Below are 43,535 nucleotides of genomic sequence, written 5' to 3' on the forward strand. Positions count from 1 at the left end.
CTGGCCTCCAGCTCGGCGGCCGGGAACGGGCAGGCCTCGGCGACCGCCCGCAGATAGGCGTGGTCGCGGACGAGCACGTCGACGGAGAAGCCGAACCGCTCCTCGATCGCCCTGCCCAGCTCGGCGGCGAGCGACTCCGCGTCCCCGTGGCCGCAGGAGAAGACGGCCTGCCCGCTCTGCAGGTAGGTCTGCACGGAGTCGTGGCCCAGCCCGGTCATCAGCCCGCGCAGGTCGGCCATCGGGAGCTTCTTCCGGCCACCCACGTTGATCCCGCGCAGCAGCGCCGCATACGTCGTCATTCGAACACCTTAGAACGGCCGTCGTGCCCCGTGGGGGTGGGCACGACGGCCGTGCCGGGCAGGCCGGGCTGCCCGAAACTCTGGCCGATCGGACCGGTCCGGATCAACTCCTACACGCACCTGTGACTTGTTCAACAAGGTTTCGCAATCACAAAGAGGACCCCCGTCGTCGGAAGGGACAGCCCTGATGAACACCCCCGAGATGGGGCGATAGATGTAGGGGCCCGACATCCTCCTGGGTGACGACGGCCGGCCGCCGCACTTCACCGGAGAGCACGACGAGTCGCTCTTATCCGGCCCATACCTTCGATTCAGCGAAGGAAGTCGTGAAGAGACCGTGGCGGCCGGGGGCCGTCACCGCACACGAGGGGGCAATCCCGTCATGGGGAACGGAGACACGCGGGTGCGGGGCCTGGCCGCCCGGGCCGGCGGCTGGAGCGCCCGGCACCGCTGGGCCGCCGTCGGCATATGGGTGCTGTTCGTCGTCCTGGCGATGGGACTCGGCTCGGCGGCCGGCCGGGTCGACGTCGACGAGAGCGACCAGCTCAAGGGCGAGACGCACACCGCAGCGAAGATCATCGACGACGCGGGGATCAAGGAACCGGCCGGTGAGACGGTCCTGATCCAGGGCAGGGACGGATCGGTCAAGGCCACGGACGCCGCCTTCAGGGCCGCCGTCGCGGACGTCGTGAAGGCCGTCGACGGCACCGGCAAGGTCACGGACGTCACCTCGCCGTACGACGCCGGGACGATCTCGAAGGACGGCCGCAGCGCGCTGGTCCAGTTCGACATGCGCGGCGACGCGGAGACCGCCGCCGACCGGGTCCAGCCGGTCCTGGACGCGGTGGCGGGGGTGCAGAAGGCGCACGGCACGCTGCGGATCGAGGAGATCGGCGGCGCCAGCATGAACAAGCAGTACGACGACGCCTTCGGCAAGGACTTCCAGCGGGCCGAGTACTCGGCCGTACCGGTGGCCTTCGGCATCCTGCTGATCGCCTTCGGCGCGCTGGTGGCCGCGCTGCTGCCGGTCGGCCTCGCGATCACCGCGATCATGGCGACGATGGGCCTGATGGGCCTCGTCAGCCACCTCCAGCCGATGAGCGACACCGCCAACTCCGTGATGCTGCTGGTCGGCCTGGCGGTCGGTGTCGACTACTGCCTGTTCTACCTCCGCCGGGAACGGGAGGAGCGGGACGCCGGCCGGGACGCGGGCGCCGCGCTCAGGATCGCCGCCGCCACCAGTGGCCGGGCGATCATCGTCTCCGGTGTCACGGTGTGCGTGGCGATGGCGGGCATGCTCTTCACCGGCCTCGCCGAGTTCGAGGCGATGGGCCTGGCCTCCCTGATGGTCGTCGCGGTCGCCATGGTCGGCTCCGTGACGGTGCTCCCCGCGCTGCTCTCGCTCCTCGGCGAGCGGGTCGAGAAGGGCCGGATCCCCTTCCTGCGCCGCCGCAAGCGCACGCAGGGCCCCTCCGAGAGCCGCTTCTGGACGGCGGTCCTGCGGGGCGTCCTCGCCAGGCCGCTGGTCTCCGTGGTCGTCGCGGTCGGTGCCCTGCTCGCGATCGCCGCGCCCGCCCTGGGCATGAAGACCTCGCAGCTCACCCTGGACCAGGAGTTCGGCCACTCGCTGCCGATCGTGGGCACCTACGACCGGCTCAACCAGGCCTTCCCGGGCGGCTCCGAGCCGGCCGAGGTGGTCGTCAAGGCGAAGGACATCAACGCCCCCGAGGTCAGGCAGGCCCTCACCGACTTCCGGGAACGGGCGATCAGTTCGGGCGTCTCGCGCGGCCCGGTCGACATCAAGCTGCACGACGCCCAGAACGTCGCCCTGATCTCCGTGCCGCTGGTCGGCGGCTCCGACATGGACAAGGCCGGCCGGAGCCTGGCGAAGCTGCGCGACGAGGTCCGGCCCGCCACGCTCGGCAAGGTCGACGGAGTCCAGGCCCCGGTGACCGGCAACGTCGCGGGCAACGAGGACTTCAACGACCAGCTGATGGGTTCGGTCGTCCCGGTCTTCGCCTTCGTGGTGGTCTTCGCCTTCCTCCTGATGCTGCTGTCGTTCCGCTCGCTGACGGTCGCGATCACCTCGATCGTGCTCAACCTGCTCTCGGTGGGCGCGGCCTACGGCATCCTCGTCGCCGTCTTCCAGCACGGCTGGGGCGCCTCCCTGGTGGGCGCGGAGGGGGTCGGCGCCATCGTCACCTGGCTGCCGCTGTTCCTCTTCGTGATCCTCTTCGGCCTCTCCATGGACTACCACGTGTTCGTGGTCTCCCGGATCCGCGAGGCCCGGCTGCGCGGCCGGTCCACCCGGGACGCCGTCCAGCACGGGGTCGTCACCACGGCCGGGGTCGTCACCAGCGCCGCCGTCATCATGGTCGCCGTGTTCGCGATCTTCGGCACGCTCTCCATGCAGTCCATGAAGCAGATGGGCGTGGGCCTGGCGGCCGCGGTCCTCATCGACGCGACGGTCATCCGGGGCGTGCTGCTCCCGGCGGTGATGGCACTGCTCGGCGAGCGCAACTGGTACCTGCCCAGCTGGCTGCGGTGGCTGCCCGACCTGACGCACGACGAGTCGCCGGAGCCGGTGGCGCCGGACCGGCACGGCGAGCACGACCGGCTGCCCGTCTAGCGACGCTCTGGCAGCACCCTGCTGGTAACAGCCTCTGACACAGGGTCCGTTGGTCTCCGGGGGAGCCAACGGGCCCTGTCCGTGCGTCTACGACCGCTCAGCGCTGGTAGCGGGCCAGCACCAGGTTGCCGTCCTGCTCCAGCCGACGGCGGAGTTCGTCGATGCCGATGGCGCCGCTGTAGTACTCCTGGAGGGCCGGGGTGGCCACCTTGTCCTTCCACTCCGGGTAGCCCCGGACCGTCTGGGCGGGGGCCGGGCCGAGGTGGGCGGCGAGGGCGGTGCCGGTGGCCCAGCCGTACTTCGCGGTGTGCAGCGCGGGGTCCTTCAGGGCCTGGGTGCCGGTGGGCAGCATCCAGTCGCCGAGGGCGAGCTTGACCATGTTCCCCGGCCGGAGCAGGAAGTCGATGAACTCGGCCGCCTCCTTCTTGTGCGGGCTGTCCTCGGCGACGGACAGCGTCTGCGGGCTGACGCCCTGCGCGAGCCCGTCGGCACCGGCCGGGGCGGGCAGCACCTCCCAGTCGAAGCCCTTGGGCGCCTGCTGGACGATCTGCTGGCGGTAGGAGAAGCCGAGCGGCACCATCGCGTACCTGCCGCCGAAGAAGCCCGGCAGGGTGTCCGAGCCGCCGCTGCCCAGGGTGGAGCCGGGCGCGCTGTGGTCGACGTCCACCTGGTCGTGAACGGTCCGTGGCACGACCTGGTCGGCGGCCTCGAACCGCACGGTCACCCTGCCGTCCGTGTCCCGGTGGAAGAGCCGCCCGCCCGCCGACAGCGACAGGTTGAGCGTGGCCGAGACGGGCTCCTTGAGCGGCCATGCGACGCCGTACTTCCCGCCGCCGCTGAGCCGCTTGGTGATCTGCCGGAACTCCGCCCAGGTCCAGGGGTGTTCGGGGGTGGGTATGCGCACACCGGCCCGGTCGAGCCAGGTGGTGTTGGCGATCAGCACGCGCGGCTCCTGGAGGAAGGGCACGCCGTACACGCCGTCGCCGAACGTCGCGGTGTCCCAACTGCGCTGCGGTATGTCGGACTTCAGGCGGGCCGGCAGCAGATCGGTGAGGTCGGCGAGGTAGCCGCCGTAGGCGAAGTCCGCGAGGTCGTCGGAGGCGTCGTGGATGATGTCCGGGGCCTCGCCACCCTCGAAGGAGGTGAGCAGCTGGTCGTGGACGCTGTCCCAACTTCCCTGGACGTACTCGACCTTGACGTCGGAGTGGGTGGCGTTCCACTCCTTCACCAGCTCCTTGTTGGCGGCCACCGACTCCTCCTGCCAGGCCAGCGACTGGAAGCGGAGGGTGATCGGGCCTTTGCCGTGCCGGGTCCCGGACGTGCATCCCGCGAGCAGCAGGAGGAAGGCGACGACGAGTACCGTGCTGCCTCGGGTCCGCATCAGCTCTTCACCGCCCCGGCCAGCATCCCGCCCGTGATCCGCCGCTGGACCAGCGCGAAGACCAGCAGCGAGGGCAGGGTGGCGAGGAAGGCGGCCGCGGCCAGCGGTCCCAGGTCGGCCACGCCCTCGGCGCCGATGAAGTGGGTGAGGACGACCGGCAGGGTCTGTTTCTCCGGTGTCTTCAGCAGCACCAGCGCGAAGAAGAACTCGTTCCACGCGGTGACGAAGGCGAACAGCCCGGTCGCCACGATCCCCGGCGCCAGCAGCGGCGCCGTCACCGACACCAGCGTCCGCAGCCGCCCGGCCCCGTCCACGGCCGCCGCCTCCTCCAGTTCGACGGGCACCGCCCGGACGTAGCCGACGAGCATCCACAGCGCGAACGGCAGCGCCCACACCACGTACACCAGCACCAGGCCGGACAGGGAGTCGATCAGCCGCAGGTTCTTCAGCACCAGGAACAGCGGGATGATCACCAGCACGAACGGGAAGGCCTGGCTGACCACCACCCAGCCGGTGGCCGCCCGGGAGAGCGCGGTGCGGCGCCGGGCCATGACGTACGCCATCGGGGTCGCGAGGAGTACGGCGATCACGGCGGCACCGAGCGCGGCCAGCAGGGAGTTGAGGCCGGCGCGCAGCAGCGGCTGTTCGTCGAAGGCCTGGCGGAAGTTGTCCAGGGTGGGGTGCCGGGGGATCCAGGTGGGGTGCAGACTCCCCAGCTCCTGCGGGGACTTGAAGGCCGTGGAGAGCAGCCAGAGCAGCGGGAAGGCCAGGAAGACGAGATAGGCGAGCAGGGCCGCGTACTGGCCGACGCGGACTCCGGTGCGGGTCCTCACGCGTCCTCGCCTCCCCGTAGCCGGCCCGCCAGGAAGACGGCCAGGAGCACCGCGATCACGGCGACCATCACGCATCCCATCGCGGCCGCGTACCCGAACTGGCCGTAACGGAAGGCCTCTTCGTAGGCGAACAGCATCGGCAGCCGGGTCCTGCCGCCGGGGCCGCCGTTGGTGAGCACATAGACCAGGGCGAAGGAGTTGAAGTTCCAGATCAGGTTGAGTGCGGTGACGGCCAGGGCGACGGGTCTGAGGGCGGGCCAGGTGACCGTGCGGAAGCGACGCCAGGCGCCCGCGCCGTCCACCGCGGCGGCCTCGTGCAGTTCGCGCGGGGTGTTCTGGAGTCCGGCGAGCAGGGCGACCGTGGTCTGGGGCATCCCGGCCCAGACGCCGACGACGATCACGGCGGGCAGGGCGGTGGCGAGACCGCTCAGCCAGTCCCGGCCGTCGCCGAGCCCGAGGTCGCGCAGGGTCTCGTTCAGAACGCCCGCGTCCGGGTTGTAGACCAGCCGCCACATGATGCCCACCACGACCTCGGGCATCGCCCAGGGGACGATCGCGAGGGCCCGGGCCAGCCAGCGCAGCCGTAACTCCTGGTCGAGGAGGAGGGCCAGGCCGAGCGCGAGCAGGAACTGGGGCACGGTGACGCCGACGGCCCAGACCAGGCCGATCCGGAACGACTCCCAGAAGAGGGTGTCGTGCAGCAGGTCCCGGAAGTTGAGGCCGCCGATCCACCGCGTCGCCGCGGTGCGGCCCGACTGGGCGTCGGTGAACGCCAGCAGGATGCCGTAGAGCAGCGGGCCGACGCTCAGCACGAGGATCGGGATCAGGGCGGGCAGGACCAGGAACCAGGCGCCGCGGTCGGTGACACGTGCGGCGGCCGGCCGCCTCGTACTCGCCGCGTCGGTAACCAATGCCACGTCATCCCCCTTTGCGCGGCCCGGTCGGGCCTGGACATGGTCGTGAAGGCCGGTGGTCCCGTCAAGGCACCGCGCACACCGTCCGACCTCCGTGGATGCGAGACTGACCGCCGGATGGCGAGAAGACGACGCCGTGTGCACCCGCACAGCCACGGGTGCGCGGGCTTCGCTCACGGACACGGAGGCGGACCATGGACGAGGCAAGGGCACGGGACGTACTGGCGGCGGCGGATGTGCTGCCCGGTGCGGCGGCCGGCGCCTCGCTGCTCGCGCTGGGCGAGAACGCGGTGTTCGCCGCAGGAGACCTGGTGGTGAAGGTCGGCCGGGACGCCGAACTCCTCGACCGGGCCCGGCGCGAGCTGGAGATCGCCGGCTGGCTGGCGGAGGCGGACGTACCGGCCGTACGCGCCGCCGAGCCGAAGGCGCGGCTCGTCGAGGGCCACCCGGTGACGGTGTGGCACCGGCTGCCGGATCCGGTGCGGCCGGCCGAGCCGCGCGATCTGGCCGAACTGCTGCGCATCGTGCACGCACTGCCCTCTCCTCCCTTCACCCTGCCGCCCCGCGAGCTGCTGGGCGGTGTGGAGCGCTGGCTGCGGCTGGCCGGCGACACGATCGACTCCGCCGACGCGGCATACCTGCGGGAGCGCCGGGACGGCTTCGCGGCGGCCGCGGCCGCGCTGACGCCCCGTCTGACGCCCGGTCCGATCCATGGGGACGCGCTGCCCCGCAATGTGCACGTCGGGCCCGAGGGGCCGGTGCTGGTGGACCTGGAGACCTTCTCCTCGGACCTGCGCGAGCACGACCTGGTGGTGATGGCGCTGTCCCGGGACCGGTATGGGTTGGGGGCCGAGGCCTACGACTCGTTCACCGAGACCTACGGCTGGGATGTGCGCGAGTGGGAGGGATGCGGCGTGCTGCGCGGAGCCCGGGAGACGGCCAGCTGTGCCTGGGTCGCCCAGCACGCCCCGAGCAACCCGAAGGCACTGACCGAGTTCGAACGACGGGTGACGTCACTGCGGGAGGGCGACGAGTCGGTGCGCTGGTACCCCTTCTGAGGAGCGCCCCGCAGGGGCGCGGGGCTGTGTTGGATCTGCGGCTACCGCCGCGTGGGCGCGACCAGCCCCCACCGGCCTGCGGCCAACAAGCCACGTAACCCGGTACTCAGACCACGTCGGCCAGCTCCCGCAGGGGCCACGCCCCGTCCACCACCGCGTCCGCCTCCCCCTTGCGCCGCAGGAACTGCTGGAAGTCCGCCGCCCACTCCGCGTACCACTCCACCTGCCGCCGGTGCAGCTCCGCCGGACCCAGCGCCGCGATCTTCGGGTGGCGCTCGGCTATCGCGCCGGCCAGCCGCGCCGCGGCGAGCGCGTCGGCGGAGGCGTTGTGGGCGGCGGCGAGAGTGATGCCGTACTCGGCGCAGACCGCTTCGAGGTTGCGCTTGCCGCGCCGGTAGCGGTCGACCCAGCGGTCGATGGTGTACGGGTCGACGACCGGCGCGGGGTCGAGTCCGCCGAGGCGGTCGGAGAGGGACGGCAGTCCGTGGCGGCGCAGTTCCGCCGCGAGGAGGGTGAGGTCGAAGGTCGCGTTGTAGGCGACGACCGGGACGCCCGTCTTCCAGTAGCCGGTGAGGACGTCCGCGAGGGCGTCGGCGACCTGGTCGGCCGGCCGGCCCTCGGCCGCCGCCCGTTCGTTGCTGATGCCGTGCACCGCCACCGCGTCCGCCGGGATCTCCACGCCCGGATCGGCCAGCCACTCGCGGCGGCCCAGTTCCTGCCCGGCCCTGACCTCGATCACGGCCCCCGTGACGATCCGCGCCTCGCGCGGATCCGTACCCGTCGTCTCCAGGTCGAAGCCGATCAGGAGCTCCTGGTGCCAGCCCATGGGCGGCCCCCCTTCTTGGTGGTGCTTTCCCCCAGTGGTCTCCACCCTCGCATGCGCCACTGACAATCAGAGGACCGGCATTCCGCTTATCGCCGCGCGCACATCAGGACACCGGGCGCGAATCCGCCCAAGCCATTTCGAACTCCTCGCGATATGTCGGGAAGAGCCCGGTCTCCACGACGTCGTCCGTCTTGACCACCTTGCTGCCGTTGCGCAGCACCAGCACCGGCGACTCCATGCCCCGCGCGCCGCGCAGGTAGGACTGGATGATCCCGACGCCGTCCGCGCCGTCGCCGTCCACCAGGTAGGCGGAGAAGCGGGGGGTGTCGTCGTACACCTGGATCTCGAAGGCGCCCGGATCGCGCAACCGGGATCGCACCCGGCGCATGTGGAGGATGTTCATCTCGACCGAGCGGGCCAGTTCGCCCCGTTTCATCCCGAGTTCGCGTTCGCGGCGCTTGACCGCGCTGGAGGCGGGGTTGAGGAAGAGGAGGCGGACCCGGCAGCCGGTCTCGGCGAGGCGGACCAGGCGGCGGCCGGAGAAGTTCTGCACGAGCAGGTTGAGGCCGATGCCGGTGGCGTCCAGCCGGCGGGCGCCGCCGAAGAGGTCCTCGGCCGGGAACTGGCGCATCAGGCGGACCCGGTCGGGGTGCACGGCGACCACGTCCGCGTAGCGGTCGCCGACCAGGTCCTCCACCGCGTCCACCGGCAGCCGGCGCGCGGAGGGCACGTCACCGCCCGCGCCGAGCATCTCCAGGAGCCGGGCGGAGGCCCGCTCGGCCTGGTCGAGGACGGCACCGGACAGGGCGCGGTTGCGGGAGACGATGTTGCGGGTCACCTCGAGCTCGTCCAGGGCGAGTTCGACGTCCCGGCGCTCGTCGAAGTACGGCTCGAAGCAGGGCCAGTGCTGGACCATCAGCTCGCGCAGCTGCGGGAGGGTGAGGAAGCTGAGCACGTTGTCGTCGGCGGGGTCCAGCAGATAGCCCTTGCGGCGGCTGACCTCGCGGACGGCGGCGGCCCGCTGGACCCACTCCTGGCCGGCCGGACCGGCCGCGGCGATCACCCAGTCGTCGCCGTGGACGGGTTCGTAGATGGGCCGCAGCACGGCGGCCACGACGGCCCGCATCCGTTGCTCGACGAGGTTCAGCCAGATGTAGGCGCGGCCGGCCCGCTGGGCGCGCGTACGCACCTCGAGCCAGGCGTCGGCGCCCCACTCCAGCTCCGGCCCGATGGAGCCCGTGGCGTCCATCGGCCGGGCCAGGGACACCGCGCCGGGCGGGACGTCTGTGGAGTTCCCCTCGTGACCCTCGTCACCAGGGGGCAGCTCCAGGCCTCCCGAGCCCACCCGTGCACCGCCTTCCGCTCCCCCGAGCTCTCCCCGTGCCAACGATCAAGGAAGGGTACTCCGCGAGCGGTCGGCGGTGCAGCCGGATGGACAGTGTCGTTTCTCAACTACCGTTTCCGGGCTGACCGTTCTGATCGGCAAGGGCGGCCGGAGTGAGCGGATTCATAGCGGTGACGTCACGCGGGGCGATGGAGAAGCCCTGCCAGTGGACCGGCATCGGCTGCTGGTCCTCGTCGCGCGCGATGTGGTGGAAACCGACGTTCACCCAGACCACAGGGTTGGTGAGGGTCTGTCCGTTGACCCACTTGTCGACGGTCTTGGGGTGACCCGTCGCGCAGCCCGGGTTGTTGCTGGCGAACAGCTCGCACTTGTCGTACTGGGTGAAGTAGACGTCGTGCTTGGTGAAACCGTGACCCGGGTACTTGTTGGTCGCGCCCTGGACGATCTCGTACGAACGGGCGTGCCCGTCCTTGTTCTTGCCGGCGGTGCTGACCACCCGCCACCACCGCATGTTCTTCGAGTCACCGGCGAGTTCCTTGGTGACGTTGGTGCGGGTGGTCTTGTTGGTGGGCGCCTCCTGGCCGTGCGTCGGGGCGCTGACCACCGAGTCGTACTGCTCGATACGGCTCTTGGAGGAGCCGTCGAGGTCGAAGTTCAGCTTCCAGAACACGTTGTGGCTGTGGCTGGTGGCGTAGGCGTGCGCGCCCTTGCCGATCGGCCAGCCGCGGCCGTCGCCGGCGTCGTAGTCGCCCGGCGAGAGGCTGCCGGTGGCACCGACGTTCATGTTGATGGTGCCGTCGTCCTGGAACCGCCACTCGGTCATGTACTCGTACCAGCCGACCTTGTTGACGGTGTAGACCAGCAGGTCCTTGCCCTGCTGCTGGTACACCCGGTTGCCGGTGTCGGCCTGCATCCGGTAGGCGTGGCCGCGCGAACGGGTCGTGGTGCACAGGCCGTCGACGTTGGGGTGGGCCGGGTCCCAGGCGTCGGGGACCTTGACGGTCTTGATGGTGCCGCCGGGACACTCGGCCGAGGCCAGCGGCACCAGGCCCTGGGCGAAGCCGAAGCCGGTCAGGTCGTCGTACTCGACGCTGCCGTCGTCGTAGGGGACGTCGATCTGCGCGAGCCGGGCGCTGGCGAGGACCTTGATGGGGGCGGCCTCGCCCTTGGGCTGGTAGGAGATGTGCTCCAGGACCAGTCCGGCCTTGCTGTCGTAGCGCCAGCACATCCGCCAGGTGGTGCCGGTGGAGAGCTTCTGCTCGATGCGGTAGGCGGCGGAGCAGTCGGCGGCGGCCGCGGCGGCCCGCTTCGGCTGGGCGACGGCGGGCCCAGCCGCGGTGGTCGCGCCGGCCGCCAGCGCGGCCACGGACAGGCCGACGGCGGCCGTCCTGCGGGCACGGCTGATTCTGGGCACACGCGCGTGCGCGCGCTCGTTCACGTGCATGACGAAGTGACTCCTCGTACGGAAAACGCGGTGAAGTGCGATGGGCGGGGTGAACGGCGCGGCTCAGCGGCCGAGCTTCACGACCTTGCGCGCGCTGAGGTCGACGATCAGCGCACGGGCGTCGATCCACGGCCCGTTCTTGACCTTCGGGAAGAGCCGCACGCAGCGGTGTTCGCCGCACTTGTCGAGCGCGGCCGGCTGGGCGCCCGGAGTGGCGCGGTAGACCGCGCTGTTGAGCAGCAGCTGCTGCTCCGGGTCGGTCAGTTCGCTGCCGGTGGCGTCCTTGAAGTCCGCCTTCAGGCCGGCGCCGAGCGGGTCGCCGATCAGCAACTTGAGCGCCTGGACGTTCTCGTCGTGGCTGAGCGGCGGCTGGACGCCCTGCCGGCTCGTGGTCTGTTCGACCTTGCCGGTGTCGAGGTTCACGGTCCGGGTGACGAGGCTGTCGTTCCGGTAGTCGTAGAACGTCACGTCCGCGCGGCGCGGCGCGTTCGAGCTGTCCAGTTCGTTCGCGTCCGGCTCGGCGAGGTCGACGCTGATCCGCTCCGGGCCGCGGGCGCCCTCGACGTTCTCCCCGGCGTTGAACATCTGCTTGGTCAGAGCGAGCTGTTCGACGCGCTTGGTCTCGTCGTCGGTCAGCGGGTCGCTGCCCGTGCCCTTCTTGCCCTCGGCCGGCGCCTGTTCCACCACGCCGCCCTTGACGGCGTCCTGGCCCTGCCCCTGGCCCGCCGACTGCGCGGCGGCCGTGCCGCTTCCGTCGCTCCCTCCCGACTCGTTGGCCCCGGCCGTGCCCGGCAGGGTGATCCCGACCATCACGGCGGTCCCCGCCACCGCCAGTCCCGCACCGGCCACCACTTTGCCCAGATGGCGGTGCACTATCTTGCGCACATCTTCCCCCTACTCCCCCTTGGTCACAGGGAGTACGTGTATGCCCCACTGGTTCGGCACACCTCGCCCCACGGGCCGCTGTGTGCACTGGTCGCCGGGTAAGAGGGGCGTAAGTCACCTGGGGTTCCATTACTTTCGGGCAGACTCATGACCAAGGCGCCCCCGGGCGCGAGACACACCTGGAAGAGTCGACTTCATGCAGGTCTGGCCTGGAGAGGCGTATCCGCTCGGTGCCACGTACGACGGCGCCGGGACCAACTTCGCGGTGTTCACGGAGGCCGCGGACCGAGTGGAGCTGTGTCTGCTGCACGACGACGGCTCCGAGACGGCGGTGGAGCTGCGGGAGAGCGACGCCTTCGTGCGGCACGCGTACCTGCCGGGCGTGATGCCGGGGCAGCGCTACGGCTTCAGGGTGCACGGCCCCTACGACCCCGGGCGCGGGCAGCGCTGCAATTCGGCGAAGCTGCTGCTCGACCCGTACGCGAAGGCGGTCAGCGGGTCGGTGCGCTGGGGCGAGGAGGTGTACGGCTACCACTTCGGCGACCCCGACAAGCGCAACGACCTGGACTCGGCGCCGCACACCATGACCTCGGTGGTGATCAACCCGTACTTCGACTGGGGCGACGACCGCCGGCCGCGCACCGAGTACCACCACACGGTGATCTACGAGGCCCATGTGAAGGGCCTCACCATGCGCCACCCGGGCCTGCCCGAGGAGCTGCGCGGCACCTACGCGGGCCTCGCGCACCCGGCGCTCATCGAGCACCTGGTGGAACTGGGCGTGACCGCCCTCGAACTGATGCCGGTCCACCAGTTCGTGAACGACCACCGGCTGGTCGACATGGACCTGAACAACTACTGGGGCTACAACACCATCGGCTTCTTCGCCCCGCACAACGCGTACGCCTCCTGGGGCGACCGCGGCCAGCAGGTCCTGGAGTTCAAGTCGGCGGTCCGCGCCCTGCACGAGGCCGGGATCGAGGTGATCCTCGACGTGGTCTACAACCACACCGCCGAGGGCAACCACCTGGGCCCCACCCTGTCCTTCCGCGGCCTGGACAACCCGTCCTACTACCGCCTCACGGACGACCCCCGCTACTACATGGACACGACGGGCACCGGCAACTCCCTGCTGATGCGCTCGCCCCACGTCCTCCAGATGATCATGGACTCGCTGCGCTACTGGGTCACCGAGATGCATGTCGACGGCTTCCGCTTCGACCTCGCGGCCACCCTGGCCCGGCAGTTCCACGAGGTGGACCGGCTGTCCTCGTTCTTCGACCTGGTCCAGCAGGACCCGATCGTCTCCCAGGTGAAGCTGATCGCCGAACCCTGGGACGTCGGCGAGGGCGGCTACCAGGTGGGCAACTTCCCGCCGCTGTGGACCGAGTGGAACGGCAAGTACCGCGACACGGTACGCGACCTCTGGCGCGGCGAGCCCCGCGCACTGGCCGAGTTCGCCTCCCGCCTCACCGGCTCCTCCGACCTCTACCAGGACGACGGCCGCCGACCGCTGGCCTCCATCAACTTCGTCACCTGCCACGACGGCTTCACCCTGCACGACCTGGTGTCGTACAACGACAAGCACAACGCGGCCAACGGCGAGGACAACCGGGACGGCGAGAGCCACAACCGCTCCTGGAACTGCGGGGTCGAGGGCCACACCGACGACCCCGCGATCCTCGAACTGCGCGACCGGCAGATGCGCAACTTCGTCGCCACGCTGATGCTGTCCCAGGGCGTGCCGATGATCGGCCACGGCGACGAGTTCGCGCGCACCCAGCACGGCAACAACAACGCGTACTGCCAGGACAACGAGGTCTCCTGGGTGGCCTGGCCGTCCCCCGAGGACGACAACGACCTGCTGTCCTTCACCCGCGCGATGGCCCGGCTGCGCAAGGAGCACCCGGTCTTCCGGCGCCGCCGCTTCTTCCACGGCCGCCCGGTCGAGGGCACCCACGACGACCTCTCCGACATCGCCTGGTTCACCCCCGAGGGCCATGAGATGGCCCAGCAGGACTGGGACTCCGCCCAGGCCTCCGCCCTCACCGTGTTCCTGAACGGCAACGCCATCTCGGAACCGGGCGCACGCGGCGAGCGCATCGCCGACGACTCGTTCCTCCTGATGTTCAACGCCTCACCGGGAGAGCTCGACTTCGTGGTCCCGGTGAACCACGGCCGCCAGTGGGAGGTGGTGGTCGACACGGCCCGGGCCGAGGGCGTACTCCCAGGGCCAAAGGTGGACGGCGGCGCACGCCTGACGTTGACGGGCCGAAGCCTGACTGTTCTAAAGAGGCCCGCCTGAACGCGCCCCTTCAGGGGCGCGGGGCTGTATTCGATATGCGGCTACCGCCGCGGGGCGCGACAAGCCCCCACCGGCCCGCGCTGTGACACAAAAACACCCAGCGCGGGTACAAACATCCGCATGACAGCCGTCCCGACAGCCACCTACCGCCTACAGCTCCAGCCCAGCTTCCCTTTCTCGGCAGCCGCCTCCTCCGTGCCGTACCTCGCCGAACTAGGCATCTCCCACCTCCACCTCTCCCCCGTCCTGGAAGCCGTCCCCGGCTCCACCCACGGCTACGACGTCGTCGACCACGCGCGCGTACGCGAGGAACTAGGCGGCGAGGAGGGCCTCCGCGCACTCGCGCACACCGCGCGGCAGCACGGTCTCGGCCTCGTCGTCGACATCGTGCCGAACCACATGGCGATGTCCCCCCGCCACAACCACGCCCTGTGGGAGGTCCTGCGCGAGGGCCCGAAGTCGCCGTACGCGCGCTGGTTCGACATCGACTGGGCGGCCCAGGGCGGCCGGCTGCTGCTGCCGGTGCTCGGCGGCCCGCTCGGCGACGTGCTCGGGCAGCTCGTGGTCGACGGTGACGTGCTGCGCTACCACGAGCACGCCTTCCCGCTCCGGGCCGGCACCGCGGACCTGCCGCTGCCGGAGCTGCTGGACGCCCAGTGGTACCGCCCGGCGTGGTGGCGGCTGGCCCGTACCGAGCTCAACTACCGGCGGTTCTTCAGCATCTCGGAGCTGATCGGGGTGCGGGTGGAGGACCCCGAGGTGTTCGAGGCGACCCACGGCAAGATCCTCCAGCTGCTGCACGAGGGCGTGGTGGACGGGCTGCGGATCGACCACCCCGACGGGCTCGCGGACCCCGACGGCTATCTCGCGCGGCTGCACGAGGCGACGGGCGGGCGCTGGACGGTGGTCGAGAAGATCCTGGCCGACGGCGAGCGTCTGCCGGCCGGCTGGCCGGTCGCGGGGACCACCGGGTACGACGCGCTGCGGCAGGTGGACGGCCTGTTCACGGATCCCGCGGGCGCCGGTGAACTGCTCGGCCAGTACCGGCGGTTCGCGGCCCCGCAGACGGACCGGGGCGGCGACTGGGCGGCGACGGTGCGGCAGGCGGCGTACAAGGTGCTCACGCACGAGCTGGCGGCCGAGACGGACCGGCTGACACGGGTGGCCACGCGCGTGTGCGCGACGTCGCCGGATCCCGCGCTGCGCGACCGGGCGCCCTGGGCGCTGCGCACCGCCCTGCAGGAGCTGCTGGTGCGGATGCGGGTGTACCGGCCGTACGCCTCCGGTGACGTGGCCGCCGTGGTCACCGAGCGGGCCGCCGAGGAGGCCCGCCTGGCCTTCGTGGTGCCCGAGGAGGGCGGGGCGGTGGACGTGGTGCGCGGGCTGCTGCTGGCCGGGGACGGGCCGGGGGCCGCGGAGTTCCGGACCCGGTTCGCGCAGACGGCCTCGGCGCTGCGCGCCAAGTCGGTGGAGGACACGGCGTTCTACCGCTATGTGCCGCTGCTGTCGGCGACCGAGGTGGGCGGGGACCCCGGCGGTCCGGCGGTGTCCCCCGACGCCTTCCACGCGTACTGCGCGCGCGTGCAGCGCGACTGGCCGCTCACCGGGACGGTGGTGACGACGCACGACACCAAGCGCAGCGCCGATGTGCGGGCGGCGCTGGCCGTGCTCACGGAGTGCCCGGAGCGCTGGGCGGACGTGCTGACCGAGGTGACCCGGGACGGCGAGGGCGGGCCGGACGCGCAGCTGGCCTGGGCGGCCTGGCAGACGGTGTTCGGGCTCGGCCCGGCGGAGCCCGGGCGGGTGGAGGAGGCGCTGCTGAAGCATGTGCGGGAGGCGGGGCTGTACACGAGCTGGACGGAGCAGGAGCCGCCGTACGAGGAGGCGGTGGCCTCGTTCGTCGCGGCCGGGCCGTGCGGGCCGCCGGGTGAGCCGGTGGCGGCCTTCCGGGCCTCCCTGGCGGCGCAGGTCCGGGCGAACGTGCTGGGCACGGCTCTGGTCCATCTGACGATGCCGGGGGTGCCGGACGTCTACCAGGGCACGGAGGGCGAGTACCGGGCGCTGGTGGACCCGGACAACCGGCGGCCGGTGGCGTTCCCGCCCGCGCGTCCGGGCGAGAAGGACGCGGTGACGGCGGCGGCACTGCGGCTGCGGGCGCGGCGCCCCGGTGCCTTCGGCGACACGGCGACGTACGCGCCGCTGCCGGCCGAGGGCCCGGCCGCGGCGCACTGCCTTGCCTTCGCGCGCTCCGGGGAGGTGGTCACGGCGGTGACCCGGCTGTCGCTGCGACTGGCCGCGGCGGGCGGCTGGCGGGACACGGTGCTGCCGCTGCCGCCGGGGCGGTGGGCCGACGTGCTGGCACCGGGGCGGGAGTTCACGGGGCACGCGCGCGTGGCGGAGCTCTTCGAGGCGTCGCCGGTGGCGCTGCTGGAGCGGGTGGGAGCCGGGGACTGAGAGGCACATTCACCCGTACGAGTGAAATGCGCGGCCGGGTGGGGGCCTTGCTGAAACTCACCGGGCGCGGACGGCGTCCGTATGGGCGCGCGGAGCCGTTCCGCGCCCCGGAGTGACTTCGCACCCCCAGCGGCGCCCACCGCCCGGCCGGCCGACGGCTCGTGCCCCTGGGCGCCCCCTGGAGCCTCCCCCGGGAGGTTCTTGACAGTTCACCTATGCCGTGCGGGACTGGGGAATGCGAAGCCGGGCGGACAAGTCGGGGGTGAGTCTCCTGCCGGAGCTGCGTTACCCCAGTGTTCCCGAACTCGTCGCAACCGCCCGGGCATTGGCCGCGCACCGGCCCGGCCTGTGCACCTTGCGGCAGATCGGCCTCTCCCGCGCGGGCAGACCGCTGCACCTGCTGTCCGTCGGGCACGCCCGGCGGGCGGTCCTGGTGGTCGCGGGTGCCCATGCCAACGAGCCGACCGGGGGCGGCACTCTCCAGGTACTGGCCGAGCGGGTGCTGCAGGAGCGGGAGCTGCGGGCGGACACCTCCTGGCACTTCCTGCTCTGCGCGGACCCGGACGGGGCGAGCCTGCACGTCACCCCGGCCCCGCGCAGCCTGTTCGACTACCACCTCGGTTTCTACCGGCCGGCGGGCCCGGAGCAGCCGGAGTGGTCGCCGTCGGTGCTGCCGCCGGACCGGCTGCCGCCCGAGACCGTGGCCCTGCTCGCGGTGATCGACGAGCTGCGCCCCTACCTCCAGGTGACCCTGCACGGCACCGACCTGGGCGGCAGCTGGGTGCAGCTGACGAAGGACGTGCCGGGGCTGGCCGAGCCGTTCGCCAAGTCCGCGGCGGAGTTGCACATCCCGGTGGAGACGGGCGCCTCGGACGCCGCGGGCTGGCCGGCCTCGGGGCCCGGGGTGCGGGTGATGCCCGGTCCGGAGACGGGGGTGGCGTACCCGAGCATGCCGGACGACGCACGCCACAGCACCTGGTACCACGCGCACCGGTACGGCGGTCTGACGGCGGTGATCGAGGTGCCGATGTGGGCCAGCGACCTGGTCGACGACCCGGCGCCGCACCCGGCGCCGGCGGCGGCGATGCGGCGCCTGGCGCGCCGGCTGCTGCGGGACTCGCGGGAGGTGGAGCGGGTGCTGGCCGAGGCGCTGCCCCGGCTGGACGGCCTGGACGGGCCGCTGCTGCGGGCGGCCCGCTGGGCGCTGGGGCTGATCCCGGGGCTCGCCGAGGACTGGATCGCCCGGCAGCCGGTCGACACCACGATGGCGTACGTCGGCAGTGTGGACGCCTTCGGGCGGCGGCTGCCGCTGCGGGCGGCCTCGATGCTGCTGCGGGTGCTGCGGGAGGCGGACGACCGCGCGGCACCGCGGCTGGAGGAGCTGGTGGCGGCCTGGTGCGAGGCCTACGGGGAGCGTTTCCGGGCCCGCTGGGTGCCGTTGGAGCGCCAGGTGGAGCATCAGTCCCGGACGGTGCTGGCGGCCGCGCAGCACGCGCGCGAGGGGGCGGCGTGAGGTCTCGGGGGCCGCACGCCGCCCGCCTGCGGAGTCAGCCGTCGAGGGCGAAGACCGGCCCGGTCCTGGCCGCCATCACGCAGGAGTTGGGGAACGTCTCGCGGTAGTCGATCGGCCGGCCGTTCCACTCCCCGCGTGCCTGGGCGGTCACGGGCGCGTAGAGCATCGGGCACATCGCGTCCTTGGGCGGGGCGATACGCGTGATGTCACCGCCCACCGTGTCCAGTTCGGCACAGGCCTCGGCCGCGTGCGTGTGTCCCTGGGGCGGGTCGCACAGCAGCAGGGCGCCGCGCGTGTCGCTGGAGCGGCTGTCGCCCTTGGTGACGGTCAGGAAGAGGTAGTCGCCGCCGCGCGTGGCGGCGGGCGCGGCCTGGGCCGGGCCGGCGGCGAGGAGGGCGGTGGCCGCCAGCAGGGCGCCGCCGGCCGCTGTCGCTCTGATCAGAGAGGTCATTCCCTGTGCATCGGCACGGCGGCCTCGGCGCCCCAGCCCGGCTCACCCGAACGGGCACCCGCGCGCGCGTGGCGGTGCGCCAGTTCGAAGGCGCTCAGGACGACGCGCGTCTGGTACTCGGCCTGGCGCGCGACCGGGATCCAGCGGGCGCCGAGCGAGTCGTGGTAGTCCGCGCACCAGGTGTCGATCAGCCGGTCCAGGTCGGGCAGCGCGTCGGCCGGGTCGTGCCCGGTGCTGCGCAGCAGCTGGTGCAGCAGCCCGGCGGTGCGCAGGGCCAGCCGGCGTCCGGCGATGCGCAGCGCGGCCAGGTGGGCGCTGCTGAGCGGGGGCAGCGGGCGGGCGCTGCCGGCGTCGGTGTCGGGGTCCCAGGCGTCGGCGAGGCCGGGGCAGACGAGCAGGTAGTCGTCGACCGGCGCGAGCAGCCGGGCCGCGTCCGGGGCCGCGGACAGCTGGGTCCTGACCCGCGCCAGAATGCCGTCCAGGAGGGCCGTGTCCGCCCGCAGGGTCCGGCTGACGGCCCGCAGCGCCGCGTCCCGGTCGGCGGGCGGTGCGCCGTCCTGGACGGCGTTCACGCCCCACATGGGCGCCTCGACGATGGCGGTGACGGTGCCGTGCCGGTAGGGGTGGAACCAGGTGGACTCGACGGCGGCCTCGGTGATGGCGGCGGCCAGGTCGCCCCGGCGGGGCGGCGGCACCCGGTAGACGGCCGGGCCCAAGGTCGGCCAGTACAGGGTGTCGTAGGCGCCGAGTTCCCGGGGGATGCCGAGCCGGCTCGCGGTGTGCGTGAGGCGGCGGTCGAGGCCCGGCAGGTCGCGGGTGAGCTCGACGAAGCCGCCGCCGACGTCGACGCCGTGCAGCGAGCACTGGAGGAAGGGCCGCAGCTCGTCCTGGACGTCGAGCAGCGCCCGGGTCTCGGGCAGCGCGACCGCGTCGGCCCCGTCGGGCAGCCATTCGGGCTGCTCCAGGAAGCCGGGCCGGAAGAAGTTACGGAAGTAGTGGCCGAGGGTGTACGGCCCGGCGAGCCAGCCCTCGTTGCGGCGCGAGCCGTCCGGGTCCAGGCAGAGCAGCAGGTGCCAGGTGACGTCGGCGTCCTCGGTGAGCCGGGGGTCGGCGAGCACCCGGTCGGCGAGGCGCAGCACGGTGGCACCGCCGATGGGTTCGTTGGCGTGCGGGCCGGCGACGACCAGGGCGTGACGACCGCCGTGACCGATGGAAAGCAGCCACATGGGCGTGCCCGCGCGGGAGGTCCCGACCCTGCGCAGCCGGGCGTCCCGGGGTCGGTCGGCGGCCAGCGCGGCCGCCCGGGAGACCAGCTCGTCCACGGTCGGGTAGCGGAGGAGCGGCAGAACACACCTCCACAATGCGGTGCCGTCGGTTCACATGATGTGCATGGCGTCCACACAGTCAGTCACGACTTGGGGGGTACGTCAACACCGCGACGGGCATACGTTTTTCAGCCACTCGGAGACAGCGGCCGGCAAAGGGCGGGCTCAGGAGGCCGCGAGCCGGAAGGACACCCGGCCGAAGCCGATCTGGTCCCCCTCGCGCACGACGGCGGCGCCGGTCACCCGGCGGCCGTTCACGGTCGTGCCGTTGGTGGAGCCGAGGTCCCGGAGGATCCACAGGCCGCCCTGGCGGCGGAGTTCGGCGTGCACCCGGGAGACCGTCTCGTGGTTGAGCCGCAGCCCGTTGGCCGGATCGCGGCCGATGCGCAGCGGATGGCCGCTGCCGGGGTGCGGCAGCAGCAGTTTGGGCAGCCGCTCGGCCTGCCAGGCCCGGCGCAGCCGCACGGTGAACCCGGAGACGGCCTCGACGGTGCCGAAGAGCACGCGCGCGAAGCGGTTCTCCTGGGGCAGGTCCGCGGTGAGCGCCGCGAGTTCGTCCGCGCGGCGGGCGGCGAGCGCCAGCTCCATACGGCGCACGAACGTGTCGTGCGACAGCCGTCCCATGACGACGCCGTCACGCAGCACACTCAGCGCCTTCTCGCGCTCCGCGTCGGACAGCCGCGCGGGGTAGGTGTGGAACTCGAAGGACGACGTCACGCTGCCGATTCTGGGTCAGTGAACCCCGGGTGTCCAGAAAACGGGGAAACGGCCGTCACGCGCGCGTACGGACGGCGACACCCTCCGGGAAAGCCGGGATTCAAAAGCGGTCTGATCGCTTTCCCGGCACGATGGACGGACTACCTCACGATGAGCCAGACGAAGGGGACCGTCCGTGCAGTTCGAGGTGTGGGCACCGCAGGCAGACCGGGTGACGCTCCATTGCGACGGCGTCACGCGCGCGTTGGAGCGCGATCCGAGGCGGCCGGAGTGGTGGACCGGTGCGGCGGACGCCGAGGACGGCACCCGGTACGGGTTCGCCCTGGACGACGGCCCCGTGCTGCCCGACCCCCGCTCGCGCCGCCAGCCGGACGGGCCGGACGGGCTCAGCGCGGTCGTCGACCACGGTCGCCACCCATGGCGGGCCGAGTGGTCCGGCCGGGCCCTGCCGGGCGCCGTGCTCTACGAGCTGCACGTGGGCACGTACACCCCCGAGGGCACCCTGGACGCGGCCGCCGCCCGTCTGGAGCACCTGGTGGAACTGGGCGTCACCCACGTGGAGTTGATGCCGCTGTGCCCCTTCCCCGGCCGGCACGGCTGGGGGTACGAGGGGGTCTCGCTGTGGGCGGTGCACGAGCCCTACGGCGGACCCGAGGCGCTGAAACGGTTCGTCGACCGGGCCCACGAACTCGGGCTCGGTGTCGTCCTGGACGTCGTCCACAACCATCTGGGCCCGTCCGGCAACTACCTGCCCGCCTTCGGTCCGTACTTCACGGAGACCCACCACACGCCCTGGGGCGCCGCGGTCAACCTGGACGCGCCCGGGTCCGACGAGGTGCGCGCGTACCTGGTGGGCAGCGCGCTCGCCTGGCTGCGCGACTACCGGATCGACGGGCTGCGCCTGGACGCGGTGCACGCGTTGTGCGACACGCGCGCGTGCCACTTCCTGGAGGAGCTGTCGGCGGCCGTGGCCGCCCTGGCGGCCGAGTCGGGCCGGCCGCTGTTCCTGGTCGGCGAGTCCGACCTGAACGACCCGCGTCTCATCACCGCGCGCGCGGAGCACGGTCTCGGTCTGGACGCGCAGTGGAACGACGACTTCCACCACGCCCTGCACACCGCGCTGACCGGCGAGTCCCAGGGCTACTACGCCGACTTCGCGCGCGCCCCGTTCGCCGCCCTGGCCAAGACCCTCACCGGCGGCTACTTCCACGACGGCGCGTACTCCGGCTTCCGCGGCCGCCACCACGGCCGCCCGCTGGACCGCGCGCGGGTGGCCGGGCACCGGCTGCTCGGCTACACCCAGACCCACGACCAGGTCGGCAACCGGGCCCAGGGCGACCGGCTCTCGGCCTCCCTCTCCCCCGGTCTGCTGGCCTGCGCGGCCACCCTGACCCTGACCGCGCCCTTCACACCGATGCTGTTCATGGGCGAGGAGTGGGCGGCCGGCACCCCCTGGCAGTTCTTCACCGACCACACGGACCCCGAGCTGGCGGAGGCGGTACGGCGGGGCAGGCGGCGGGAGTTCGCGGCGCACGGGTGGGCCGAGGAGGACGTACCCGATCCGCAGGACCCGGGGACCCGGGACCGGTCCTGCCTGGACTGGTCGGAGCCGGAACGCGAGCCGCACGCGCGCGTGCTGGCCTGGTACCGCCGGCTGACCGCGCTGCGCCGGGAGCAGCCGGACCTCACCGACCCCGACCTCGCCGACACCAAGGTGGCCTACGACGAGGAGGCACGCTGGCTGGCCTTCCGGCGCGGGGACGTACGGGTGGCGGTGAACCTGGGCAAGGAGCCGGCCGCCATCCCGCTCGGCACCGGACGGGCGGAGGTGCTGGCCGCCTGGGACCCCGTGGCAACGCCGGGCGCGGACGGGGTGCTGCGGGTGCCGGGCGAGTCGTGCGTGGTGCTGACCCAGCCCTGAGCGGCCGGCCGCGCTACGACTCCGTGTCGTCCTCGGTGTCCTCGCGCAGCTCCGTCACCCGCTCCAGCAGGATCGCCTCCCAGGCGCGCCGGAGCCGGGTGCGCAGCAGCGGCAGGGGGCTGTCGTCGCGGCCTTCCAGACGGTCGGCGAGGCGGATGACGGTGTCGCAGCGGGCCAGCCACAGGCCGCGCAGGCAGGGCCGGGCGCCGTAGCCGGCGAGCGTGGCCGCGCGGACGGCCGCGCCGGAGCCGACCGCGAGGGCGAGCCCGGCGATGTCCTCGGCGGGGTCGCCCACGGCCGCGTCGGTCCAGTCCAGGACGCCGCGCACCCTGCCGTCCGCGCTGACCACCAGATGCTCGCCCTTGAGGCCGTGGTGGACCAGCACGGCCGTACCGGGCTGCGCGGCGAGCTGGGCGGCGCCCGGCGAGGTGAACTGGAGCAGCGGCGCGGGATCGAACTCGTCGGCGGCGGCGAGGCGTTCGGCGGCGGGTACGGCCATCCGGCGCAGCGCCTCCAGGGAGCGCGGCGGGGTGCGCGGCACGCCGAGCGTCTCCGCCTGCCGCACGGGCACCTCGCGCAGGCCGGTGAGCAGCCCGGCCAGGTCGGCCTCGCCGACCGCGGAGACGTCGTGCTCCTCGGCCGTGCCCCCGGCGATCGCGGTGTCCAGCGTGTAGGTCAGGCCCGGCGCCCACTCGCCGTGCGCGACGCTGGTCGGGACGGCGACCGGCAGGTGCGGGCGGGCCAGGTCGCGCAGCCGCAGTTCGCGGCGCTGCCGGGCGGCGGCCTCCCGGTCGGGCGCCAGCCGCAGCACATGGCGGGTGCCGACCCACCAGGTGGAGTGCTCACCGCCCGCCGCGACGGGCCGGACGTCCGGTCCCGAGGTTCCGGTCGCGCTCTCCTTGAGCAGCGAACGGACCAGTCGGCGGACGGTGTCCGCGGTGGGTGTCGGTGCCTGGGTCATGGATCGCGCCGTTGCCGTTCGGGTGGGGTAGGGGCGAGAAGATACTCCCTGGGCCGGGTCGGTCAGCCCACTACGACCATCTCGCGGGTGGTGTTGTTGAAACGACGTCCGCCCTCCTCGGTCACCGTGACGATGTCCTCGATCCGCACGCCGAAGCGGCCCGGCAGATAGATGCCGGGTTCCACGGAGAAGCACATCCCGGGCACGAGCGGCTGCTCCTCGCCCTCGATCATGTACGGCGGCTCGTGCGTGGTGACGCCGATGCCGTGGCCGGTGCGGTGGATGAAGAACTCGCCGTACCCGGCGTCGGCGATGACCGCGCGGGCGGCCCGGTCCACCTCCTGGCAGGCCGCGCCGGGGCGGACGGCCCGGAACCCGGCCTCCTGGGCGGCGCGCACGAGGTCGTGGACCTCGCGTTCCTCGGCGGTCGGCGGGCCGACGTGCACGGTGCGGGTGGTGTCGGAGCCGTAGCCGTCCTTGAGGCCGCCGAAGTCGAGGACGACCATGTCGCCGTCCTGGATGACCCGGTCGCCGACCTCGTGGTGCGGGTTGGCGCCGTTGGGTCCCGAGCCGACGATGGTGAAGTCGACCTGTTCGTGGCCGAAGCGGCGCAGCAGGTCGGCGAGGTCGTGGCCGACGTCGGACTCGCGGCGGCCGGCGAAGGGAACCTTGCGGATCTCCTCGAACGTTGAATCGGCGGCGGCTCCGGCGGCCGCGAGGAGTTCGAGTTCGGCCGCGTCCTTCACGGCGCGGAGCATGGGCAGCGCGTCGGTGAGGGAGGCGTACGAGGTGTCCGGGAGTGTCCTCTGCAGGCCCAGCAGGTGCATGGCCCAGGCGTTGTCGCTGATACCGAACCGGCCGCCCTTGTCGAGCAGCTCGGCGGTCACGGCGTAGGGGTCCTTGCCGTCGGTCCAGTCCCGCAGGGTCAGCACGTCCGCGCCGGCCGACTTCGCGGCGTCGGGGGCCTCCAGGGTGGGGACGACCAGCACGGGGTCCCTGCCGGGGGCGAGGACGAGGAGGGTGAGCCGTTCGGTGACGGCGGTGGGGGTGTAGCCGCTGAGCCACACCATGTCGGGGCCGGGGGCGATCAGGAGGCCGGCGAGCCCGGCGTCGGCCGCGGTGTGCGCCGCGCGCGTCATGCGGGCCCTGTAGTCGTCGGCGGTGAAGGGCGCGGCGGGTGTCGTGCCGGTCATCCGGGGCCTCCTTGCGCGGGTGAGGGGGCTGTAGGGCCTTCGGTGAGCATCCTGCCGGGTGTTGTGGGGCGGCGCGAGCCGGTTTGCGCGGAAGCGCCGTTGTGTGTCTTGGTTGTGGGGCGAGTGCGGCTGAGTCGTGGCTTGTCGCGCAGTTCCCCGCGCCCCTGTCGGGGCGCGTTCGTGAGGGCGTTGTCAGGTGACGACTCCTGGCACCACTGTCAGCTGCTGGTACCCCCCGCTCTGGTGCCGCACCGTGAGTTTGGCTTCCTTGCCCGGGCGGGCCTCGGTGACGGCTCGTACCAGGTCGGCGGCGTCGTCGATGCGACTGTTGCCGAGTTGGAGGAGTACGTCGCCGCGTACCAGCCCGGCGGTGTAGCCGGGACCGGGTACGTGGACGCCCACCACCACGGCGCCCACCTTGTCGGCGTCGACGGCCTCCACGCCCAGGGTCGCGGTGGGCGGGTGCGAGGGGGTCGGGGCGGTGGACGGAGTGGGCGTGGGGGTCGTCGACGGGGTGCGGTGCTGGAGTTCGGCGAGTCTGGAGAGGCCGATGACGGTGGCGCCGACCGTGCCGATGCCGACCCCGGTGAGCACCAGGACCGTGCCGGCGAAGAGGCCGAAGAGCAGGGTCCTGATCCGGCGGCCGCGGCGGCGCGCGGCGTGCGGGCGGTGGGCCGGGTCGGGCGGGGGGTCCTCCCCGCGTTCCTGACCCGGGATCGGTTTGGGACGCAAAGCGGTCTGTTCCATGGTTCGCCTCCGGCCCGAGCCCTACCCGGCGCACGCGGGCGCGACGAGTCACGAACGAGTGAGACTGACCCCGGGTCAGGAGCGGGAAGCCTTAGGCCTCACCTGCGTCCCGGGCACCCTCGACCAGGCTCGCCACCAGGTCCGCGGCCGCCCCTGCGGGGGTCCCGGCGTACACCAGTTCCACCCGGTGGATGACCCGGGGCGCGGTGACCGGGACGGCGACCGTGCCCGGGATGCCGGTGGCCGTCCGGCGGGGCAGCAGGGTGAGGCCGTGGCCGGTGGCGGTGAGGGTGGTGAGGGTGCGGAGGTCGGAGCCGTCGTAGCGCAGGGCCGGGCGGAAGGCGCCGCCGCCGGTCGCGGTGCGCAGTTGGGCGAGGGGCAGGGCCGCGCCGGGTGCGTCCAGCCAGCGGGCGTCGGCGAGGTCGGTGAGGCGCAGGCCCGGGCGGCCGGCGAGGGGATGGCCGGCGGGGAGCAGGACGGCGACGGGTTCCTCGCCGACGCGGTGCGTGGTCAGCGGTGCCACGTCGGGCAGGCGCAGGGGGTCGCTGGGGGCGGCGAGGCCGTCGAGCAGACCGAGGTCGGCGGTGCCGGTGGCGACGGCGGCCGGGATCTCCTCGCGAGGCAGGACGCGCAGGGTGACGCCGTCGGCGGGGAGCGCGGCGAGGACGCCGGGGCCGAGCGCGGTCGGGGTCGCGGCGAGGGTCAGGCCTGACACGGGCGCGGCGGCCATCCGTACGACGTCCGCGCGGGCCGCCTCCAGCCGCAGCAGCAGCGGGCCGGCGTGCTCCAGGAGCCGTTCGCCGGCCGCCGTGGGCGTCACCGGGCGCCGGGTGAGCAGGGGCGCGCCGAGGTCCTGTTCGAGGGCGGCGATGTGCTGGGAGACCGCGGACTGGGTGTAGCCCAGGGTGCGGGCGGCCTCCGAGAAGGAGGCGAGGCGGGCGACGGTGACGTAGGTGCGCAGCAGGTGCGGGTCCATGCCGTACAGGGTCGCATCAGAATTGCTTATCGAGAGTGCACCGATCATCGTTGGACGTGAACCGGAACCGGCGCCCAGGATGAGGGCATGACGAACTCCGCAGCTCGGACCGCCACGATCGCCCTGGTCGGGGACCGCTCCCCCAACGTCGTCTCGCACACCCGGATCCCGCTCCTCCTGGACGCCCTCGCCGAGCGCGACCGGCTGGTCCTGGACGCCTACTGGGTTCCCTCCGAGGACGCCGAGGACGTGGCCGCGGTGCGCGGCTTCGACGCCGTGTGGGTGCTGCCCGGCAGCCCGTACCGCAGCGAGGCGGGCGTCCTGCGGGCCATCCGCACCGCACGCGAGGAGGGCATCCCCTTCCTCGGCACCTGTGCGGGATTCCAGCACGCGCTCCTGGAGTACGCCCGGAACGTCTGCGGGCTGACCCGGGTCGCGCACGCCGAGACCGACCCCGGCGCCGAGGACCCGCTCATCGAACCGCTGGCCTGCTCGCTGGTGGGTCACGAGGCCGTCGTGACCGTCGAGCCGGGCTCGCTCGCCGAGGCGGCGATCGGCTCGGGGCGCACGGTCGAGCGGTACTTCTGCGCGTACGGCCCCTCCCGCCACCTCGACACCCTGCGCGCGCACGGAATGCGGCTGTCCGGCCACGACGAGGACGGCCATGTCCGGGTCGCCGAACTGCCCGGCCACCCCTTCTTCCTGGCCACCCTCTTCCAGCCGGAGCTGGCCGGTGACGGCTCGCGTCCGCATTCGGTGGTCCGGGCACTGGCGCGGGCGGCGGTCGCGCACGCCGACGAGCGGGTACGCGCGTCGGCGTGAGGCCGGGGCCCCGCCGTCCGGATCCCGGCCGCCGTGTTGTTCAGCGGCCGAGGCGTGCCCGCACCATGTGCACCATGGCGTTGACTTCTTCGATGCGCATCATGCGCGCGAGAAGGACGAACAGAGCGATCAGAACGGTCGCTCCCGCGGCGAGTGCCGTGAGCGCGGCAACGGCCGGGGGGTGCATCGCTGTCATCAGACGCGCAGCGACCAGTCCGGCCGCCAGGGACGCGGGAAGGGCGGCCCCGATGAGACGGGCGTAGGTTCGGACGACTCGCGTGCCGTCGAGGTCGCCGCCGAGCCGGCTGCGGAGCCGTTTCCAGGCGATGCCGACGCCGATGACGTAGGCCAGGCCGTAGGAGAGGGCCATGCCGGTCACGGCCCACCGCGCGGGGAGCAGGAGATAGGCGGCGAGGGATCCGGCGGCGTTCACGAGCGCGACGACGAGGGTGTTGAAGAAGGGCGTCCGGGTGTCTTCGTAGGCGTAGAACCCGCGCAGTACCACGTACTGCACCGAGTACGGGATCAGCCCCAGGGCGAAGGCCATCAGCACGAAGCCGATGTTGCGGGCGCCTTCCTCGCCGGCTCCGGCGTAGAGCAGTTGGATCAGAGGCACTCCGAGAGCGAGAAAGGCGAAAGCACAGGGAACGATGGCGACCGCTGAAGTACGCAGTCCCTGTGAGATGTCGTCCCGGACTGCCGTGTGGTCGCCGTCGGCGGCCGCGCGGGCGATGCGCGGAAGAATGGCTGTCATCACGGAGACGGTGATGATGGCCTGCGGCATCTGCCAGAGGAGGAGCGCGTAGTTGTACGCGGTGATGCCGGTGCCGGGGTGTCCGGTCTTCTCCGCGGTCGCACCGGCGGCGGTGGCAAGACGCGTCACGACGACCATGCCGGCCTGGTTGACGAGCACGAACAGGAAAGTCCATTTCGCCAGGCCGAGAGCCTTCCCGAGGCCATGGCCACGCCAGTCGAAGCGGAGGCGGATCCGGAATCCCGAGTCGCGCAGGTAGGGGACCATGGCCAGTGCCTGAACCGCCAGCCCCAGAAGGGTGCCGACACCGAGCAGTCGTATTCCCTGCGGCGTGATCGTCGATGCCGAGATTCCCGAGCGGGATGCCGTACCGAAGACCCAGGTGAACGACCCGAATGCGGCGATGATCAGGATGTTGTTCAGGACGGGCGTCCACATCATGGCGCCGAACCGCCCCCGCGCATTCAGGATCTGACCCATCACCACGTGGATCCCCATGAAGAACATCGTGGGCAGGCAGTAGCGGGCGAAGGCAACCGCGACCCGCATCTGGTCGGGGTGAGCGGCCATCGAGGGCGACATGATGCGAATGAATTCCGGCGCCGCGACGACACATACCAGGGTCACCGAGCCGAGGAATGTGACGACCAGGGTGATGAGACGGTTGGCGTATGCGGCACCTCCGTCGGAGTCCTCCTTCATCGACCGCACCAACTGCGGAATGAAGACCGCATTGAGGGCTCCTCCGCCGACCAGCACATAAATCATGGTGGGGAGCGTGTTGGCCACCTGGTAGGTGTCGTTGAGCGTTCCCACCCCCAGCGCGGCCCCCATCACCAGAGTGCGCAGAAAACCGGTCAGGCGTGAAACCAGGGTTCCGGCCGCCATCAGAGCGCTGGACTTCATGAGACCGGAAGACTGCTCGGCGCCGGATCTTTCGCCCGGAACCGGCATCGTTGCGGTCACCGATGAATTCACGCCCGCGGCGGAACCGGACACTCGGCGAATCCGGAGCGTCTCGAAGTCGCGGGCGCTCCCATCCGGCGCGGCATGCCGGGCACGACCCCGCGACCCGGGCTCCGAAGCGGCCGGGCGGCTGCCGTCACCGTCAACATTCATGCGTGATCCATCGCTCCGTATCCCCGCCGTCCAGGACTGACACGCCACCATACCGGCGCGCCAACCCCCTTCCGCCCGCCGGATGTTGCGACCGGCATGCCGCGACTCCGTGACGCCTCGCCCGTCAACCGGAAGGGCGACCGGCAACCAGGCCCCGATCGGGGTACGCGCCGCGTGTGCGACCCGAACCACATGCTTGACGCGGGCCACCGCCGATGTGACATGGATCATTCAATTCTTGCACTGCTCTTACCTTTTGCCATCAACACCCACTTCTACTGCGACAACTTCGGACGAAACGTGAATCGATGAAGATCGATTCTCGCCAATTCCCATCGGTCCTGGCCGAAAATAATCTCTGGCAACCTTTGAGGACGCCATGGATAGTTGGCGACCGCACGTGAAATTGAGCAAAGCAAGCCACTTCTCCACGAGAGGACTGCAAATGCGTCGAATAGTGGCGACAGTCGCTATGACGGGTTTCCTGCTCGCGCTCGGAACGGGTGTCAGCGGGGCGGCAACACCGACCGACTCCGCCATTCAGGAGAAAGTCGTGAGCCCCAAGGCGAGCTATAGCTTCGCCTGCACGCTGCCGCAGGGTTCGTACGCCAATTACTCGTTCAGCGACGGCCTCACGTCCACCAGGATCTACTACAACAACCACTGTTCCAGTGGGATCTACGTCAGGGTGCACGTCGCCTCCGGCAGCTCCTGCTGGCTCACCCCGACCGGCAAGTCCAGCGCGGTCTTCGACGCCGGGGTCACAAGCATCACCGAAGGATGCTGAGAGCCCGTTCTCCGAGGTTGTGAGTTCCCGAGTGCGCGGGTGCGGGACGGTGTCGCCGAGGCCGTCCCGCACCCGCGTGCCCGCGCCACATCCGGCTGGGAGAAACCGGTCGACCCGTTCCCCGTCGTCGTCGGAGGCCGTTGTCAGTGGCGGCTGTTACGTTCTGTGACATGACCGATCACTGCCTGCGGCTGCTCCGGCAGCACCGCCGCCTGGCCGAACTGGCGGCGTTCCCCTTCAACTTCGACCTGGACCGGGCCGCCCACGGCCACCTCGAACCGGTCCGCCTCGCCTCCGGCGGCCCGCTTGAGGTCGTGGCGGGCTGCGACACCGGCGGCACGTATTTCGTGTGCGCGGACGGCTCGTTGCTGTACGCGAGCTCCGAGGGCTCGGCCGGGATCATAGGGTCGTCCGTCGACGAGGCGCTGGAGATCGTGATCGGCCTGCCGGGCTGGCGCGACTGCCTGGGCCTGGCTCCGGCGGACGGCGAGGAGGCGATCCTCGCGCGCGTGGCCGAGATCGAGGACGAGATCCGGGAGTACCACGGCATCGACGCCGAGCGCGCCGAACTCCGCGCCGCCCTCGGCCTGCCCGACCGCTCCCCCGTCGACCTGCTCGGCAGACTGCACACGGCCCTGCTGCGCACCGAGCCCGACTTCCTCCTCCTCAACGCGGACGAGGACTGCGCCTACGACCTGCTCGACCCGCACCCCCGGCCGCCGCTCCGGGAGTCGGTACGGCACGAGGTGCCCGGCGACCCGGCCGGCCGGCCGCTGACGACCTGGGCCCGGCTGGCCGCCGACCAGGGGCTGACCGAACTCGCCAGAGTGGCGTTGATCCGCCGGCTGGACGAGATATCCATGGACCAGAGCCAGTTGCTCCGGCCCGGCAGCAGGAAGGAACTCGACCTGTCGCCCCTGCGCCTGCTGGCCGAGGAGTTCGACCGGCTGGGCGACCCGCGGCAGGCCGAGCGCGCCCGGCGCCTGCACACCGCCCTCCAGTAGAAAGTGCCGGGTCCGTCCTCAGCCGACGGGGAGGGCCGGGGCGAGCGGTGGCCGGTCCGGCAGGAACCCGTGGGCGCGGCGGGCCAGGTGGTCCGGCCGGTAACGGTCCACGTACCGATGCCAGTTGAGGATGCCGGCCATCCAGTTCTGCAGGTCCCGGACGTAGTTCCCCATGGCCTCACGGGCCTCGGCCGACAGCTCGAAGTCGTCGCACACGACGGGGAGTTCGCTCGCGACGACATGCTCGAACTGCCGCATCCGCTGGGTCATCAGGTCGTGCACGACCCGGAGGGCGGTGGGGTAGTCGACGCCGAAGAAGTTCTGGACGACGAGGATCGCGTTGTGCAGCTCGCCCTCGTACTGGATCTCCTTCTGGTAGGAGAAGACGTCGTTGACGAGCATGCCGTAGTCGATGGCGGCGTTCTCCAGGGAGCGGACCGGGCCGCTGCGGTAGACCTCGGGCGGGATCGCGGGGCCGTGGCCGCGGCGGGCCAGGCTCAGGGTGAGGTCGGAGCCGAAGGTGTCCCGGCGCATCTCCAGGTAGTCGACGGGGTCCGGGACGCGGTGCTGGAGGTGGTTGGCCATCTCCCAGAGCCAGCTCTCGGTCATCCTGTCGACGGCCTGCTTCAGGAAGAGCCGGCCGTCGGGGTCCAGGTCGGCGGTGGTGCGCGCCCACAGGTCGGTCAGGCCGCGTTCCATGCCGGTGACCGGGGCGGGGACGGGCTCGTCGGCGATCGGCATGCACGCGGACAGCCGGGCGGTGGCGAGCCGGGCGCCGGCCAGGTCGCGCCGGGTGCCGAAGTACAGGGGGTAGTAGTCGTCGGCGTAGGTGCCCCAGGCCAGCCACTGGGCGCTGAGGTCGAGTTCCTCGGGGGTGGCGTCGGGGTCGAGGCCGGCGGCGCAGAGGACGAGGTCGCCGGCGGCGAGTCTGTCCTCGTCCCAGACGCCCTCGGCGAGCATTCCGGTGGCGTGCATCCAGGCGGTGAGCCGGGGGCGGGCGGTGTCGAGGTGCGGGCTGAGCTCGACCTCGTAGGGCATGTGGAAGTCGGGCAGGAGGGAGGGGCCGACCTGCTGGAAGGGGACGTGGGTATAGGCACGGAGGCGTTCCGCGGCGGCCTCGGCGAGTAAGCCGCCGACGTCCGCGGCGGACGTGCCGGGGCCGGTCAGGGTCTGCCAGGGGGCGGCCTGGGCGGTGGCGCCCTGGTTCATGTAGCGGCTGGAGCGCAGATGCCATTCGTGGCCGCCGGACTGCCAGTCCTGCAGGCCCTTGGTGTAGGCGGCGATCGCGGCGGCCTGGTCGGGGGTGAGGCCCTTCTCGACGGCGAGGGCGGGCACTTCGGTGAGGGCGGTGTGCTCGAACTGGTGGAGGCGGGAGGTGAGAATGTAGTTGACCGTGTCGGCGGCCTCCTGGGTGGAGCAGTCGAAGAAGGTCTCCAGGACCAGCACGCCGTTGCTGTTCTCGCCCTCGTCCTCGACCTCGCGCTGGTAGGAGAACAGGTCGTTGCGGAGGTGGACGGCGTCGGCGAAGGTCTCCATCAGCACGCGCAGCGGCCGGGTCCCCGCGACGGCCGCGGGCACCTCGGCCGTCGCGTACTCGACGAGCCCCGCCGACCAGGGGGCGCCGCCGACCTTGCGGCGCATCTCGATGTACTCGACGGGGTTGGCGATCCGTCCCTCGTTGATGTTGGACAGCTCCCACATCGACTCGTTCAGCAGATGCTCGGTGGCGACGGAGAAGCGCCGTCGCCAGTCGACCGACATGGCCGGCACCGTGCGGGCCCACAGGTCGGCGAGGCCCGCCTCGACCGGGTTCTCCGGCTCCGGCACGGGTGTCGAGAGGTCGAGCGGCATGAACAGCGGGAGCCGGTCGAGATGGGCCTTGCCGGCGGCGCGGTCCTGGGTGCGCTTGAACATGTCGAGGAAGTGGTCGTCGAAGAAGAACACCCACACGTACCAGTCGGTGATCAGCGAGAGGGCGGGGCCGTCGCAGTCGGGGTGGGTGTAGCCGCACAGCAGGCCGTAGTCGTGTGCCTCCAGGTCCGCCTGGGTCCAGATCCCGGAGCCCTCCAGCATGCCCATCTCCCGGGCCCACTCGGTGGAGTGGGCCCGGGCCTCCTCCAGATGCGGGTTGAGCCGCGCGGGATACGGCATGTAGAAGTGCGGGAGTTCGAACGGCTGCGTCATGGCCGGGGCCCTACCCGTGGGCTCCGACGGCCATCCGCCGCGCGGCACATGATCACACCATCGCGTGAACCGGGGCGGTATCCGGGAACTTCGGCCGCCGGCTGTGGCGTTGGACGGGCATCACCCGCCCCCGGGCCACGGCCGGACCGGTGGTCAACCGGTCGCGGTGCCGAACCAGCGGGGCAGGCGGTCGACCAGTTCCCGCTGGTCGTCGCCGATCCAGGCCACATGACCGTCGGGCCGCAGCAGAACGGCGGGCGCGTCCAGTTCCTCGCCGGTGTCGACGACATGGTCGACCCGGTCCGCCCAGCCGGCCACCGAGAGCAGGCCGGTCCGGTCGAGCAGGAGTCCGCGTCCGGCCCGCGTCAGCTCGTACAGGCGCCCCCGTTCCAGCCGCACGTCCCGGAGCCGGCGGCCGAGGAGGGCAGGCCCCTCGCCGAAGTCGTAGCGGACGGACAGCGCGGCGATCTTCTCGATCAGGTACCGGTTCACCTCCTCGAAGTCCATCAGTTCCGCCACCAGCCGGCGCACCGCCCGCGCACCGGGTTCGGCGGACAGCAGTTCCGACTGGGCCCGGGTGTTGTCCAGCACCGCGGCGGCCACCGGGTGCCGTTCGGTGTGGTAGCTGTCCAACAGCCCTTCCGGCGCCCAGCCGTTGACCTCGGCGGCGAGTTTCCAGCCGAGGTTGAAGGCGTCCTGGATGCCGAGGTTGAGGCCCTGTCCGCCGGTCGGCGGGTGGATGTGCGCCGCGTCGCCGGCCAGCAGCACCCGGCCCGACCGGTAGCGCTCGGCGAGCCGGGTGGCGTCGCCGAAACGGGAGATCCAGCGCGGGGAGTGCACACCGAGGTCGGTGCCGGCGAACTCCCGCAGCCGCAGCCTGAACTCCTCCAGGGTGGGCGGGACCGCGCGGTCCTCGGACACCCCCGCGGCGGGCACGATGACGCGGTGCACGCCGTCCTCGCGGGGCATGACGCCGAACCGGGCACTGGTCCTGCGGACCTCGGCCACCACGGCGGCCAGCTCCTCCGGCGGTACGGCCACCTCCAGCTCGCCCAGCCAGGTCTCGTTGGCGGCCGGTTCGCCGGGGAAGGCGACGCCGAGCAGCCGGCGTACGGTGCTGCGGCCGCCGTCGCAGCCGACGAGGTAGCGAGCGCGCAACCGCGTGCCTCCCCCGCCGGCTGCGCCCTCACTGGCGGAGCTTCCCCCACCGTCCAGTTCGACGGTGACACCGTGCTCGTCCTGGGCCAGTCCGGTCAGTTCGGCGCCGCGCCGGATCTCGGCGCCGAGTTCGACGGCCCGCTCGGCCAGCAGGCGCTCGGTGACGGTTTGCGGAATGCCGAGAACGTACGAATGCGCGGTGTCCAAGCGGTCGGGCCAGGGCGCCGGAATGCCGGCGAAAAAACCGCCGGTGGCGAACTTCCGGCCGAGCGGGAGGAACCGCTCGAGCAGCCCGCGCTGGTCCAAAATCTCGACACTGCGCGCGTGCAGCCCGAGCGCGCGGGACTGCCCGGTCGGCACCGCCTCCTTCTCCAGCACGAGCACCCGCACCCCGTGCAGCCGCAGTTCACCGGCGAGCGTCAGTCCGGTCGGACCGGCGCCGACGACGATGACATCGAGCATCGAAATCCCCCATAGAGCCATAGAAAAGGAAAGGCGCGCACAGTGCGCGGATCGCCGATCTCCACAGGTACCGGCTACGGCCGGAAATTCTGCAACAGCGACCGGGGCTTGCCGCAAGGCCCCCGGTGCGCTATACGTTGAGAGTGGCGAGGAGCGGACGAACTCCTTGCCTTTCGCATTTCCGGCATGCGCGCCGGAGGACCCCTTCCCCCGAAGCATTCACACGCCATCCATTAGGCTGCCGCCGTTGGTCGACTCATCGGATCAACAGATTCAGGGGGCGGGGGCCGATGAACAACGCGACCGAGGTGTTCCAGCCGTTGCAGGCGGACGATCCGCCCAGGGTGGCCGGGTACCGCCTCGCCGCACGACTCGGCGCCGGGGGCATGGGCCGGGTCTATCTGTCGCACACTCAGGGCGGCCGCCCGGTGGCGATCAAGGTGGTACGGCCGGAGCTGGCCGACGACCCGGAGTTCCGGCGCCGGTTCCGCCGGGAGATCACGGCCGCCCGGCGGGTCCGGGGCGCGTACACCGCCGAGTTGATCGACGCCGACGCGGACGGCGTACCGCCGTGGCTGGCCACCCTGTACGTACCCGGGCCCGCCCTCTCCGAGGTCGTCGCCCGGCGCGGCCCGCTGCCGGTGCAGGCGGTGCTGTGGCTGATGGCGGGGGTAGCCGAGGCGCTGCAGGCCATCCACGGCGCGGGCATCGTGCACCGGGACCTGAAGCCCTCGAACGTACTGCTGGCCTCGGACGGTCCGCGCGTCATCGACTTCGGCATCTCGCTGGCCGCCGACGCCACCTCGCACACCGCGACGGGCACCGCCATCGGCACCCCCTCGTTCATGGCTCCCGAGCAGGCCTCGGGCGGCGAGGTCACCCCGGCGACCGACGTGTTCGCGCTCGGCCAGACGGCGGCGTTCGCGGCCCTGGGCGCGCCGCTGTACGGCGACGGCCCCGCCGTCAACGTGCTGTACCGGATCGTGCACTCCGAACCCGACCTCTCCCCGCTGCCCGAGGAGGTGCGTCCGCTGATCGCCCGCTGTCTGGCCGCCGATCCGGAGCGGCGGGCCACCCTGGCGGAGGTCGTCGACTGGTGCCGGCGGCGGCTGGGCCCGGACGCCGACGCGGGCGCCGGACCGGCCGTGTGGCAGGAGATCACCGGACCCGAGGTGGCGGTGCCCGCCCCCGCGCCGACCCCGGCTCACCCTCCGCTGACCATGGCGGCCCCGGTCACCGTCACGTCCGCCGCCCCCGCCCCGGTCGGGCCGCTCCTCCCGCCGACCTATCCGTTCGCCCCGCCGCCGGAGCGGGCGGAACCGCGCCCGGGCCGCCGCGGACGGGCCGTGCTGATCGGGATCGCCGCCGTGACCTCGGTCGTCGGCACGCTGACGGTCATGGCGCTGATACTGACGCAGACCGCCGACTGGGTCCGCCAGCAGGCCGAGACCAGATCCTCCGGCACGCCGGATCCGACGGCCGGCGGCCGGTCGGCGGGCTCCTCGTCGACGAAGTCGCCGGACACCGCCGCCGACACCGACACCACCGCCGACACCGGCGGCGGCACCGCCGCCGACACCGGCATCTCCACCACTCCCTCGGCCACGGCCCCGCACCCCGAGGCGTATCCCCAGGTGTGGGTGGACGAGAAGAGTTCCCTGAGCTTCAAGGAGCCGGTCGAACGCAAGAATCGCAAGGGGGACGTGCGCTTCGACTGCAAGGAGATCGGCTGCGCGCTGAAGAGCGACACCAGCGTCATCGAGAACGTGTGGGACAACAAGGCCCAGGGCACCCTGGAAACCTGCCGTGACTCCCTCACCGCCTCCAAGAACCACAGCCTCACCCTGAACGTGGCCGCGGCCGGCAGCCTGATCTGCGTCAAGTCCCGCTCCGGGGACATCGCGCTGCTCGTGGTCAAGGTGAAGTCGACCGCCCTCTGGGACCATCCCGGGATCAGCTTCATGACCGCGGACATGACCATCTGGCGCAAGGCGGCCTGAGCTCCGCCGTCTTGCCGGACCCGGGCCCCCGGGCCACGGTGGTGCCATGACCTCCTCCGCGCGCCCCGGCGAGGCACCGCCCGTCCCCGACGTCTTCGACCCGCGCCGGTACGCGGGCGGGGTGCCGTACGACGACTACCGCGTGCTGCGCGAGCACCATCCGGTCTCCTGGCAGGAGGAGCCGGAGGTGCTGGGGTGGCCGGCCGGGCCGGGGTTCTGGGCGGTGGCACGCCACGCGGACGTGGTGCGGGTGCTCAAGGACCCGGGGACGTACTCCTCGTGTCTCGGCGCGACCCAGATCCGGGACCCGGACCCGGAGGACCTGCCGTTCATCCGGCGCATGATGCTCAATCAGGATCCGCCGGACCACGGGCGGTTGCGGCGCACGGTGAGCCGGGCCTTCACCCCGGGGCGGATCGAGCGGTTCGGTGCGGTGGTACGGCAGCGGGCGCGGGCGCTGTTCGCGCGGGCCCTGGAGACGGCCCGGGCGGGGGACGGCACCGTCGACCTGGTCGCCGCCGTCACCGACGAGTACGCGCTGCTCAACCTCGCCGATCTGCTGGGGGTCCCGGAGAGCGACCGCGGGCTGCTGCTGCACTGGACGCAACGGGTGATCGGCTACCAGGACCCGGACGAGGCCGGACCCCGGACGGTCGACGACCGGGGCCGGCCGGTCAACCCCCGCTCCCCGGCGATGCTGCGGGACATGTTCGACTACGCCCGTCGGCTCGCCGCGTACAAGCGCCGTCATCCGGCGGACGACGTGCTGACCGCCCTCGCGCACGACGCCGAACTCGCCGACGGGGAGCTGGAGATGTTCTTCTTCCTGCTCACGATCGCGGGCAACGACACCGTGCGCTCGGCGGCTCCCGGCGGGCTGCTGGCGCTGGCCGAGCACCCGGAGTCGTACGCCCTGCTGCGCGCCGGGAAGGTGCCGGCCGACACCGCCGTGGACGAGTTGCTGCGCTGGCATCCCCCGGTGCTGACCTTCCGCCGGACCGCCGCGCGGGACACCGAACTCGGCGGGCGGCGCATCGGGAAGGGCGCCAAGGTGGTCGTGCTGCACGCGTCGGCCAACCGGGACGAGCGGGCCTTCGCCGCACCCGGCCGGCTCGACCTCGGCCGTACCCCGAACCCGCACGTCTCCTTCGGGGACGGGCCGCATGTCTGTCTGGGCGCCCACTTCGCCCGGCTGCAACTGCGCTCGCTCTACGCGGCGGCACCGCCGACGCTACGGCCCGCGGGACCGGCCGGGCGGCTCGTCTCCAACTTCATCAACGGGGTGAAGTCGCTGCCGACGGAAGTGGGTTGACCTGGATCAGCGCATGGGTGCCGGCCGTGCGCCAGCGCTGTCCCTCGGCGGCGTCCAGGGCCGCCTCGGTGTCCGCGGAGAGTCCGGTGATCACATCGGACTTGAGGGTGCGCAGCGCGGCCACCGGGCCCGGGAACCAGGCGGTGACGTCCGCGAAGGGGGTGGTCGGGGGCCAGCGGCGATCGCCCACCAGGCGGCGGTAGTTGAGGTCGCCCTTGAAGAGCGTGAGGTCGGCGGAGGCGAACTCGGCGCGCAGGTCGTCGGGCATCTCGGCGTAGGGCAGCGGGGCGCAGGAGAAGGGGTGGGCGCGGACGGTGAGCCGGCCGTCCGACATCGCGGACCAGAGCGTACGGCCGTACGCGGCGGCCGTGCCGGGTGCGGCGGTGAGCCTGCGCAGGGCGTCGAGGACGTCGGCGGTCGTGGCGTCGGAGACGTAGTAGGGGTACGGCTTGATGTGCAGGACCGCGCGGCCGACGCGCCCGGTGTCCAGGAGATGGGCGATCAGCAGCAGGTCGGGGACGAGCTCGCGGCCCGCGTTGTCGGCGACCAGGCACAGGGTGCCGCCCCGGAGCAGCGGCCACAGGGCGGCGCTGTCGTCGGCGACCAGGGCGGAGACGGCCGCGCCCGCCTCCGCGGAGAGGCGGAAGCCGAGGTCGGCGCGGTTGCCCCAGAGGGAGCCGTGCAGCAGGGCGTGGTCCGGGTCGTCGTCGAGGGTGTCGAGGGCGGCCAGTTCCTCGTCGGTCTCCTTGGCGTCGAGTTCGGCGAGCTTGAACGGGCGGAAGGGGTCGATGCCCTGCCAGGGGCCGGTACCGAAGTAGCCGACGGCGTCCAGGAGGCGCCGGTAGAACCAGCTCTCGGACCACAGCCACGGCACGTCGAACCAGGACTGTCCGGCGTGGTCGTCCAGGCCCCAGTCGTGCCACCGGTCGTGGCCCGGCAGGGGTTCGATGACGCCCTCGGTGCAGTTGCGCAGCAGTGCGTCGAGGGCGCGGTGCTGCTCGGGGCCGTACGGGAAGGCGTCCCGCACCTGGTGGATGATCGCGGGGTGGCGTTCGGCCAGCACGCTGTGCGGGAACGGGCCGGTGGTGCCGAGGATCACGGGTGCGGCGGCGGAGTCGGGCATGGGCGTCACGCTATCGCGCGGGCCGCCCGGCTCCGCCGAACGCGGGGCGCCGGTCACGCCGTTCTGATCTCGCGCTCCAGTTGCGTGGCGAGGGTCAGGTAGCGGGCGCGCCGGTGCACCGGGACCAGGCCGCGGATCATCAGGAACCACATCTCGGCGACTCTGCGCGGCAGCCGTCCCACCGGTTCCAGGTTGCGGCCGGCGACCCGGGTGCCGACGAAGAAGCAGACGATCGAGTGGGCGACCGCGCCGACGTCGATGTCCGGGTGGACGTCTGACTCCTTGACGGCGCCCGTGAGTTTGCGCGTGGCGAACTCCAGCCACTCCGTGAACGGATGCCTGAGCGGCGGCCGTACGGTGACGTCCGCGGTGGCGAGCCGCAGTCCCGCGCGCGGGATCGGGCCGTCGACGGAGAGCCGGGCGATCGCGAACGTGGTGCGCATCAGGCCCTCCAGCGAGGAGTAGCCGCGGCTGTCCATCTCCCTCACCAACTGGCCGGAGGTGCGGGACTGGAGCTCCATGATGGCCTGGGCCAGGTCCTCCTTGGCGGCGAAGTGGAAGTAGAGCGCCCCCTTGGTGACCTGCGCGTGTTCGACGATCTCGCTCAGGCTGGTGGACTCGTAGCCGTGCCGGTCGAAGAGGTCGGCGGCGGCCGTGATGATCGTGGCACGGGTCTGTTCCGCACGTAACTGCCTCGCCATCGACTCAACACTCCTTCACGACATCACGGCTTCACGACTTCGTGTTCTCGACTGCACGGCTTCAAACCGACGGGGCATGCGGTTTGTTTTTTACCCCGTGCACACGATAGCTCACCGTGCGGCAGCGGGAGACAACTGTGCGGACCTGGTGACGGACACGTGTAAGCCGCGCCCGCCGAGCCGCGACCGGCGTCCACGGTGCACAAACGGACGAGATCAGAACGCGTCCCTCCCTCGTGTCCGTGCCGGTTTCCGGAAGCGATGCGCTGAGCCGGGCGCACATCGGTGATCGCCACGATACGAGCCGGACGGTTGGTTCTCAACGGCGCACGGTAAGTCCATAAAACGGACGAGCCGGTCGGCGGCGTACACACCGACCGGCCCTGTGATCAACCGCGCTGAACGGTGCGCACCCCATTCCCGTACTCACCTCAGCAGTCCTTGTACCCGCGCCTGCCGAGGAGACGTCCCCGATGACTCGGACGACCGACCGGATGAGAGTCACGGGAGCCGCCGTGGCGGCTCCGCTTCTGCTCCTGTTCTGGGCGGCGGGGCCCGCCCAGGCGCACGGCGCGCCCACCGATCCGATCAGCCGGGTCTACGCCTGCTCGCCCAGCGGCGGCAGCGCCGGTACGGCGGCCTGCAAGGCGGCGATCGCGGCGAGCGGGCAGAACTTCGTCGCCTGGGACAACCTGCGGGTGGCGGACGTCAACGGCCGGGACCGGCAGGTGATTCCGGACGGAAAGCTGTGCAGTGGCAACCTGGCGGCGTACCGGGGGCTCGACCTGGCGCGCGCGGACTGGCCCGCCACCGAACTGACTCCGGGCGCCCGGCTCACGATGACGTACGCCTCGACGATCGCGCACGCCGGCACGTTCAAGCTGTATCTGACCAAGCCGGGGTACGACCCGACGAAGCCGCTCACCTGGTCCGAGCTGCCCGCGCAGCCCTTCGCCGAGGTCAAGGACCCGCCGCTGACGAACGGGGCGTACCACTTCGGCGCGACGCTGCCGGCCGACCGGACGGGCCGTCAGCTGCTGTACACCATCTGGCAGAACAGCAGCACGTCGGACACCTACTACTCGTGCTCCGACGTGGTGTTCACGGCCAGGAAGGACGCGAAGAAGGACACCGGGGGCGAGGCGGGGAAGGACGGCGGGGCGACGGCGAGCGCGAAGCCGCGGGCGAGTGCCACGCCGACCCCGAGCGCCTCGAAGGGCGGTGCCGCCCCGGCACGGACGACGGCGGCGGCGTCCCCGGTCTCCCCAAAGACCGGAACCACCGCCGCCGACAGTACTCCCGTGGCCTCCGACACGGACTCCGGTTCGGGCCCGTCGGCGCCCCTGCTGGCGGGCGGCGCCGCGGCGGTGCTGGTGCTCACCGGCGGCGCCGCCCTGGCATTGCGTCTGCGTCGACGCTGACTGCCTGAGCCAGAAGGTCAGTTGACGAAGACGGCGGCGCCGTTGTCGCTGACCGGGGCGTACTTCGCGGTGAAGTAGCCGGCGGACGGGCAGAGGATGGAGCCCGAGGACTTCGTGAACGCCTGGCTGCTGAAGGCGAGGCTGTTGTCGGTGTTGCTGCTCGTGCCGCTCAGGCTGGCGGCCTGGTAGACACAGGTGATGCTGCCCAGCAGGGTGGTCAGCTTGACCGTGGTCTGGATGGTCGAGCCGCTCGGCGGGGTGACCGTGACGCTGCCGCTGGAGGAGACCGCCGTGGTGTACGGCAGGTTGTCGACGGTGATGCTGGAGACGCCGGTCACGCCGGTGACGTTGCTGGTGCAGCTGCCGAAGGTCTGCGCGGTGGCCGACTCGGTGGCGGTGCCGGAGGCGGCCGGGTTGTCGGTGACCGTCGCGGTGAAGGTCGACGCGGCACAGGTGATGCCGCTGGTGCTGGTGGAGCTGGAGTAGAGGGTGGCGGTGGTGCCGCTGGCCAGCGACGCGGTGAGGGTGTCACCGACCGCGACGGCGGTGCCGCCGGCGCTGCCGGTGGTGAGCACCGCGCCGTCGGCGGAGGCGGGCACGGTGGCCGCGACCGAGAGGGCGACGACGGTACCGGCGAGGGCGAGGAGAGAACGCGTACGCATGCGGGTTGCCTCTTTCTTCGGGGGGACTTGCATGGGGTGTGAAGGTGGGGGGTTCTGGGGGCGCGTGTGCGGCGCCAGCCGTTGCCGGCCCGTGACGCCTTCTCCGTACGTGACGGACCGGCAACGGCAGCCGTGCCGGACCGACCGAAAGCCTGGGGGGGTTAGGCCTCCGGCCGGGCCGGTTGAGGGCGTTCGGGCACGGTCCCTGGGGGGAAGCGACCGTGCCGACGCCGCGAGCGGAGCGGTGATCGAGGAGGCCGGGAAGCGGTCGATGCCGCTCGGCGGATCCGGCGCCACGGATCCGAAGGAAACCAGGGAGAGTTGTAGACCTGATCAACCGTCAACGTCAAGGCCGATCAAGGGAGTTGAGCAACCGATCAAGGGAATGCAAGGTCAGAACAGAACTGACGCATATTCAACACCCTTTTTTCACAACTGCCTTGACCCTGAAAAGTAACCGCCGGTAACTTTCGGCATGGCTACTGCTGCGTAACGAGAAAGCCCTTGCGTCCGCCGGGAGTTGTGAGGAGGCGTGCGCGGCAGCCGCTGTCCGCGCCAGGACAACGCGCCAACTGAAGCCCAACCAGCGTGACTAATGCATGGGAGCAGACATGGCCTCGTCCTCGGACGTTCCGTCCGCCGACAACACGCCGGAGAACCCGGGAAGCGGTTCTCTTTCCGAAACATCAGACACCACCGGGGTCACCGGAGGGGACCAGAGACGCGGACGGGTCCGGGCGCGTCGGGCAGCGGTGATGGCGATCCCCGCCACCCTGGTCGCCGCGGGTCTCGCGATCTTCACCGCGCAGGGTGTCCTGGGAGTGCAGTTCGCCATCTCCGGCATGCCCTTCGTGGTGACCGCCGACCGGCTCGACGGCACCGGCTTCGAGCAGTTCGGCAGCCTCGACAACATGATCGAGAACAGCCCCAACGCCGGTGACACCGGCGGCCAGGAGCTGGTCGTCACGTCGGTGGTGAAGAACGGCACGATCACCAACATGTGCCAGAGCGTCGACCTCGGCGGCATCCAGCTTCTCCTCACGGCCGGCGCCGGGTCCAAGCCGGTGTCCGTGCAGAACCTGGCGATCGACTCCGACGACATCAAGGGCGACGCCACCTTCAACAACATCGAGATCGGCCGCGACGCCAGCACCTTCGACAAGGGCGGCGTCCAGGGTCCGAAGGGCGTCTACGGCCAGCAGGCCGACAGCGTCGTGATCGAGAACCTCTACCAGCACAACTACGCGGCCACCGCGGCCGTCTTCAAGCTCCCGAACCTGCACATGTCGTTCGCCGACCACGGTTGCGACTGATGACCGACTCAGGGACCCGGAGCGAGCGCTTCCGGCGGTGGCGGGGAGAACGGCCCTTCGCAGGGGGCGTGCTGCTCGTGCTGGCCGGTGCCGAGATCCTGGTGACCATGAAGGCACCCCTTCCGGTCATCCTGCACATCGGCATGCAGGGCCTGGCGGGTTACCTGCTGCCGGCCCTGATGATCGTCTGCGGCGTGCTGATCTTGTTCAACCCGGCGCAGCGACTCTTCTACTCCGTTCTCGGCATCCTGCTCTCCCTGGGAACCTGGCTCACCTCGAACCTCGGCGGTTTCATGGTCGGCCTGCTCCTCGGGGCGGTCGGCAGCTGCATCACCTTCGGCTGGCTGCCGGACCAGGAGCCGCGCGTCAGCCGCCGGAAGCGACGCAAGGCGGCGCGAGCTGCCACGCAGGGCTTCGGGGACGGTGCGGAAGCGGTTTGAGAAAGAGGAAGAGAAGGGGGGGGGGGGGGGGGGGGGGGGCCCCCCCGCCACGCTTTTAGGAGGACTTGGGGGGCCGGGGCCCCCCGGGCCAAGACA

General features: G+C 71.8%; 35 protein-coding genes (1 of these 35 running past the window's edge). 14 read left to right on the forward strand and 21 right to left on the reverse strand.

Going from position 1 to position 43,535, the window contains the following annotated elements; genetic code table 11:
* Positions 1–299 carry the 5' portion of a DUF1697 domain-containing protein gene (locus ACIPSJ_RS34590; RefSeq protein ID WP_359224546.1) on the reverse strand. 253 nt of this gene lie to the left of the window's left edge, so the window shows 299 of its 552 coding nt (coding positions 1–299); the start codon lies at positions 297–299; its stop codon lies beyond the left edge, outside the window.
* 382 nt (positions 300–681) lie between these two features.
* Here ACIPSJ_RS34590 and ACIPSJ_RS34595 point away from each other — a divergent pair, with 382 nt between their 5' ends.
* Positions 682–2,928: an MMPL family transporter gene (locus ACIPSJ_RS34595; protein WP_401351686.1), complete on the forward strand. Its 2,247-nt coding sequence runs from the start codon at positions 682–684 to the stop codon at positions 2,926–2,928.
* 97 nt (positions 2,929–3,025) lie between these two features.
* Here ACIPSJ_RS34595 and ACIPSJ_RS34600 read toward each other — a convergent pair whose 3' ends face one another.
* Genes ACIPSJ_RS34600 through ACIPSJ_RS34610 form a run of 3 tightly spaced genes read right to left on the reverse strand, consistent with a single transcriptional unit; the run spans position 3,026 to position 6,059 of the window.
* Complete coding sequence (locus ACIPSJ_RS34600) at positions 3,026–4,309, reverse strand: ABC transporter substrate-binding protein (protein ID WP_401351689.1); 1,284 nt, start codon at positions 4,307–4,309, stop codon at positions 3,026–3,028.
* Entirely contained in the window at positions 4,309–5,142 is an 834-nt protein-coding gene (locus ACIPSJ_RS34605) for a carbohydrate ABC transporter permease (protein ID WP_401351691.1), read from the reverse strand. Before ACIPSJ_RS34605 ends, ACIPSJ_RS34600 begins: the two co-directional genes overlap by 1 nt.
* The gene (locus ACIPSJ_RS34610; protein ID WP_401351694.1) at positions 5,139–6,059 is read right to left on the reverse strand and encodes a carbohydrate ABC transporter permease; all 921 of its coding nucleotides are present in this window, start codon (positions 6,057–6,059) and stop codon (positions 5,139–5,141) included. Before ACIPSJ_RS34610 ends, ACIPSJ_RS34605 begins: the two co-directional genes overlap by 4 nt.
* Before the next feature lie 191 nt (positions 6,060–6,250).
* Between ACIPSJ_RS34610 and ACIPSJ_RS34615 the strand changes: the two genes are divergently transcribed.
* Positions 6,251–7,114, forward strand: coding sequence for an aminoglycoside phosphotransferase family protein (locus ACIPSJ_RS34615; protein WP_401351696.1), 864 nt, complete (start codon positions 6,251–6,253; stop codon positions 7,112–7,114).
* Positions 7,115–7,220: 106 nt separating this feature from the next.
* On the opposite strand, the gene ACIPSJ_RS34620 is transcribed toward ACIPSJ_RS34615, so the two are convergent.
* The 4 genes from ACIPSJ_RS34620 to ACIPSJ_RS34635 form a co-directional block, all read right to left on the reverse strand.
* Complete coding sequence (locus ACIPSJ_RS34620) at positions 7,221–7,940, reverse strand: 3'-5' exonuclease (RefSeq protein ID WP_359224557.1); 720 nt, start codon at positions 7,938–7,940, stop codon at positions 7,221–7,223.
* Between the two features lie 103 nt (positions 7,941–8,043).
* Positions 8,044–9,285, reverse strand: coding sequence for an SAV2148 family HEPN domain-containing protein (locus ACIPSJ_RS34625; protein WP_359224560.1), 1,242 nt, complete (start codon positions 9,283–9,285; stop codon positions 8,044–8,046).
* Between the two features lie 103 nt (positions 9,286–9,388).
* Positions 9,389–10,729, reverse strand: a complete 1,341-nt coding sequence (locus tag ACIPSJ_RS34630) for a copper amine oxidase (RefSeq protein WP_359224563.1) — start codon at positions 10,727–10,729, stop codon at positions 9,389–9,391.
* Positions 10,730–10,792: 63 nt separating this feature from the next.
* The gene (locus ACIPSJ_RS34635) at positions 10,793–11,614 is read right to left on the reverse strand and encodes a Tat pathway signal sequence domain protein (protein WP_359224566.1); all 822 of its coding nucleotides are present in this window, start codon (positions 11,612–11,614) and stop codon (positions 10,793–10,795) included.
* 196 nt (positions 11,615–11,810) lie between these two features.
* On the opposite strand from ACIPSJ_RS34635, the gene glgX reads away from it, so the two are divergent.
* The 3 genes from glgX (at position 11,811) to ACIPSJ_RS34650 (ending at position 17,886) form a co-directional block, all read left to right on the forward strand.
* Positions 11,811–13,919: a glycogen debranching protein GlgX gene (glgX, locus tag ACIPSJ_RS34640; protein WP_401351700.1), complete on the forward strand. Its 2,109-nt coding sequence runs from the start codon at positions 11,811–11,813 to the stop codon at positions 13,917–13,919.
* 120 nt (positions 13,920–14,039) lie between these two features.
* On the forward strand, positions 14,040–16,373 hold the full coding sequence (gene treY / locus ACIPSJ_RS34645) for a malto-oligosyltrehalose synthase (protein ID WP_401351703.1): 2,334 nt from the start codon (positions 14,040–14,042) through the stop codon (positions 16,371–16,373).
* Positions 16,374–16,635: 262 nt separating this feature from the next.
* Positions 16,636–17,886 carry a M14 family zinc carboxypeptidase gene (locus ACIPSJ_RS34650; RefSeq protein ID WP_401351706.1) on the forward strand — a complete coding sequence of 417 codons (1,251 nt, stop codon included), beginning with the start codon at positions 16,636–16,638 and terminating at the stop codon, positions 17,884–17,886.
* 34 nt (positions 17,887–17,920) lie between these two features.
* On the opposite strand, the gene ACIPSJ_RS34655 is transcribed toward ACIPSJ_RS34650, so the two are convergent.
* The 3 genes from ACIPSJ_RS34655 to ACIPSJ_RS34665 form a co-directional block, all read right to left on the reverse strand.
* Positions 17,921–18,337: an SSI family serine proteinase inhibitor gene (locus ACIPSJ_RS34655; RefSeq protein ID WP_355707708.1), complete on the reverse strand. Its 417-nt coding sequence runs from the start codon at positions 18,335–18,337 to the stop codon at positions 17,921–17,923.
* The gene (locus tag ACIPSJ_RS34660) at positions 18,334–19,659 is read right to left on the reverse strand and encodes a M14 family zinc carboxypeptidase (RefSeq protein WP_401351710.1); all 1,326 of its coding nucleotides are present in this window, start codon (positions 19,657–19,659) and stop codon (positions 18,334–18,336) included. Before ACIPSJ_RS34660 ends, ACIPSJ_RS34655 begins: the two co-directional genes overlap by 4 nt.
* 168 nt (positions 19,660–19,827) lie before the next feature.
* Entirely contained in the window at positions 19,828–20,379 is a 552-nt protein-coding gene (locus tag ACIPSJ_RS34665) for an FHA domain-containing protein (RefSeq protein WP_401351712.1), read from the reverse strand.
* Between the two features lie 175 nt (positions 20,380–20,554).
* Here ACIPSJ_RS34665 and treZ point away from each other — a divergent pair, with 175 nt between their 5' ends.
* Positions 20,555–22,300 (forward strand): malto-oligosyltrehalose trehalohydrolase, encoded by a 1,746-nt coding sequence (gene treZ / locus ACIPSJ_RS34670; protein WP_401351714.1) that lies wholly within the window; start codon positions 20,555–20,557, stop codon positions 22,298–22,300.
* A gap of 13 nt (positions 22,301–22,313) precedes the next feature.
* Here treZ and ACIPSJ_RS34675 read toward each other — a convergent pair whose 3' ends face one another.
* From ACIPSJ_RS34675 to ACIPSJ_RS34690, 4 genes are all read right to left on the reverse strand, one after another.
* Positions 22,314–23,261 (reverse strand): aminoglycoside phosphotransferase family protein, encoded by a 948-nt coding sequence (locus tag ACIPSJ_RS34675; protein WP_401351716.1) that lies wholly within the window; start codon positions 23,259–23,261, stop codon positions 22,314–22,316.
* A 62-nt stretch (positions 23,262–23,323) separates the two neighbouring features.
* A complete protein-coding gene (locus ACIPSJ_RS34680; RefSeq protein ID WP_401351718.1) occupies positions 23,324–24,454 on the reverse strand; it encodes an aminopeptidase P family protein in 1,131 nt (376 codons plus the stop codon).
* 192 nt (positions 24,455–24,646) lie between these two features.
* Complete coding sequence (locus tag ACIPSJ_RS34685) at positions 24,647–25,201, reverse strand: PDZ domain-containing protein (RefSeq protein ID WP_359224585.1); 555 nt, start codon at positions 25,199–25,201, stop codon at positions 24,647–24,649.
* Between the two features lie 91 nt (positions 25,202–25,292).
* Entirely contained in the window at positions 25,293–26,177 is an 885-nt protein-coding gene (locus tag ACIPSJ_RS34690) for a LysR family transcriptional regulator (RefSeq protein ID WP_401351720.1), read from the reverse strand.
* 87 nt (positions 26,178–26,264) lie between these two features.
* On the opposite strand from ACIPSJ_RS34690, the gene ACIPSJ_RS34695 reads away from it, so the two are divergent.
* Positions 26,265–26,999 carry a glutamine amidotransferase-related protein gene (locus tag ACIPSJ_RS34695; RefSeq protein ID WP_359224590.1) on the forward strand — a complete coding sequence of 245 codons (735 nt, stop codon included), beginning with the start codon at positions 26,265–26,267 and terminating at the stop codon, positions 26,997–26,999.
* Between the two features lie 40 nt (positions 27,000–27,039).
* Here ACIPSJ_RS34695 and murJ read toward each other — a convergent pair whose 3' ends face one another.
* Positions 27,040–28,872, reverse strand: coding sequence for a murein biosynthesis integral membrane protein MurJ (gene murJ, locus ACIPSJ_RS34700; protein ID WP_401351722.1), 1,833 nt, complete (start codon positions 28,870–28,872; stop codon positions 27,040–27,042).
* Positions 28,873–29,425: 553 nt separating this feature from the next.
* Here murJ and ACIPSJ_RS34705 point away from each other — a divergent pair.
* On the forward strand, positions 29,426–29,659 hold the full coding sequence (locus ACIPSJ_RS34705; protein WP_359224594.1) for a hypothetical protein: 234 nt from the start codon (positions 29,426–29,428) through the stop codon (positions 29,657–29,659).
* 170 nt (positions 29,660–29,829) lie between these two features.
* Positions 29,830–30,663: a hypothetical protein gene (locus ACIPSJ_RS34710; protein ID WP_359224596.1), complete on the forward strand. Its 834-nt coding sequence runs from the start codon at positions 29,830–29,832 to the stop codon at positions 30,661–30,663.
* A gap of 18 nt (positions 30,664–30,681) precedes the next feature.
* On the opposite strand, the gene cyc2 is transcribed toward ACIPSJ_RS34710, so the two are convergent.
* Both cyc2 and rox read right to left on the reverse strand, forming a co-directional pair.
* The gene (gene cyc2, locus ACIPSJ_RS34715; protein ID WP_401351726.1) at positions 30,682–32,847 is read right to left on the reverse strand and encodes a germacradienol/geosmin synthase Cyc2; all 2,166 of its coding nucleotides are present in this window, start codon (positions 32,845–32,847) and stop codon (positions 30,682–30,684) included.
* A 153-nt stretch (positions 32,848–33,000) separates the two neighbouring features.
* A complete protein-coding gene (gene rox / locus ACIPSJ_RS34720) occupies positions 33,001–34,467 on the reverse strand; it encodes a rifampin monooxygenase (protein WP_401351728.1) in 1,467 nt (488 codons plus the stop codon).
* 290 nt (positions 34,468–34,757) lie between these two features.
* On the opposite strand from rox, the gene ACIPSJ_RS34725 reads away from it, so the two are divergent.
* Together ACIPSJ_RS34725 and ACIPSJ_RS34730 are read left to right on the forward strand one after the other, a co-directional pair.
* Positions 34,758–36,467: a serine/threonine-protein kinase gene (locus ACIPSJ_RS34725; RefSeq protein WP_401351731.1), complete on the forward strand. Its 1,710-nt coding sequence runs from the start codon at positions 34,758–34,760 to the stop codon at positions 36,465–36,467.
* Positions 36,468–36,513: 46 nt separating this feature from the next.
* Positions 36,514–37,779, forward strand: a complete 1,266-nt coding sequence (locus tag ACIPSJ_RS34730; RefSeq protein ID WP_359224607.1) for a cytochrome P450 — start codon at positions 36,514–36,516, stop codon at positions 37,777–37,779.
* Here ACIPSJ_RS34730 and ACIPSJ_RS34735 read toward each other — a convergent pair.
* On the reverse strand, positions 37,742–38,902 hold the full coding sequence (locus ACIPSJ_RS34735) for a damage-control phosphatase ARMT1 family protein (RefSeq protein WP_401351733.1): 1,161 nt from the start codon (positions 38,900–38,902) through the stop codon (positions 37,742–37,744). The genes ACIPSJ_RS34730 and ACIPSJ_RS34735 overlap by 38 nt on opposite strands.
* Positions 38,903–38,955: 53 nt before the next feature.
* On the reverse strand, positions 38,956–39,603 hold the full coding sequence (locus ACIPSJ_RS34740; RefSeq protein WP_359224614.1) for a ScbR family autoregulator-binding transcription factor: 648 nt from the start codon (positions 39,601–39,603) through the stop codon (positions 38,956–38,958).
* A 473-nt stretch (positions 39,604–40,076) separates the two neighbouring features.
* On the opposite strand from ACIPSJ_RS34740, the gene ACIPSJ_RS34745 reads away from it, so the two are divergent.
* Positions 40,077–41,024 (forward strand): lytic polysaccharide monooxygenase, encoded by a 948-nt coding sequence (locus ACIPSJ_RS34745; RefSeq protein ID WP_401351735.1) that lies wholly within the window; start codon positions 40,077–40,079, stop codon positions 41,022–41,024.
* A 17-nt stretch (positions 41,025–41,041) separates the two neighbouring features.
* On the opposite strand, the gene ACIPSJ_RS34750 is transcribed toward ACIPSJ_RS34745, so the two are convergent.
* Positions 41,042–41,686 (reverse strand): Tat pathway signal sequence domain protein, encoded by a 645-nt coding sequence (locus ACIPSJ_RS34750; protein WP_401351738.1) that lies wholly within the window; start codon positions 41,684–41,686, stop codon positions 41,042–41,044.
* A 611-nt stretch (positions 41,687–42,297) separates the two neighbouring features.
* Between ACIPSJ_RS34750 and ACIPSJ_RS34755 the strand changes: the two genes are divergently transcribed.
* Positions 42,298–42,999: a DUF6230 family protein gene (locus ACIPSJ_RS34755; RefSeq protein WP_401351740.1), complete on the forward strand. Its 702-nt coding sequence runs from the start codon at positions 42,298–42,300 to the stop codon at positions 42,997–42,999.
* Positions 42,999–43,439, forward strand: a complete 441-nt coding sequence (locus ACIPSJ_RS34760; protein ID WP_401351743.1) for a DUF6114 domain-containing protein — start codon at positions 42,999–43,001, stop codon at positions 43,437–43,439. Before ACIPSJ_RS34755 ends, ACIPSJ_RS34760 begins: the two co-directional genes overlap by 1 nt.
* The last annotated feature ends 96 nt before the right edge of the window (positions 43,440–43,535 follow it).

Source organism: Streptomyces sp. NPDC090088, assembly GCF_044747345.1.
In the GTDB taxonomy this organism is placed as follows: Bacteria; Actinomycetota; Actinomycetes; order Streptomycetales; family Streptomycetaceae; genus Streptomyces.

What these genes read in the sequence shown, in the direction of transcription:
- ACIPSJ_RS34595 (WP_401351686.1), top strand. Translation starts at nt 682, where the DNA reads ATGGGGAACGGAGACACGCGGGTGCGGGGCCTGGCCGCCCGGGCCGGC.
- ACIPSJ_RS34600 (WP_401351689.1), bottom strand. Translation starts at nt 4,309, where the DNA reads ATGCGGACCCGAGGCAGCACGGTACTCGTCGTCGCCTTCCTCCTGCTG.
- ACIPSJ_RS34615 (WP_401351696.1), top strand. Translation starts at nt 6,251, where the DNA reads ATGGACGAGGCAAGGGCACGGGACGTACTGGCGGCGGCGGATGTGCTG.
- ACIPSJ_RS34620 (WP_359224557.1), bottom strand. Translation starts at nt 7,940, where the DNA reads ATGGGCTGGCACCAGGAGCTCCTGATCGGCTTCGACCTGGAGACGACG.
- ACIPSJ_RS34630 (WP_359224563.1), bottom strand. Translation starts at nt 10,729, where the DNA reads ATGCACGTGAACGAGCGCGCGCACGCGCGTGTGCCCAGAATCAGCCGT.
- glgX (WP_401351700.1), top strand. Translation starts at nt 11,811, where the DNA reads ATGCAGGTCTGGCCTGGAGAGGCGTATCCGCTCGGTGCCACGTACGAC.
- treY (WP_401351703.1), top strand. Translation starts at nt 14,040, where the DNA reads ATGACAGCCGTCCCGACAGCCACCTACCGCCTACAGCTCCAGCCCAGC.
- ACIPSJ_RS34655 (WP_355707708.1), bottom strand. Translation starts at nt 18,337, where the DNA reads ATGACCTCTCTGATCAGAGCGACAGCGGCCGGCGGCGCCCTGCTGGCG.
- ACIPSJ_RS34675 (WP_401351716.1), bottom strand. Translation starts at nt 23,261, where the DNA reads ATGACCCAGGCACCGACACCCACCGCGGACACCGTCCGCCGACTGGTC.
- ACIPSJ_RS34680 (WP_401351718.1), bottom strand. Translation starts at nt 24,454, where the DNA reads ATGACCGGCACGACACCCGCCGCGCCCTTCACCGCCGACGACTACAGG.
- ACIPSJ_RS34685 (WP_359224585.1), bottom strand. Translation starts at nt 25,201, where the DNA reads ATGGAACAGACCGCTTTGCGTCCCAAACCGATCCCGGGTCAGGAACGC.
- ACIPSJ_RS34690 (WP_401351720.1), bottom strand. Translation starts at nt 26,177, where the DNA reads ATGGACCCGCACCTGCTGCGCACCTACGTCACCGTCGCCCGCCTCGCC.
- ACIPSJ_RS34695 (WP_359224590.1), top strand. Translation starts at nt 26,265, where the DNA reads ATGACGAACTCCGCAGCTCGGACCGCCACGATCGCCCTGGTCGGGGAC.
- murJ (WP_401351722.1), bottom strand. Translation starts at nt 28,872, where the DNA reads ATGAATGTTGACGGTGACGGCAGCCGCCCGGCCGCTTCGGAGCCCGGG.
- ACIPSJ_RS34710 (WP_359224596.1), top strand. Translation starts at nt 29,830, where the DNA reads ATGACCGATCACTGCCTGCGGCTGCTCCGGCAGCACCGCCGCCTGGCC.
- cyc2 (WP_401351726.1), bottom strand. Translation starts at nt 32,847, where the DNA reads ATGACGCAGCCGTTCGAACTCCCGCACTTCTACATGCCGTATCCCGCG.
- rox (WP_401351728.1), bottom strand. Translation starts at nt 34,467, where the DNA reads ATGCTCGATGTCATCGTCGTCGGCGCCGGTCCGACCGGACTGACGCTC.
- ACIPSJ_RS34725 (WP_401351731.1), top strand. Translation starts at nt 34,758, where the DNA reads ATGAACAACGCGACCGAGGTGTTCCAGCCGTTGCAGGCGGACGATCCG.
- ACIPSJ_RS34730 (WP_359224607.1), top strand. Translation starts at nt 36,514, where the DNA reads ATGACCTCCTCCGCGCGCCCCGGCGAGGCACCGCCCGTCCCCGACGTC.
- ACIPSJ_RS34735 (WP_401351733.1), bottom strand. Translation starts at nt 38,902, where the DNA reads ATGCCCGACTCCGCCGCCGCACCCGTGATCCTCGGCACCACCGGCCCG.
- ACIPSJ_RS34740 (WP_359224614.1), bottom strand. Translation starts at nt 39,603, where the DNA reads ATGGCGAGGCAGTTACGTGCGGAACAGACCCGTGCCACGATCATCACG.
- ACIPSJ_RS34745 (WP_401351735.1), top strand. Translation starts at nt 40,077, where the DNA reads ATGACTCGGACGACCGACCGGATGAGAGTCACGGGAGCCGCCGTGGCG.
- ACIPSJ_RS34750 (WP_401351738.1), bottom strand. Translation starts at nt 41,686, where the DNA reads ATGCGTACGCGTTCTCTCCTCGCCCTCGCCGGTACCGTCGTCGCCCTC.
- ACIPSJ_RS34755 (WP_401351740.1), top strand. Translation starts at nt 42,298, where the DNA reads ATGGCCTCGTCCTCGGACGTTCCGTCCGCCGACAACACGCCGGAGAAC.
- ACIPSJ_RS34760 (WP_401351743.1), top strand. Translation starts at nt 42,999, where the DNA reads ATGACCGACTCAGGGACCCGGAGCGAGCGCTTCCGGCGGTGGCGGGGA.